The organism is Pseudomonas sp. MPB23, from assembly GCF_046605395.1.
In the GTDB taxonomy this organism is placed as follows: Bacteria; Pseudomonadota; Gammaproteobacteria; order Pseudomonadales; family Pseudomonadaceae; genus Aquipseudomonas.
The window spans coordinates 2,445,202-2,502,872 of record NZ_CP176771.1 but is presented as its reverse complement, the minus strand read 5'-3'; the positions used below and the strand labels follow the sequence as shown (position 1 = coordinate 2,502,872).

Sequence of the window (57,671 nt, the reverse complement as noted above, 5' to 3'; positions counted from 1 at the left end):
TCGCGCCGAGCGGCAAGCCGAGGATGCTGATATTGGCCGCAAACCAGACCCAGAACAGCTGCTGGGGATGGCCGTTGCACTCGCCTTCGGGGACCGGTTCGATACCGCGTGTTTCCAATTGCCCGGCGCTTTGGCCGGAAGAAGTGGTGCTCATGGGGGCTCCTGGTGCCTGTATTGTTGTGGTTATGGCAGAAAGCCAAGGCTTTGGCCGGTCATCCTGACTCAATGAATCACTCCAGGGTTATCGCAACGCGAGCAGCCCCTGGACCAGCACCTGCAACTCCAGGCCATTGACGGCCTTGACCTGTTCGATCAGTGCCTGCGGCCAGCACTGCATGCCCAGGCATGCACCCAGCATGGCGCCGAGGATCGCCGCGATGGTGTCGGTGTCGCCGCCAAGGCTGGCGGCCAGGCACAGGGCTTCGAAGGCATTCAACGCACCCACGGCCACTTGCTGGGCCAGGGCAAACGACACCACCACCGATTCCTGGGAAGCGACGGACGTGCCGATCAATTCATAGAGCAGGTCGGCAAACAATGCCTTGTCGCCGCTGCCGACGCTCAAGGTCCGCGCCCAACTGATGCGGGTGGAAATACGCCCACCGGCAATCCAGTGCCCGTGGCTTTGCGCCTGCTGGGCGATCTGCGTACCGATGTTCAAGGCTTCGCCCAGGTCTGCGCCGTTGATCCCGGCCGACACCACCGCCGCCACCGCCGCCGCGCTGGAGATGCCCAGTGTGGTGTTGTGGGTGACCTGACACGCCTGGATCACCGCCTGGATGAATGACTCGGGATCGCTGACATCGGCCGCGATCCCCACCGGCGTAATGCGCATGGCCGCGCCATTGGTGGTGCCGTAGCGCCCGGACTCTTGCGGGGTATGGCCGGCGAGGATCATATCGATCGCACGCTTGGTGGACGGACCGAGCAGATCCTGGGAGCCCTTGGCGCGCATCACCGCTTCCCACTCGATCAGGCGCCGGGCAAGCACGATCGGCTCGATCTTACCCTGGCCTGCCACCAGCAACTCGCCGACCAGGATCGCCTGCTCGGTGTCATCGGTGATGGAACCGGCCAGCATGTTGGGTGCGATGGGCTGGTCGGCGTCTGCATCTTCCAGGCCCGTGATGGTCCCGAAGCGAGCCCTCACCTGCTCGCGGCTCAAGGACTGAGTGGGCATGCCCAGGGCATCGCCCAAGGCCAGGCCGTAGAAGGCACCCAGCGCACGATTTTGCGCGGTCATTTTGAAGTTCCGAACTGGAGATGCAGACGAAAGTGCAGCGGGTCGAGCAAGCTTTCGACGTACTCCATGAAACGCCCGCGCCGGTCATAAGTGGTGCGCGAGGCTTTGAGAAACACAGTGCCCGCCGGACGGCCCAGCAGCTCAGCATCTTCAGCGCTGAGGGGCTCGGCGCCGATCCATTGGTCCCCTTCGGCACCGATGTAACCGTAGGCGGCCAGGGTAATGGTCAGGGAATTGTCGATCAGGCCGACGCGGGGCAAGCCTTCCAGGGCGCCGGACGCGGGCATCAGCGAACGCTCCAGGGACACGGCCGTGCCGTCGGCGGTACGCCGGAGGCGATCAAGGGCAATGAATTGGTCGCTGCCGAAACGGCTGAGCAGGTCTGGGCGGGTGACCGCCTCAAAGCGCAGGATATCGGTGATCACCAGCGCGCCGGTATCGGCCAGGGCCTGGGCCCAACCGCTGCGTTGGTCGAGCACCATGCCGTCAAAGGTGACGATGGAACCGACACCGCTCTGGGTGGCAATGTAATTACGGCGTTTGAGCTCGGCGAGGGCTTCGCGCAGCGTGCCGCGACTGACCGCAAACTCCTCGGCCAGTTGATGCTCGCCCGGCAGCAGGAAACCGTCGGCCATCACTCCACCTTCGATACGGCGGATGAGCTCGTCGACGACGCGTTTTTTCTTATCAAATCGCACATGTCTAATCATGTACAAATTGATAACTGAAAGCCCTCGATCACAGCAAGCGAATTATTTCAGACAGATGAAAAAACAGCCTCAGGGCTCCAGGCCAATCGGGAAAAACTCCCCGTCGCTCCACACGCCCAGCCAGTTCTGCCCGTTAATCGGACGGCTCACCGCCAGCGCCACCAATTGGTAGAACGCGTTGCGATGCACGAGGGCTTCGAGGTTGGTGCGTACCCGTAGATAGGGCGCGGGTTCCTGCGTAACAGGGTCGATGACCACCCGCAGCGGATGTTCGAGGCCCGCGTCGATCTGCTCATCGACATTGGTGGTAAAGCGCAGCACCTGCTGCTCGCCCTGACCTTGCACGTCCAGGGTGAGCGCCACGAACGGCGCATCATCGACGCGGATGCCGACTTTTTCCACGGGGGTGATCAGGAAGTAATCATCGCCATCGCGGCGGATGATGTTGGAGAACAACTTGACCATGGGCTTACGCCCGATCGGCGTGCCCTGGTAGAACCAGGTGCCATCACGGGCAATGCGCATGTCGATGTCGCCGCAGAATTCCGGGTTCCACAGATGCACTGGCGCCGGTCCCTTGCCTTTGGGCAGTTGAGCCAACAGATCGTTGGCCTTGGCGGAATCGGTCATGGGGTTCTCCCTTTTTACGTACGTGCCTTACTGGTCGCTCATACCCAGCAAACCTCGTGCGTACTGCGCCAGGGGGCGGGCAATCAGATCTTCAGGCTTGTTGTCGTGGAACGTCAGTAAACCGCCACGACTGCGAATGCGTGCAGTATCAATCAAATACTGAGTGCTGGTCTCGATCAACATGATCTGGATAACACCGCTGTCCAGACCGACGCGGTCAAGGGCCTGCTGGTCGGTCCACTCGTCGGCGTTACCGATACGGTCATCCGCCTTGGCAAAACGGCAGTACAACAGGTAATGAGCACCGGCGGCCCGGGCTTCGGCCATCGCTTGTTCCAGGCCTTCGGGCTGACGGGCACGACGCACCATGGGGAAATATTCGACGAAACCGTTGAACGCTTCCTCGGCCACCACGTTCGGGCGCGGATAAGCGCTGCCCGGCGGCACGAAGGCGCCTTGGGCAATAAAGATAAAGGAGTCCGGCTGCACCCGAATCGACGCAGTGCGACGGGTATCGCTGTGGTCCAGCAACCCGGCGTCGCTCATCTGATAGCGGGTGCCTTCGGCCATATCGCTGACGGTCATGCAACCACTCAGCGTCAACGACGCCAGCAACAAAACCAGACTACGCATCCTAATCCTCCAAAAGCCGGTGACGGAAAACCGGCGAATGGGCACGAGATGCAGGTTCTGCGCCAGCTTGCAGCACTAGCCGCCGATGATCTTCATGACCGTGGCGCCACCGGAGAAGGCTACTTCCTGTTTGTCGCCAAGGGCCTTCACCAACAGGCCCTGCAAGGCCGGTAGCGCCTGGTGACGCGGTTTGTCGAGCAAGTCGCCGACGTAGTGACGGTTACTCGACGACAGACAGCCATGGAGCCAACCGGTGGACGACAAACGCAGTCGCGAACAGGTACGGCAGAACGGCACGCTTTCATTGGCGATCACCCCAAAGAAGCCTTTGTCCGGCACTTCGTAGCGCACCGCCGTGGCGTCGACCGGCGCATCGGCCTGCAGGTACTCATGATGTTCGCCGATCAGGTCGAGCAATTGCTGCAGACTGACAAATTGCTGCAGGAACGCGTTGGAATCCTTGGCCAGATGGCCCATGCGCATCAACTCGATAAAACGCAGCTCGTAGCCACGCTCCAGGCAGTAGTCGAGCAGCGGTATCACCTGGTCCAGATTCTGGCCACGCAACGGCACCATATTGACTTTGATTTTGATCCCGGCAGCGCGCGCCTGATCCATACCATCAAGGACGGTGGCCAGGTCGCCACCCCGGGCGATGCTGCGGAAGGCGTCAGCATTCAGGGTGTCGAGGGAGACGTTGATGCGGCGAATCCCGGCGTCTACCAGCAGCGGCAGTTTACGCGCCAGCAATTGGCCGTTAGTGGTCAGGCTGATATCACTGAGGCCCATCCCCCCCACGGCGCCCATGAAGGCTTCCAGTTTGGGACTGACCAACGGCTCGCCGCCGGTGATGCGCAGGCGCTCGATACCAGCGGCTTCGATTAAATAAGCCACGCCACGAGCCATGGCCTCGGCCGAGAGTTCGTCCTGGGCAGCCACCAGCCGCTTGCCGTTTGGCACGCAGTAGGTACACGCGTAATTGCAGGCTGAGGTCAGGCTGATCCGCAAATTGCGAAAACGCCTGCCTTGACGATCAACGATCATGGATCACTCCGGCAGAGGACGATTCGGGCAGGCTGAAAGCTGACTTATAAATCAGCTTTTAGCAAGATCCTTGCCTGAGTATATTCCTGGGATATTACGACGGGCAGCAAATAATCAGGTGGCAGGCGTTTCGACAGGCGCCTGTGGCAACTCAGTGCTGTGCTTGCGTTTGTTGCCCATGCGCACACCAATATCCATCAGAAACTGGAAGAAGCCTTCCTGATCTTCCAGCACATTGCTCCAGAACGGCGAGTGGTAGAGGGCCACCGCGCCATGCACCAACGCCCAGGCGGCGCAGTAGTGGAAATACGGCGGTACGTCTTCAAGCTTGCCTTCGCTGATGCGGCCCTTGATCAGCAGGGTCAGGCGTTCGAAGTTCGAGGCGCGGATCTTGTGCAATTCCTCGACCATTTCCGGCACCTGATGGCCCTTGACCACCTTCTCTTCCAGGCGGTCGAACAGCCGGTAGCGCTGTGGGTCACGCATGCGGAACTCGAAGTAGGCGCGAGACAGGGCTTCCTTGTCCTTGTCCACATCGGCCGAATGCAGCAGTTCGTTCAAGTCACGCTCGTAGTCGAGCATCAGGCGCAGGTAGATCTCGGCCTTGGACTTGAAGTGTTTGTAGATCGTGCCTTTGCCGATACCCACGGCATCCGCAATCATCTCGACGGTAACGCTGTCTTCACCCTGTTCGAGGAACAATTTGAGTGCGGTGTCGAGAATTTCCTGCTCACGGCGGCGAAACTCACGGACCTTACGGGGTTCTTTGTGCATGAGGAAGAGGTCTGCAGAGGTCGGTATAGGGAGGGTTACGCAGAGCCACGGATACGTGACGATACGATTTACCCGATTCGAGGGATTATCGCGACTGATCGGTCGTTGAGCAATGTCTATGTGAACTGGCGAGGCACTTTAGTTTCAATACGCCAACGTTTCCATTGAAACCAGTCAGAAATAATACGCAACAACTTCGGTCGTGCGCCCACCTAATGAGAACTCAAGCGAAGCGGGCGTATTCCAAATCTGTTTAAAAACCGAACACTGGCGACTGGACTGAATGGGATACTGATCAATACTTGAACTGTCGGCGTGACATCTCCCCCAAGTGAAGCGCCGACCTGGGTACCGACGGACTGAGTGCCCTTGTTTACTCCTAATGGTCTTAGCCCGGATTCCCCCCCCAGAACCCGGGTTTTTTTTGCCTGGGTTTTGAGCCGTCTCGTTAAACGACGTGGGCCAAGGGGAACAGGCGCTTGAAGTTCTCGGTGGTCTGCTCGGCGAAACGCTCGTAAGACTCACCGCGCAGCATGGCCAGGTAATCCGCCACATCACGCACATATTCCGGCAGGTTGGGCTTGCCGCGATGGGGAATGGGCGCCAGGTAAGGCGAATCGGTTTCCACCAGCAGGCGGTCGGCCGGCACCTGGCGTGCCACATCGCGCAAGGCATCGGCATTGCGGAAGGTGACGATGCCCGACAGGGAAATATAGAAGCCCAGGTCCAGGGCGGCTTTGGCCATGTCCCAGTCTTCGGTAAAACAATGCAGCACGCCGGCCTGGGGCAGCGCGGCCTCGCGCAGCAGCGTCAGGGTGTCGGCGCGGGCGCCGCGGGTGTGGACGATCACCGGTTTTCCGGTGTGCTGGGCAGCCTGCAAATGCAGGCGGAAAGAGGCCTGCTGCAACTCGGCAGCTTCCGGCTCGTAGTGGTAATCCAGTCCGGTTTCGCCAATCGCCACGACGCGGGGGTGATCGAGTTCGTTCAGCAGCCAGTCAAGGGCCGGGGCTTCGCCGGGCTTGAGGTCCAGCGGGTGGACACCCACCGAGCAATCCACATCGGCATAACGCTCGGCCAGGGCTTTGACGTCACCCGCATTATCGGCGCTGACGCCGATACACAAGAAATGCCCTACCCCACGCTCGCGTGCGGCGTCGAGAGCAGCATCAAGGGAGCCGCCGTGCTGGGCAAGGTCGAGGCGATCAAGGTGGCAATGGGAATCTACGAGCATAAGAGGTTACAACTTGAGTCACGGTAAGGGTCTGGCCAACGATACACCCGTCGGCCACCGAAATTAACGACGGCCGAGCAAACCGACCCACTGCACCAGCAGCGCTTCGAGCAACAGCACACGGTTGAGGTTGGCCTTGCCGAGCACTTTCTGGCGCTGGGCGAGGATCCAGTCCTGAATAGCGAGGACCTTGTCCTGGGCACTTTTCTGCGCCAGGTACTGCACGACCTTGCGCATGTCCGACAGGCCCAGGCCGCTTTCGTCCTGGGTCAACTGGTAGCGAAGGATCAGGCTTGACCAGTCGCAGAACCAGTCAAACAACAGCAGCAGGGGAATGTCTTTCCAGGCGGTCTCGGCCAGTTGGGTGGCCGAGAGCTCCTGCTTGAGCAGTTTCTTCACGCCATCCACTACCAGCGCCCGTTGCTCGCGCACGCCCTGGGCCTGCAGTTTCACCGCCGCAAGGGGGGAACCCGCAGCCAGGGTCAGCAACTCGATGCGTTCGTCCTCGGCGCAATCCGGCAACGCTTTCGCCAGCCATTGCAGGCTCATTGCTTCGCTCGGCAATGGGCAAGCCTGCTGCACGCAGCGACTGCGAATCGTCGGCAACAGGCGGCTGGACTGATGGCTGACCAGCAACAGCACCGTGTCGCCGGACGGTTCTTCCAGGCTCTTGAGCAAGGCGTTGGCGGCGTTGATGTTCATTGCTTCCACCGGCTCGATCAGCACCACCTTGCGCCCGCCCATCTGCGCGGTCTGCACCACGAAGCTGACGAGGTCACGCACCTGGTCGACCTTGATCGCCTTGTCGGCTTCTTCAGGTTCCAGCAGATAGTTGTCCGGGTGACTGCCGGCCTTGAGCAACAGGCAGGATTTACACTCGCCGCAGGCTTCCAGGTTGATCGGCTGTTTGCACAATAGACTGGCCATCAGGCGTTCGGCGAGTGCGCGTTTGCCGATCCCCACCGGCCCATGCAGCAAATAGGCATGGGCGTGCTGGGCACGACCGGCCAGTTGCTGCCAGAGGCTGTCCTGCCACGGATAGGCTTCAGCCACGGGCGCGCTCCAGCAGGTCTGGCAGCAACGCATCGATGGCTTGCTGCACCTGGGCCAGCGGCTGGGCGGCGTCCAGCAGGTAATAACGTGCAGGTTCAGCCTTGGCACGCTTGAGGAACGCGGTGCGCACCGCATCGAAAAATGCTCGCCCCTCCAGCTCGAAGCGGTCCAGGCGGCCACGGGCGCTGGCACGCGCCAGACCCACTTCCACCGGCAGATCGAACACCAAGGTCAGGTCGGGGCGTAAATCGCCCTGCACAAAGGTTTCCAGGGTAGCAATACGCTCCAGGGACAACCCCCGGCCACCGCCCTGGTAGGCGTAGGTGGAATCTTGTTTTGGAATGGACAGAAATGGAAACAAAAGAATATACTCAGCTAAGAAAAAAATGTAAACAAACTAAAAATACGTTACGGATCAGGGACTTAACTATAATGAAGACAGTCATAGGGCTTGCAGCGAAGGCTCGGTCGGGCAAGGATACAGCTGCAAAGCTCTTGCTTGAACATGCCAATGTCGCCGCCTATGCCCTCGCAGACCCACTCAAGCAAGGCTGCCAAGTTCTCTTTAATCTGTCAGATGCCCAGGCGTGGGATGATAACTTAAAGGAGATGAAGGTGGAGGCCTGGGGCTTATCACCGCGTGAATTCTTCCAGCGCGTGGGCACTGAGTGGATGAGAGGGCATAGTCCTGTTCACTGGCTGATGCGCGCTGATCGAGAAATCAATGTCCCGCAGGTCGCCCGCGCCCTGGAGCCATCGCAGCTCAATCGTCTCGACCTCCCTTTCATCCTCGCTGCAAAGGCCTTCTTCAACCTCCGTGACCACCAGTGTTGGGACGAGAACCTAAAGAACCAGAAAGACGCGTTTTGGGATATGTCTCCGTACGAAATGATTGCGCTCGTTAAAGCCAAAGCACTCGCTGACTTTCCAGATTTTGCCGACAGGCGAAATGCGATGCCGCCGCAATCGATCAACGAGATGGCATTCTTCATAAAGCCAAACTTAGATACTGAAAACAAAAACATCATCATTATCAAAGATATTCGATTTGAAAATGAAGCTGCCTATATCAGAGATATGGGCGGAAAGATCTGGCATATCGTTCGAAACAACGCGGAGTCTGTCAACCAACACTCGTCAGAATTAGGGATAGAAATCCAACCAAGCGATGTTGTTATTCCAAATAACGGAACTATCGAAGAATACAAGACAGCTCTGACTGTCGCATGGGAAACATTGTCCCACCCCCATTCGAAAAAGAGTTAAACATGGATCATCTTTATCAGCCTAAAGAGGCCATCCATGATGTTGTGCTCAGTTCAGACAATTATAACGTAGAGTGCCTATACCAAGGCCATTCGTTTTATAGCCGATCAAAAGCTATTTGCCTAGCGCTGCATTTGACGTTTATTAAGTACTGTCCAACTCGCAGCAGGATAACTGCAAGTTCTTTGCGCAGAGCGATCTGGATGTTTTTTAGCTTCTGTAGCGAGTACAACCTACGTAACCCGGCTGGCCTGCGAATTATACAAATTACTGACCTCAGCGCCGAAGTTTACAAACAGTTTGAAGGCTACCTGCTTCAGAATGACGAGCGACTGGAATATGCAGCTCGATTAAAAGCTGCGCTTAAAAGCGTCTCATCTTTAACTGAAGCGATTCCTGATCTACTGCTCCCATTCGCGACAAGAGCTGCCACTCAGGCTCGAGTGCCGTTCAGTGATGAAACTGAGCAAATGTTGGCAGATGCATTTACTTCGAGCATCGACAAACTCTATGAGAAAATCGAATTTCGGAACTTGGTTAATGATGCCGTAGCGTATACCTATGAAGAAATCATTGAGGAAATGACCCTTACACGCAAGTCGATTTTTCAGTGGATTCAACATTTGCTGGACAATGAAATAAAACTCGACTGGAGAGCCTTACACCTAAAACTGTCAAAGTCGACTGACCCGGAACTACAAAACATCGCCACCCTTTCGAACTGGCGGGATGTAATTTTGCAAGCTTATGAAGACAGGGGCGATGAGTACGTCTTCCAGAACCCCAGAAATCCCTTTCACCGGGGTAATACGTCTAACTTTGAGCCCGACCCAGTACGGGCAGTTAAAACGATCATCGATAGCGGCTACCCGTTCGAGATGACCTTGGAGGAGATCGGTACTAAATACGCCGTCGCTGCTCTTTTCTCCATGGATCGCTGCGAAGATGCTCTGCAGCTGATCATGTATAGGTTGCGAAACCCATACACCCCGCCAGGGATGGCCGTTCCGCTGAAGTGGGAACACTTGCTGGAGATGTACTATCCAACGATGCAGGACATGTCCTGTCTTGTGCAGTTCATCATGCTTCAAACCAACTGGAACAAAGAGGCAGTGCTCGCTGTAGATCCTGACAATTTCGAGCACGCTTTGACCGGCGCGATGAACGAAAAACACGTCATGATTCAGACAGAGAAAAACCGAAGCCAAGGTATCGGCAAGCCTTACTACGCCCCTAAAGAGATTGTGGCTGTAAGCACGACCTCCGATATGTATTCAGCGAGAAACCTAGTGTCGCTGGCTGTGAAGCTTTCTGAGCCTCTTGCAGGGCGTGACTTTGACTACGTCCGGCACGGGATGACCAGCAGTGACTATAACCCGGCGTTTTTATGCATGCGTTTCTACCCTGATTGGGTCAATAAAGGTGGGCGTCATACCTCATCTTCCAATGAGAAGGCGTTCCAGCAGGGAAACAAGCAATTTTTGAAGCAGTATCCAATCTACGACGAGTTTGGGGAGCGTCTGACGGGAGGTAAGGATCTCACATGGCGGCTACGACCTACGTGGGTGAAGCGCCGGAAAGAAATGACTGGCAGTTCGCATGGCTTACTAGCAATGTTCCTTGGACACGCCAGTACCGTGACAACTGACATCCACTACGACAACTCTGCTTTAGCCCAACAGGAACGATACGATCGGTTAGAGTCTGAGCTAGAAGCAATTATCAAGCTGATGCGCGCAGGTAAGTTCGAAGGAATGCTCGGTATTCCGCCCCAAGAAGCCGCTACCCAGCTTCCTCTCAAGATCTTCCACATTCCGGGGATGGAAAAGCCACTTTGGGGCTGCGCCAATCAGTACAAACCCACTTGGCTGGGGGCAGCTCGACACGTAGAACCAGGAAAAAGGTGCTACGTCATCAGCCAATGCACATTTTGTTCCCAGTGCATCATTTTTGAAGACTCGCTCCCATATTTGATTGAGCGTCGCATCCACGTGGTCGAGATTATCGATGATCAGCCTCCTACCGCGTCTGACTACAGCAGCAATCACGAACTCGAACTGGCAAAGATTGAATCAATTTTCGAACGCTGGGATGACGAACAGGCAATCCGAGAAGCGTCACGGTATCAGCGTCGTAAAACCCCACTCCTCCCTCGGGATCTGAATTTTCTCCAAGTGATCCTAGAAGAAGAGGACAGGCAGAATGAAGAATAAACTTGATGATGCGACCCAAGCCGCGCTCGACACTCTTGCTGAAGACATGGACATCGATTTTTCCGAGGATATGCAGGATGCTGCTGAACAAGAGATTGAGCAACTTTTGCTTGAAACTGGCGGTGAAGCCCGCCAAATCGAAAGCACTTTATTGAAAAAGCTGGAGCTCTACCCTGAGGGTAACTTTCCGGTTTCCGCTTACTCTTTATATAGCGACAGTAGCTGGATCATCTTCAAGGACAAGGACGGCACCGTAACTCGCGTCACATTTGATGACATGTCGGAACATGCGATTTCAACTAAAAAATCTATAATTTACCACCTCATACCTGATTACGCGCCTTTTGCGGGTATCCGCTCCTACACAACAACTTTGGGTCATGCTCGCAATTTTCGCAGACTCGTAAATTACGTATTGATTGACAACCATCTGTCTGGCGACCTGGAGTCATTGTCATTTATTACGCCTAGGCTTTTAAATGACGCTCTCGACCGGGCAAAAGAAGTACCCCAGTTCACGCATTACCACTATCTTTTTTTGCACATCCGTTTCTGGATCGCATTGAGTGCACAAAAGCTAATCCCGGAAGAAAATCGTTTAGCTGTATCGGCGACGTCAGTAGACACCCCAGAACGACGAAAGGACGTTATTCGGCATTTTACCGGCTCGCTGGCGACTTGGGCGCCATATAATGAAAGCGATCTCAAAAAACTCGTTGAACACGCGCTTTTCTGGACTGAGAAAGCCATGCCGCGAGTTCGTGAGGCGTCCGATTACCTGTTATCCCGCAACTTTGTCACCAGCAATTACAAAACGATATCCCGGGTCGTCGAAGACCTAGAGCTTGAGAAAAATCTAGATGTTGTAGTTGAAGGTATCCGAATAGTAGAGATTAAAAAAAACAAGCGTGACTATGAGACCGTCTTTTGGAACTATTCATGGATTAGCAGCTTTCAGCGCTCCCTGACCTCCATTCGCAATGCACTTTACATACTGGTCGCCCTAGTCACTGGACTGCGCGTAAGCGAGTTAGAGGCGCTCAAATTTGAACACGTCATAGAAACGAGGAACGGACGCTTCAAATTACAGGTTACCCGATATAAAACCAGTCAAGATCCTAACTACAACGGAGACATTAGCTTCATACCGCTCCCCAAATTCGTCGGCCAAAAGCTCAAAGAATTTAAGAGTCTTCGCGACGATCTTGATCAAAAACGAGAAGGCTTTATATTCCAATCCGTGCTTGGCAGGAGAAAAGTCGTCCGCCAAGGATCTGTCAAAATCGAGAACATCACCAAAAAACTCCAAGAAGAACTTGGAATAGATCGAATCCACACTCATCGCTTCCGGAAAACGATTGCCGAAATATTGATCAATCGTAACGAACGCAATGTTGATATTATTAGACTCTTATTCGGACACGCTAGTTATGCGATGACGCTAAGGTACATCGGCCGCAATCCTTACATCGTTCAAAGCGTGGCGAAAGCAATTGAAGAAAATTATATTCAAGAGTTTACCGACATCATAACGCAGGTTAAGCACTCAACCTCCTCTGGCGATAATGCTCGCCGTTTGGTAGACAAGATTGCTGCCCGTCCGGATGCGTTCACCGGACAAAACTTGAAAGTTACGGTCTTCACTTATGTGACCCACTTGCTATCTTCTGGTGAACCTTTGTTCATCCACCGGACGGCCATGGGCACCTACTGTGTTAGTACAGAGATGTACTCCTCACCCGACCTGCCCCCCTGCTTGGCACACTACAAAACTGTGGTTAAAGGTGCGCTGCCAGAGCCTTCCAGCTGTGATACCTCATGCCCACATGCGCTTATTGTTAACAAAGCGGCCAAGGCCTTGGAAGATAACACGAACTTTTATCAAGACATGTTGATTCGGGCAGGCGACACGCTTTCCGAAACGTCCAAGGCGATGCTCCGTAAAAAAGTTTTGGATAACACTAGGCACCTCGAAACTCTGAAGACTAACGAGCAGTATAAAATTATTCCATCCATGGATATTCACGCATGAGTAGCCAAGCCACCCGTGACAAACTAATAAGTATTATCAAAGAGCACCAGCTCAGTCACGGCCAGACCAAGCTTCCTGTCCTAAAGCTCGCGGAACTAGCGGGTATTAGTCGGCAGGCGTTCAACCGGTATTACGACGATTTGAAGGCTTATTCAACCGGGAAAGAATCGATCGCTAAACTGCTTGTCGACGACAATGCCTCGCTGAGTGAAATAATCGAAAATAACGAGGCCCGCATTTACCGGCTGGAGCAGGAGATCGCATCAATCAATGCAGCGCATCAGGCTGAGCTCGAATCCGTGATTTTGAATCATACTACGACTTTGATGAACAACGACATCATAGCATTCAACGCTAACCAGTTGTCGTCTACGCTCACCAATCAAAGCAATCACAATGCTTTCATGAGAAAGCGGCTAACAGAACTTGAAGTTACTAATGCGAAGTTAACGATTGACGCAGTTACCGCTTCCAGCGCATCCTCATCGGCATTTTCTGAAAAATCGGACAAGAACTTCATCACATTCGACCTAGATCTCACGCTCGCGAAAAAGTCTTATGCGCTCTCCAAAAACTTCTCAACCTACGAAGATGCGAAAGATCTAGCTATTACGAAGGCTATAAGTGATATCAGAAAATTTCCGACACCCGAGAGTCTTGACATCATCTTTTTCCAAGATAAATACATTTCCGACTTCAGTCTCTTTTGCTCTAGATTATCGCCTAGGCATGATCGCACGCTGATAATTGTACGGCTACCTATCTACAGTCGAGAAGAAATACAAATAATACTTAAGGACATGCACCCACTCGCATCGGTAGCTATTCATGTTCCGCACAGCTCGTCTGACGCCATAATTTCGGCAAAACGGAAGTTTAGTTTCAGAGATATTCCCGAAGAAGAGCTTCAAGATGCAGACTCCGCAAAGACCCCGCTCATCACTTGGGGATTTGAAAGCGTAGTAGTATCGAAAATCAGGCAGGGCGACTGATGATCAATTTTGACTTCAAACCGATTAGTTACTACAGCATTGACCTTGGAAAAGATGTTAACCATTACATTATGACTGCCAATTACAAGAACAAGTGCCTGATGTTAAGCATGGTTAACTTATACCTTTACGAGAAAACAAGGTCATCCGAGCAAACATCCAAAAGATACGTGACATTAATCACCAGCTTCTACAAATTTATTTCCCAGCTGTCAAGGTTTCGCGCTGTTAATCCAGGCGATTATCACTTTCATGTTATAAACGCAGATTTGCGAAAATGGCAAGTTTACCGTCAGACGCGCAGGGTTATGCTAAACAGCGTCCATCCTAGCTCAGATACCATCTACAAGGACGCATGTGTAGTTCTTCATTTTTTCAAGTGGTTGCATGACAAAAAAATCCCCACCGGCGTAATAATCACACTGAAAACTTGGGTCGCAAACTTCAAAGACCGCCGAATGTTGAGCTACATCCAAAAAAAATCCGAATCAGTTTTGGACACGAATTCTATCCGAGTGCTCGACCGAGAAGCGCGGCAGAAAAAACCCAAGCGCCTTATATCCAATCGGGACATTACGACCCTTCTCGACAGTTATCCAGACCAGATTTACAAAGTCTTGTTCAACTTTGCGCTGGCAACTGCCATGCGCCCCATGGAGCTTGTGAAATTTCCCTACATGGGCATTGGCAAAAACAGACACATCCTTCCATACAGCGAGATGAAAAAGGACGTTAAAACGGTTCAGTACGAGGTCTTCGGGAAAGGGGCTAAATTCAGGGACATCATAATTCCCGCCTACGCATTACAAATGCTAGACGAAAGCTACATTAAAACCGAATATGCAACGAGGGCAAAGCTGTATAAAAATAAATTTGGTAAGAAATGCCCGCTTTCCGCCCTGTTCCTGACCGCAGAAGGAGAACCAGTAACTGCGTCCATGATTTCAAACGCGACCAATTATGCTAAGCGCTTAGCTCGCGAGAAAGATTCTAGCTTCGTCTTGAGCAATATTTTCTACCATACACGCAAATGGTGGCCCACTCTCATGATGATACAACATCATAATGGCGAGGGTATTCTGGAAAAAAACGCTGAAGTTATGGATCTTGCGATAACTGAAGTTATCACCAACCAACTTGGTCATGAAAGTCCTGACACGACGTATCAACATTATCTTGTGCTAGGTCGATTCGTTGTGATGGCTCGAAAAGGTATTACTCATGAGCTCATTCATGAGAAGACCATTAATGTGCACGACGCTATTGCGGCTTATTCGTGACGCCCATTAGGTTGCGTGTGCTTGTTAGGACGCTGCCGTGCAGGGTATCGGGATGCGTGAGGCAAGGTGGCAACAGACGCCTCGTCCTCGCGGTCGAATTCGGGGAAGAGCAGGGAGACTTCCATTCTTGAGGTTCGATGCAGACACGCCCTGCGGCCCGGCTGTCGTTAACCAAGCCATCGACGCAGTCGACGTCTTGGCCCTGCGGGCTTCCACTATCCTGCCTACGGCCAGTCGGCCTGCGCGCTCCGCTTGCCTGAACCGAGGCGCGACTATAACCACAGCGTATGTCCACGGCGCTTTTTCATGTGAGCGATCTTCTTGCAGACTGGCTAAATCTGATTTCTCCAGCCACGTGGACATGGTCGTTTACAAGTCCAAGCCATCAAGCGGATATAGAATCTCTTCCTTTACAACTGCGAGATCCGCGTTTTTTAAGAAGAAATAGAAAGTAGAATCAACAACCTTCAGCTGCCTGGAGTTGGAGTCATATGCCAGCACAGGCGGGCTAATCCCCTTCCCGGACTGAACCTCTGCAAGCCCCTTAAGAACTGAGGTTAACTGAGATCCCTTCAGATCATCCTTGCGATGATGTATCTGCTTGATAGCATGCAATAGGGCCTCTTTGCTAATGCCCCCGTTGATCCCTGCAAACCCAATTTCAAGGATATGCATGACGATATAGTAGTTCAGGAAGTATGGCAGCGGTTTCGTCTTATCAATAACGGAAGTATTACCGGACGCTATAGCCTCCAGGTTTTTAAGGTGCCTACCGGAGTAGTCTTCCGACTTCTGCCTAATCGCTCTGGCGACAACGTCCATGTCATCTATAAATCGGTTATCGGCCTGCGTCTCGGTGATGCCAGCTTCTAGGCAAATGACCTTAATCAGCTCTTGGAATACACCCACACTCTTGAAAGCATTGTCGATGCATTCTTGTACGACGACTCTGGAGAACTGAACATTTAGTTCAGGCGCACCCTTATCAACGATTCTAAGGAAGTCGGCCTCGTGCCACGGTTCTACGGGGACTTCTGCAACCCTGTCTTGTAACTCGCCGTTGAACTGAATCAGACGGTTGGCTTCTTTCCATACACCAAGAATTACGAACCGTATCTTAAGGTCATGAAAAGTCCTTAGGTCAAAAGCGAAATCTCTTTGAACGCTTTCGGGTAGATAGTGAAAGTTCTCTAGAATAACGGTTTTTTTAGTACCGAACTTTACCATCAGACTAGCGACATCATCAGGTAGGTCGAGATTAAATTCGATCTCTTCGTATTTATCCTCGACCTTGTAAGCGCTTTCATTCTCAACGGCGACTTCAGCTCGCCCCTTTAGCACCAAAGCGATAGCCCCCTCAATAAAAGCTTTTCCTTTCACCTTAGAGGTATCGCCTGTACCTTCGGTATACGACGTCTGTAACGTAACGCCTGATTTTCGTAAAATGGATTGATATATATTTCGGATAGTAGTTTTAGGCGATAAGCTCACCACGATATTGTCATCGTAGCTTAAGTGCTTCTTGACCAGCGCCGTTTTGCCCTGCTTCGATGCGCCGTAAACGATAATTTGATGGCCCGCCTCTAACGCTGAAGTAAACTTGTCATCGACGTGCGCTCTCTCTACGTAGCTGCAAATATCTTCACTGCTTACGCCAAATACTTCTTCAACTTTTTTCAAGCTGCAAACTCCATTTTACAATCTGTGAGCACTGGACTTAGTGGCGCAATGCTACTATCAAGCTAGGGGTGTGTCTATGCGCCACTCAGGATGGCTGGATGCAGGCGAAAGCGAGGGGCTTGCATTGTGCCAAACTCAAACCAACCTTCTATGATTTCGTTGGTACGATCGGGCGATGGGCGTGCCAAATGTGCCATAGTCACGCAAGGTGATTACGTATGGTGTTATGGGCCAACAGATCAATACGCTGCCCCTACCGGGCCGTCTGTCGTGAACCAAGCGACCGAAGTGTTCCGGCGTCTTTGCCTTTCGGCGTCCAATCTCGCGCGTGCGCGCTCCACTCGCTTACTAGCACCATGTCCAGACTTCTGTCCCACTTAGCAAAACAGAAGTCGAGCGAAGTACTGGCGAGCGGTCTTACAAGGCCATCTTTCGTGATGTAGCGATCAGCTGCTTCAATCCTGCTGCGCAATCCCAGCCGTGTTGAAGTCACGTAGCGTTCGATCAAGCTATCTCAACGTTGGTCTGAAGCGACTAAGGTAGCTGTTAAGCAGATCAAAGCGCGCCTGTTCATCGGTGGAAGGCTCCGGCGCTGATGTCTCGCCCTGTCTCCGCCATTCGATAACTCTGTCCCAAATTCGCCACCTCCGAGTCTCTAAAGAGTAGGCGCAGTCGCTTAGTCCGATACAGAGCAGGTAAGCCTGCTCTGCCGTCAGCAGATGCTCGTCATTACCTTTGCCGAACATAATCCCGCCGTCATGGAGCATCCGGATACATAAGGCATTCGCAGGGTAATGCGGGTCGGCGCCCGTGCCTTCATACAACCACGCTACCCCCATGAAGCGGAATGTCGGATTAACGTCGTACCAAGTGTCTTCAGAGAAGCTTAGTACCTGCTTTTGGCCATCGTATGGCGTCACGTTCAGCAGGCTTCCGACCCATGGCATGCGACTGGCTTACAGGCCTGCGCGTAACAGCGACATGAGCAGCCCTTGGGCAAGCGCATCAGCTTGCCGAGCGTTCCACCGATCCGATACGTCTCCAAGCACCATGTCGATTGAGCTCCCATCCTCAGTCGTGGCTGACACTCGGGTCACCAACCGGTGCAAATAATGTTCGCTCCGGGGAACGTCAAAAAACTTTGGCGTTTTGGATGCAACAGATTTCATTAATAAACTCCGTAAAGGTTTCTATACCTAAGGAATCTCCGAACAAGTCCCGGGTATGCGAAAATCGCCCGACCACCTGATCCGAGCCTCCCATGAGCCAGATGAGCTTTTCCGACTTCGAGTACGCCGGCAAGCGCAAGCAAACCCGCCGCGAACGCTTCCTTGCCGAGATGGATCAGGTCGTGCCCTGGGCAGGTCTGCTTGGCCTGATCGAGCCGTTCTACCCCAAGACCGGTGGCGGTCGAAAACCTTACCCACTGGAAACCATGCTGCGCATTCACCTGCTGCAGAACTGGTTCTCCCTCAGCGATCCGGCCATGGAAGAAGCGCTCTACGAAATCACGCCCATGCGTCAGTTCGCGCATCTGACACTGAGCGCGCCGATCCCTGAAGACACCACGATCATGAACTTCCGGCACTTGCTGGAGAAGCATCAATTGGCGCCTGCCATCCTCGCGGTCATCAACGGTTATTTGCAGGAAAAAGGCCTGTCGCTGCGCCAGGGCACCATCGTCGACGCGACCATTATTCATGCCCCAAGCTCGACCAAGAACAAAGACGGCGAGCGGGATCCCGAGATGCATCAGACCAAGAAGGGGAACCAGTATTTCTTCGGTATGAAGGCCCACATCGGCGCTGACGTTGAGTCGGGACTGGTTCATCACGTCCACGGCACCGCTGCCAATGTGGCCGATGTCACCCAAGTCGCTGAACTGCTCCACGGGGACGAAAACGCGGTCTATGCGGACGCAGGTTACACCGGTGTCGAGAAGCGTGAAGAGCACGAAAATCGTGACGTGATCTGGCAAATCGCGGCTCGGCGCAGCACGTATTCCAAGCTGAACAAACGCAGCCTGTTGTACAAAGCTAAGCGCAAGATCGAGTACTGCAAAGCGCAGACACGCGCCAAGGTTGAGCATCCGTTTCGGGTCATCAAGCGCCAGTTTGGTTACGTGAAAGTACGCTTTCGTGGGCTGATGAAAAACACGGCCCAACTGACCACGCTGTTCGCCCTGTCGAACCTGTGGATGGCTCGAAAACGACTGATGGGTTTGGGTGAGTTGCGCACTTAACACGGAGAACCGGGCGGAAAACGCTCCGCCGCACACTGTATTAGGCCGTTTTCAGGGAATAGCGCTGAGTGCCGGGCGAATTACGGCATGCCATCGCTGCGCGGCAAGTTGATCGGAGCATCCTTAGCACCGAGATGTGAGCTATTGCAATGCTTGCAGATAGTTCTGAACTTGCTACCGTTAGAAGACTTAACGCCAATGACAGCATCAGAGTTGACTCCCATAACCTCCGTCAGGTGAGCCTGCTCAATTTTTGTTATTGTTATACTGCCCTGAGGCGGAACATGATCCCAACTGAGAGGGCCGAAAGTTCCACAGATCAGGCAATAGCCCTCTCTGAGCTGTGTGTGATGACGGCGCTCTGTGAGTCCTTTCGTGTAGTTTCCCATTACTGCCCCCCTGGCAGGTTTATGCCTCGATCTTAGCAGACCTGCCCTCAACCGCTGCTGGTTAAGCAGACGTATTGAGCGACTGCTCTCGGCACCTTGCAGACACTGTGACCGGGCTTCAGGCCGAGAGTCCCCAGTCGTATACTGCATTAGCCGCACAACTCAGACACGACTCTTCGTGCAGTCAAATTGAATTGAACAGACCGAGATATGAGATGGTTGCAGTGCTCTCCGGTAAGCGCACCAGCGGTTCTCCTTGGGCAGAAGTCGAACGACGGTCACCCCAGATGGCATTCGACCCCACCAGAATAAAATGGGTAAATTCTGTTGCCTTGGAGCTGAAAAGCATTCTCTCAGAGGGGCTGCGGATTTGCGCTATGACGTCTTGTGGGGTGCCGGCAAGCTCAACGAAATCTGAGTCCATATAGAATTCTAGCTCCTCCGCTAGTCGCCAGGTTGGATTGCGGTCTTCCCACGAAATGTACTCGGCTTCGCTTGCGCTTTCAGGTGGCTCTGGCTCCCACTGCTCAAACACTAATTCTTGCGCCTCGGATTCAGTGACGAAATTGGCACCGAAGAGCTGGAAGGGCCAGCAGCCGTCTTGCATCATACGATCTCGATTATTGATGAGTCTTCAGGATCGTACCTGATTAAAGTTGGAGGAGCAGCTTGTCAGGAAAACCCGAATGGCACGGATGCTCACAATCCAACCTCATCATTGTGACTAGGTTGAAAGCTGCCAATACGTCCCGGTGCAATAGGCTGCCCCTCAAGCGTCGAGAGTAGCGATCTGAAACGCGGGGTGATATCACTGGAGTATCATCATTCTCTATGACCCAGCCGCACCGCACTAAAGGACTTCGCCATGCACCAAGTTATCAGCGCCGCTTACTACCGACCTGGATTCGCCAAGAGCGCTTGCGCATGGTTAATGATTGACGGCATTGGCATTGAGCAATGGCTGTCCACTCATCTTGAATGGTCAGACGTCGCAAGCCTTGGTCTTTCTCTGATCTGGCTTATCGACGAAGACGAAAACGCTCTTGCGAACCGTCGCATCATCCCGGCGGAGGATGGAAGCTCCACAATCGTGCCGTTACTGGTCTGTAGCGATGACATGAATTTTGACTGTATCGTCTTGGTCGCAGAGCAGGTAATCGATGCTGACACGGTACACTGGCGGCGCTTCGGTCAAAGTATTTCGGACAAACTGGAAGTTGGAATCTCGACAAAATGGATCGCCGAGAGCAAGCCTGTAAGCTTTGCATTGAAGGACTTCCAAAACGCATTGGAGCAGTTCACTCAGTTGTCGAAGACAAAGCCAGACAACCATTGCGATGAACCCTTAAGCACTCAATAGCCTAGCTTACGTTGCATCATTTTATCGCTATCTAGCCCACTACCACGTTGAAATGTTGACCACGTAGCCCGAATTCACAGTGACCATACATGCTCCCAGAGGACACGCTGGAGCCGCCATCCTAGTAGAATTCGTCGAGCTGATTACCGCCCACTTTGAGATGTTCTATGAGCTCTGAATTAACTGAAGAAGAAATGCGTCGTGCCCTATTCGGTACGCCTCAGCCCGGAGAGCAGATATCTGCTCCTCTAGTAAATGAGCCTGTGGAAGAAGTTGTGTTCGCGAAACCCGTTGTCGCTCCAGCAGCCAAGAAGAAGGTGGCGAAAGCATTTACGCCCAGGCTGCGGGTCACGCTACGGGTTGGAAACGAGTTCGAGGGAAAAATGACCGAGTTGATTCACGAGGCTGATACGTTGAGCTCGTTGCTCGCCGAACAAGATGCGGTGAAGGCTGCCAAGAAAAAATACAAATACGTGGAAGTGCTATCCGTCAAATCGATGTAGAAAAATTGTGCCCATGAGTTGAAAGGTCGCGCGTCTAGGACGCTCTCTTATTTTGAACGAGCAAGCCCTTCTCGGCCCTGCTCTCTGCCTGCATCAACTCGGCGGCGTTGTCGACGAACAGCCCGTCACTTGTGGGTAAGTCTGGCAAACAAGCATAATTTTGTTTTTGGGCTCAAAGCCATGATCAATCATGCAACGCTGCACTTCTGCAGTGCGCCCGATGCTTGCGACGTCCAGATTCGACCCAAGTGGCTTCGCATAGCCGCATGCATACATCACCGGCAAGGCTTCACTATCATTTGCTACCTGGACTGAGAAATGGAGTGATGCTCCCGCTTTACGCCATGAGACCTGCATACGTTCATCCCGGCCTGAATTTGGTTTTATTGGATGGAAGGCTTCGTCCTCTACAAACGGCAACGCTTCGAGCTGCGACAAACTGAGCGGACGGCCCTGCCTTTCCTCGACGCAGGCAGGCATGTTCTTCATTATTTCACAGTATTCAAAGCCGTCTTTACGGGTAAAACCGAGACGTTGCATGCACTGAAAGTGAATTATCTCTTCGTTTATTGGAAAACGGTTTAGTGGCCCTGCCACAGGGTCACCACATTCTGCCATTGCGGCTTTAACGCCCTCGACGGAGGTAGAAGCGCGTTTCCATTGGGTGAAAGACGCTGGTGGCGGGCAGCCGGTGAGTAAAAGTACCGATGAGATCATGACTGGGATGGTAACGATCTGAGATTTGCTGAACATATTTTGTCCTTAATTTATGTCAGGCTACCCATGGTGTCCAAATCTTTGGGGGGCATCAACTGAGATCAATAATCCTGCCACATGACCCCTCTCGGTATCAGACGTCACCTGGGCGGTATCAGGTATACCGGGTCTCAAAACTGGTGATTGGTCTAAGCAATGTCCGTTCTTGATGAGATCTGACTAGCGCTACTCATGGAAAGGCTTAGCAACGCTGCAGTTGCCGTCCATCAACATCTACAGCCAACGGCATGTACGACTCAGGTTGATCATTCATCGACGTCTGACGCCCCTGAGAGCGGCGTAACCAATTCTGGGCCCTGATTACGATCGCTACCCACAGCCTTACTCACCTTATACCAATGAAAATCGGTGGCAGGACGGCAGTGTTTCATCGCGATTTCCCGCGCGCGTTCAGGGGAAGTATCTGAGGCGATCCATTCGCGGGCGTGCTCAGGGGCCAAAACCAGCGGTTTCCGATCATGGATATCTACCATCCCTTGATCACTGGCGGCGGTGATGATGACGAAGCCGTCGCGAGGGTCTGGCTCCAAGCCCTGGTGAACCTCAGCTAACCCAGCGAAGAACATCGGAGCCTGCTCCTTCAGGGTTATGAAGTAAGGCTGCTTCTTCTTTGGATCAGCCGGATCGTTGACCCACTCAAACCACCCGTTTGCCGGTGCAAGTACACGACCGCTTGGCCAGAGCTGATTGAAAAACTTCCCAGTCATGACTGTTTCAACCCTAGCGTTTATCGGGTCAGGACGCTTTCCTTTCGCCCAAAATGGTGACCATCCCCATTTCACCTTATCTACGCTTAATTGGTCGTCCACTGGCCGAATGATCTCCACACGGGTCGAGGGTGCGACGTTGTATCGCTCTACTGGCCAAAGATCGTAGCCGTTGATCACCAACTGCTCTGGCGCGAGCTCCTTCAGGTAGTGATCCATCGATTCGTAGATCGAGTAGCGTCCGCACATGCTGTCACCCGTCGAATAGTGATGCTTATGAGATTGACCACAAGCGAAGCAAATCGTTAACTGTATATACGTACAGTCTACCAATCTAAGGCTTGCATCATGAGCATCACCATCCTCGGCCCTCTCGCTACTGGCGGTAAAAAGCTGCCCCTTTATTCATCCAGGGTACCGGCGGGCTTCCCCTCCCCTGCGGCTGATCACATCGAAAAGCACATCTCCCTTGATGAGCTGTTCGATATTCGAGCCCCGCACGTGTACCTGGTGAGGATCGACGGAGACAGTATGCAGGGCGCCGGAATCTATTCAGGGGATCTGGTGGTTGTTGATCGAAGCATCGATGCGGTCAGTGGCGATATCGTCATCGCCGCGCTGAACTCGGAGCCTTTCTGCAAGCGCCTGCTTCTGCGTGAGAACGCCGTACTCCTCCTGTCCGAGAATCCGAAATATCCGGTAAGACATGTCATGGAGGGCGATGAGCTCGTGATCTGGGGTGTGGTGAAATATAGCGTTCGCGATCATGACAACACGTGAGCCAGTCTTTGCACTGATTGACTGCAACAGTTCCGGGGCTTTGCTAACAGTTAGATACGATTTTTTCTAGAAAATACAGGCGGTTAGGCTAGGTAACTTTTTTCACGTTTTTTTGTTTTTGAGGTGGTGTCGACCACGTTAATCGGGCTCTGCCCATCCGCTATCCATGTGGTTCCAAGGATCAGGCATGGAGGGGCATGGCAGGACTCCACGCGGCAATCGAGTTTCTGGCTGGGTAGTTGCACAGACTTGCCCGCCCGTTTGCATTCGACCTGACCAGTCCTTTGGGCCGGATTCGACCAGCACGCTTCTTGATCATGACCGGCAGAAGACGACCCAAAGCAGCCGTTCGCCAGGACGGTAAACGGCCAAAAGCGGCCATCCAAGGAAGAGAACGCTTGCGCCGCAAGCGGTGTTTGAACGCCAACAAAAGTACGGGCAATTCACGCCCCCGCTGAAGCGTGTATTAATCGCAGTAACGCCTAGACCGCGACAGGCGCCGGGCGCATTCGTGGCCTTTACCGCGCGTTACTTTTCAGTGAGAACCGACGTAGCTTATCGGGCCTGCTCGGAGCCCCGGCCGGTCGCCTGTAACGGGGATCCTATCGCTTTGTTGATCGTCACAAAGCGCGTGCGCAACCGCCCCTCACTCGCCACCAGACTGCGCCGCGCCTGCAAGTAGCTGCGCTGGCTGTCGAGCACCGAACTGAAGTCGATCGTGCCGCCCTGATAGCGGGCCTGCGCCAATGAATAGGCCTCACCGGCACTTTTCACCTGCAGGTCGAGTTGCTGCGCCTGTTGCTGCTCGGCGCTGTAGGCGCTAAGCGCGTCGTCGATTTCTTGCCAGGCTTTGAGCACAGTGCGTTGGTAAGTCACAGCCGCTTCCTGCTGTTGCAGCTCGCGCAGTTGCACCACGCTTTTGCGCCGACCGTGGTCGAACAGCGGCAGGTCCAGGCTGGGCCCGATCGACCAGGTGCGGCTGCCCCAGTCGCTGAATTCCCCGCTCAGGTACGACTCATAACCAAACTTCGCACCCAGGCGAATGCTCGGGTACAACGCTGCCTGTGCCACGCCAATATCCGCCGTTGCGCTAGTCAGCGCGGCCTCGGCGGCGCGAATATCCGGGCGCTGTAACGCCACTTCCGAGGGCAGGCCCAGGGTCAGGTCGGGCATAGTGCTGGGGCGGTCTTCTTCGATTGGCAGTAGCTGGTCATGCAAGGCGCCAGGGCGCTCACCCAGCAGCAGCGTGAGTTGGTTGGCGCTGGCGCTTTCTTGCGCCAGCAGGGCTGGCAATTGGGCTTTAAGCGCCGCTTGCTCGGCGCGTTGGCGCTCGAGGTCGAGGTGGTCGAGCACCCCGCCCTGCACTCGGGCAGACAGAATTTCTACCTGCTCATCCAACGCGGCGATGTCGTCACGGGCCAGGCGGATCTGGCGCTGAGTAGTGCGCAGCTCGAAGTAATTACGCGCCACGTCGTTGGCCAGGCTTTGGCGGGCCAACTCAAGCAAGGCGGCTTGCTGCGCGATATCGGCATCAGCCGCCTCGACGGAGCGGCTGATGCGGCCCCACAAGTCCAACTCCCACGAGGCGTCGAAACCAGCCTGGTACAGGGTGAAGGGTTCGGCGAGCAGCTTTTTCAGGTCGTCGGCGTTGCTACCGGTGCCTATTGCGTCGATCAAGCGGGTGCCGGCGCCGGTTTCACTTTGCCGTTGGCGGGTGGCCGAACCGCTAACGCCGACTTCCGGCAGGCGCTGCGCGGAGACGGTACTGCGCTGCACCCGCGCTTGTGCGAAGCGTAACGAGGCGGTCTTGAGGTCGGGGCTGGCTTGTACAGCTTGCGTCTGCAAACGGTCCAGCACCGGGTCGGCGAATGCTTTCCACCACGCGGCGTGGGGTGCTTGCGTCACACCGGCAGACGCGCGCAGCGAAGGGTCGGCGCTGCTCCAGGTGGTCCAGTCGTCCGGCGCCGCCGCCGTGGGTTTGACCACGTCGGGGCCGACGGCGCAGGCACTCAGCGCCACGGCGCACACCAGCAGGGCCAGGCGTGCAGGGCGATAAACAAACAGCTGAGAGTCGGACATGGCAGGCACCTGAATCAGGAAAGTCGGTTGCGAAACAGCCAGGCTGCCAGTGGCAGCGTGACGGCGCCCATCAGCAGCAAGGGAATAAAATCGAGCCCTACATCGGCGAGCGTCGCGCCTTCGAGGTACACCCGGCGCACGATGCTGGTACCAAAGCGCAGCGGGTTGATGTAGGTAGCGATCTGCAATACCACCGGCATGTTTTTCACCGAGGTGAGAAGGCCCGAGAGCAGCATCAGCGGCATGATCAGCAAAAAGGTGTAAAGCATTGCCTGCTGCATGGTCAGCGACACCGCCGAAATCGAAAGCCCCAGGCCCACTGCCGCCACGGTAAAGGTCACCAGGCCGAGATAAAGCAAGGCCACCGAGCCGGTCATGGGCACGTCAAACCAGAAGCGGATCACCAGAAAAATAATCGTCGATTGCAAGAGCCCTATGCCAATCGCCGGCACGGCTTTGCCCAGCAGAATCTGCATCGGCGTTAGCGGGGTAACCAGCAACTGGTCAAAGGTGCCCTGCTCGCGCTCGCGGGCCACCGACAGTGCCGCGAGCAGCAGCGTTTGCAGCATGCTCAACGAGGCAATCAGCGCCGGCATCAGGTTCCATTGCGACTCAAGGTTGGGGTTGAACCAGGCGCGCCGCTCAATAGTGATACCCGGCGCAGCGCCGCCCAATGAGCCATTGAGGTCGGCGACGATGGAACCCACATAGCCGCCCGCCAGGCCGGCGGACGAGGAATTGCGACCGTCCAAAATCACTTGCAGCGGCGCACGCTGCTGGCTCGCCAGGCGTTGCTGGAAGTCGGACGGAATGCTCAACACCATCAGCGCCTTGCCGTCATCGATCACCGTGGCGATCTGCGCCGGGCTGGTGAGCGTGGCGACCCGCTTGAATACACCGGTGCCGTCCAGCCGCGCCAACAGTTCGGTAGACGCCTGCCCGTGGCTTTGGTCCAGCACCGCGTAGGGCGCGCTGTTGAGGTCATAGGTGGCGCCGTAACCGAACAGCAGCGCCTGGACCAGCGCCGGGCCGATCAGCACCACGCGGCTGGCCGGTTCTTTGACCAGGGCGATCAGCTCCTTGCGTACCAGCGCACCGATCTGCGCCAGGCTCGCTAAAAACGCGTTCATCGGCTCACTCCAGTGTTTTGCGCAAGGTGCGCGTGGTGGCCCAGGTGAGCACCAGCGCATAGAGGCTAAGAACGGCACAACTGCGCACGATGGTCGGCCAGTGGTCGCCCGCCAGAAACAGGGTTTTGATCAAGGCCATAAAGTGCGTGGCCGGCAACAGTTGGCTAATCACCTGAATGACCACCGGCACGTTGCGCAAGTCGAAGACAAAACCGGACAGCATCATGGCGGGCATAAAGCTGGTGAGCAGCGCCATCTGACTGGCTTGGAATTGGTTACGGGTGGCGCCGGAAATGTACAAACCCAGCAGCAACGACACCGTCAGGTAAAGCATCGAACTGAGCACGATAATGACCAGCGAGCCGCGTATCGGCACATGAAATAAAAACGACGAGGCCAGCAAGCACATCACCAAGTCGATGGCACCGATCACCAGGTACGGCGCCAGTTTGGACAGCACCAACTCCAGTGGCCGCACCGGCGTGACAAACAGCGACTCCAACGTGCCGCGCTCCCATTCGCGGGCGATCAGCAGCGAGGTCAGGAATGCACCAATTAGCGTCAACACCAGCACGATCAAGCCTGGCACCAGGTACCAGCGGCTTTCACCGGTTTCGTTGAACCACATGCGTTGCACCACTTCCACGCTGCCACCAGCTGCGGGTTTGTTGCCAGCACGGTCAGCCTGCTGCTGCGCCCAGCCACCAATGGCGCCGCTGACATAGCCTTCGATAATCGATGCGGACGTGGAGTCGACGCCGTTGAGCATCAACTGAATACGCGCATCGCCAGCCGCCAGACGCCGAGAAAAATCCAGCGGGATGCGCACAATGCCGTCCACTTCACCAGCCTGTAGCATCCGCTCGGCTTCGGGCATATCGGCCACCCACACCGGCGCCAAGTACTTCGAGCCCTCAAGCCCCGCCGCCACGTCACGGGCGGTGGCCGAATGGTCTTCCAGCACCAGCGCGACCGGCGCATTTTCCACGTTGAACGAAAGGCCGTAGCCAAACAGCAGAATCAGCGCCAACGGCAACAGCAAGCCCACTGCCAAGTTGCTTTTGTCGCGCAGCAACTGCCGCACTTCCTTGCGCAGCAGCGCGGTAAACCGGCTGCTGAAACCTGATGCACGGGTGCTCATGGGTGCGCGCCCTCGGTTGTCGGGCGGCTGGCGGCGCGGCCTTGTTCCACGATGGCGATAAATGCGCTGTTCATGTCGTTGCCGGCAGCGCCACCGGCCTGCTCGCGCACCTCGCTCGGGGTGCCAAGCGCAAGCATCTTGCCGGCATCCTGAATGGCGATGCGGTCGCAGTACTCGGCCTCTTCCATAAAGTGCGTGGTGATGATGATGGTCACGCCGCTCTGCGCCAGCGCGGTGATGGTGCGCCAGAAGGCACGCCGGGCCAGGGGATCGATGCCGCTGGTGGGTTCGTCGAGAAAGAGGATTTCCGGTTCATGCAGCAGGCCAGTGGCCATGGCCAGCCGCTGCTTGTAACCGCCTGGCAGCAGGCCACTGACGGCTTTTGCTTTGAGCTCGAATTGCTCGAGGGTGGCGGCGATGCGCTGCTGCAGCACTGCGCCACGCAGGCCGTAGGCACCGCCAAAAAATTCGAGGTTTTCCAGCACTGTGAGGTTGCCGTACAGGGCGAATTTTTGTGATACGTAGCCGATGCGCGCACGGGCCTCGGTGCGGGCGTTGCGCAGGTTCAACCCGGCCACTTGCAGTTGGCCACTGGTGGCCGGCAGCAGCCCGCAAAGCATACGAAAGGTGGTGGTTTTGCCAGCGCCATTGGGGCCGAGCAGACCGAATATCTCGCCGCGCGCCACTGCAAACGAGGTGCTGGCGACGGCGGTGAAATCACCAAACGTGCGCACCAGATCTTGCACCTCAATGGCGGGTTTACCATCGGTTTTGCGGGTCGCGGTGCCGGCGCTCGCATGTTCAGCCAGGTTCGCTGCTTCAGGTACCGGCGTCGCCTGCGCGCTTTCGTGATGCTGACGCAGCATCATCATGAAGGTGTCTTCGAGCTCAGGTTGCCGTTGCTGGTAGGCCACCCCGACCAGCACTGTTTCCAGCGCAGGGCCGTCGGTGTCGGTCTGGCGGATAAAGCGCACAGCGCCGCCTTTGGGCACGGCATCGACTATCGCGTCGCGGGCGTCGAGCAAACGCGCCTGCAGGTCGCGCGCCGGCATGCCTGCCGGGGGTGTCGCCACGTAGGTCAAGCCATGGGCTTTTTGCGTCAGCGCCGCAGGCGTGCCCTCGGCCAGAATGTTGCCTTCGTGCATCACGAATACGTTGGCGCAGCGCTCTGCCTCATCCATATATGGGTGCTGATAATCACGCTGAGGTTTTCGTCATCCACCAGCTGCTGCACGATTTTCCACAAGTCGCGGCGCGACAGCGGGTCGACGCCCACGCTCGGCTCGTCGAGTAACAGCAAATCGGGCGAGCGCACCAGGGTGCAGGCCAGGCCAAGCTTTTGTTTCATACCGCCGGACAGTTTGCCGGCCGGGCGATCGGTGAACCGCGTGAGGTCGGTCATCTCCAACATGCGGGCGAAACGCTCGCGGCGAACCGCCTGCGGCACGCCATGCAAATCGGCGTAGAGGTTGAGGTTTTCCTCCACGCTTAAATCTTCGTACAGGCCGAAACGCTGGGGCATGTAGCTGATGCGGTCTTGCACCGTCTGTGGCTGCGCCGACACATCGATACCCAGCACGTGCAGGCTGCCGGCGTCGGGCTTTAGCAGCCCGGCCATCATGCGCAAGAGGGTGGTTTTCCCCGCGCCATCGGGCCCAACCAGCGCCGTCAATTCGCCCGCGCGCACGGTCAGCGCGATGTCGTTGACCGCATGCAACGGGCCACCGCCCGGCGCTTCGAAGGTTTTGCGCAAACCCTTGGCCGCAACGGTAATGGCGGCGTCGGTCATTGCACGGCGCCAGTGGCCAACTTGACGGTGGCCGGTTGGCCCAGGCGCAGTGCGTTGTCGGGGTCCTTAACCAGCACGCGCACTTCGTACACCAGGCTGGTGCGCAGCTCTTCGGTTTGTACGGCTTTGGGGGTGAACTCGGCCACGGAGGAGATATAACCCACCGTGCCGGCGATGGCCCGGTCAGGAGAGGCATCAGTAAACACGCTGGCATTCATGCCGGGTTTGACGCGGCCAAGGTCCGGCTCGTTGACGTACACGCGCACCCACTTGGGCTCGGTCAATGCCAATGCCAGCACCGGGCGTTGCGGGGTGGCCATGTCGCCCGGTTCCAGCAACCGCGAACGCACCACGGCATCGGCAGGTACTTTGAGTTGGCCTTGCTCAACCTGGTGTTGCAACAGCGCCAACTGCGCTTGCGAGGCCTTCAGTTGAGCCTCTGCACCGGCTAGCTCTTCCTGGCGCGGGCCGATTTCGGTCAGGCGCTGGGCCTCCTGGCGCTCAGCTACCGTGGCCCGCGCCACTTGCACGCTGCTCTTGGCGCGATCGAGGTCTTGGGCACTGACGCCACGGCCTTTGGTGGAATCGGCGATGCCTTGCAGGCGCGCCAGGTCTTGCGCCGCACGCGTGGCATCGGCCTGCGCCGCCAGTGTGCGGCTGCGCGCCTGGGCGATTTCCTGGGGCCGTGAACCGCTGCGCAGCAGCTTCAGATTCTGCTGCTGCACCTCGATCTGCGCCTGCGCCTGCTCGGCTTGCAATTCGAGCGTGCGGGTATCGAGAACAGCCACCACATCGCCCTTGTGCACCCCCTCACCCTCATCGACGCTTAGCGAAGCGATGCGGCCGTTGCCATCGAAGGCCAGCGAGATCTGGCGAATATCGACGTTGCCATGCAGCACCAGGCCGTCGTCTTTTTTGCCCGAGCTGAACTGCAGCCCGGCCCAGAACGCCAGGGCTACAACGCCAAGGACCACGAGGATGACTGGCAGTTTTTTCATGGTGTATTTCCACGAGACATGAGAGCGACAGGGAGGTAAAGACAGCCTAGGTTAAATTGAATTTAAACTAAAACTCAAGCACTATCACCGGATCCTGGGTTGTTTGATGGAAAGGCTAGATGAGTAAAAGTCCCCGCGCCGCGCGTATCGACGGCGAAGTTACCCGCGCTCGAATTCTGGAGGCGGCAGGGGCGCTGTTTGGCACGGCAGGCTTTGCCGAGACCACCAGCAAGGCCATTGCGGCCAAGGCTGAGGTGGATCTGGCTTCCATCAATTACCACTTCGGCGGACGCGACGGGCTCTATCAGGCCGTGCTGGTGGAAGCGCACCGCCGCGTTCTGGATGTGACCGCATTGCAGCACATCGCAGAAAGCGAGCTGCCGGCATCGGAAAAACTTAGAAGCCTGTTTGAACAACTGGTGCCCAAAACAATGGGCGACGCCAACAGTTGGCACCTCACCGTGCTGGCCTCGGAATTTTTTGCGCCCTCCTCGCACCTGCAGGTGCTGATGCAGTCGGAGGTGCCGATTAAGGTGTCGCTGATCCTGGGCCTCGTCGCGCAGCTCACCGGTATTCCCATGGGCAACCCTGCCCTGCTGCGCTGCCTGCTTAGCGTTGTCGCGCCTTGCCTGATGCTACTGATTGGGCAACGCAATATTCCCGGCCCTATTCAGGAAATCAGCGCACTGCCGCGCGAAGAAACCGTCGAGCACCTGTACCACTTCGCCCTGGCGGGACTGGAAGCCGCAGGGCGCAGATTCCGCGCAGAACCGGGCTAAGGCGCTGTTGCTGTCATCAGTTGCGCAATGCCGCTGCGGGCATTGGCCTCGCGCGCCAGCACGCGCTCTTCGGCACTGGCGTAGTGGCGGTCCCAGGCCAACACCTTGGGTGTCATTAGCTTGTGCCACAGGGGCGGGATCATGGCGGCGATGATGGTGGTCAGATAACCGCCCACCATCATGGGCGCATCGGCAAACGGCTTGAGGTCTACGAGAGGAGATTTCACAACCGATTCGGCGTCTCCTACGAAATGGCGGCGATGCGCAGCTCAAGGGTGATTCTCGCAAGCCCATATCAGTCCAATTGTACAGAGCCATTATCGAAAGGTTGCTTTTGGCCGTTCTCTGTCGGTCACGGCCACGAAGCGTGCTGGTCAAATCCGATGCAATCTGTGGTCAGGTCGAATGCAAACAGGTGGTCAAGTGAAGTGCAATTTCGCATCTGGCGGCTCGGAACAAAAATTACAGACCGTTTAATCTGTGGGTCACGTTTTATGGGAGGGCAGGGCTACTATTTTAAGGTCACCGCTCCTTGCTTTTAGGGCTCGCAGTTCTGCCATCAGAACTTCATTAATCGAGGCGAGGTCAGCGGTTTTCAGGCGTAGCTCTTCGAGCTCTTGGCGGAGCAGTTTATTTTTCTCGCGTTCCGCTATGAGATCCTGATGCTTTACGTCACGTTGGGCGCGACTAGAACGGCCCTGAGCTTCGCGGACTGCCTCGGCCACATTCGGGTAGTGGTTATGGATCAACGCCGTTGAGACTCCGGCCTCACGAGCTACTGCGGCAATAGTGACTTTGGACTCACCTGTATGGGCTCGGCCACGTTGAATACGAGCTAACGCAAGACGCAGATCTCGTTCACGACTGTCGGATGTCTTGCGTGTTGTTTTCATTCGTCATCGATCTCCGGTTTAAATTCAAGCTGTTCCAGTACATTCCGACAGCGATCCAAATCACGCAGAACGCGCTGGCGGCCACCTTCGCCGATGTCTTTAAAATCCAACAATCCTTTTAGGTTATCGAAGAGTCCTTGGTAGACCCCAGCATGCTGGACACCAATCACAGAGCTGTCGCAGCCGCTACAGCGCGTTCTTTCCATTGTATTGCCGACGCAACCGTCATCATCAGCAGTACACCAGGAGTGGCCATTACTTCGGATCGAGGTGCTCTCGGCAATCGACTTAACCATCGAGGCATGGCTTTTGAAAATGGCGAGATTTTTAGGATCTCGGTGCCATTGCTTGATTGATCTTCCGTAACCGCCCCCTAGAGGTGACTTACCCAACCAGCCGCTAACCACACCAGACTTGATGTCCTCGAGTTCGAACTGGATATCTTCAAAAAGCTCGATATCGAGATGCTGACCCCATTCCTGATCCATGGCGTAACCTAACGTCATATCCATCGACCAATGAGCGAAGTGTTCTCGGAGGTAGCGCAGGTCGCCGAATTTGCTATGCGCAGCGTAGTTGGCAAATTTTCGGCGGAATTGGTGGCTCGCGAGATTCCAACTAAGGCCACAACTCTTTGCGAAGGCTTTCAGACACCTGTTCCAGGACGAGCCCGAGAGAGTTCTGACTAGGTTGTTTTTCGTGGAAGTTACGCCCAGAAAGAGCGCGTGCCTATGCTTTTGCGCTTCGGTGATTTGCGGGTCAGCCGGATTGACGCTGCATCGCCTCGCGATTTCGTCAGCAATCATCGCCTGGTAGGGAGCTGCCCAACGCTCCATTAGGCGCACCGCAGATACTGTGCTTTCAGGAATCATCCAATCATGGAGGCCCGCGTCGGTTTTTTCCGACGTTGAGCGAAGCCAATGGTAGACGGTGCCTTCATCGTCTTCAGTGCTGTGGTGAGCTCCGGCCATAACGTTCGCCAACTCATGGTTTCGGCAGCCGGAAGTGCTAGCTATGACAATGTAAGATGCAGTTCTGAGGCTCTGGATCGCTTGGTTGAACTCCCCAAGCCCTTCGCCCCAGCCAAGAGCAACAAGTCGACGAGTTTTCGCCTCTTGAATGCTTCTGGTTACTTGCCCATGACGCTCCGCAGAGACGCGCTCTAGATCATCGTAGATGTCGAGCAAGGCATTACCACGCCGAACCTGCTCATGGGCCTTCTCGAATAGAGCGCAAAATACATCGTCGGGTAATAATGGGGTCTTGCCGGCCTCTTCGCTCCGCGAACGGCCCCCCGACATTGCGCGCGCCGACGTATCAGGCCAAGGGTTTCTAGGTATTGGGTCGTGGGTGTATTGGCTCAGATCGTAGAGGGCTTCCACAGCCAAAAAGCGCCGTTCAAGCGCACTGGCAGATAAGGGTTTTCCCTTGCTTCGCCGTGTTTGACGGATAGCCCGGCACTCAGAGACATAATTTGCACAGATCATTGGTGTTATCGCACCGAAGTGATCGATCTTGCACGTGCTTATGTGCCGCAAAAACGGCAGGCTGTTTTCAAAAACGTTGCGCACTGTACTTGCCGATGGGCGTTTTTGTCCGGCACGGCCACGGCGTAGATACCGATACATGACGGACTTCATCACCAGAACAAATTCAATGGGGACGCGACCGAAGTCGATCTCCCGTACACCGTCTGGCACGTTGCTGGTGAACCCCTCTAACCGCCAAGTCATGTCACGGTATCGACTGAGGATGACCCAATCGCTTCCTACCCGGATGGCGCTAATGATGAGTGCTTCACGTTCGTTCACAGAGAGTTCGCGAGCATCCCCTGGCTGCAGTCCCAACTCGCCCCACTGCGGCGCGTCAGCAATATGCGCACTCACGAGAAAATCTCAAGGCTATCTAGGACATCCACTGACCAGAAGGGATGCGGACTTAGGCGAGCTTGTTCGCGGGCTGCCTCGACAGCTTCTGGTTTGAAGGCTCCTCGCCGCAGGCCTTCGGCGATAATATAGTCGTCTATCAATCTGGGAATGTGGGCGTATTGCTGACTCCAACGCCGTTTCCCCATCCGTACACGCTCCGCAAATACTCGGAAATAGAAACTGAATAGTCGGTGCAAATCCTCGCCAGTAATCGCGTAGTGCTTGCAACGTAGGCAGTTGAGAAATGAGAAGCACGCGATACCCTGGCGTTTTGGCGCGTACTGACCATTTACTGGGTCTTCGCACTGGCCCATGGGAGTTTTTTGGTATGTTGCGCCTATAGTCCGGCTGAGTAATTCCTGCACCAAGATCTCTCCCATGAAGCGCCAGTTGCGCCTTGCTTCAGTGCTCGGTGCTAGATAATTTCTGTCGGCCACCTGAGGCGTATTTCCGAGCGCGATTGACGTCGTCGTCAAATCGCCATCTAGCAATTCAAATACTCGATTGGCAAACGTTTTGCGCAGGCGTGAGATATTGATGCGAAGCGGCTTACCATCTGTGTCAATAAGCTTGTAGTCGGTTACCAGTTTTCTGGTCGCTACCTTCAGCGCCCCGTCTGTCAATTCAATAATGCTGCCAAGCCCTGGCCCTCGCTGTACGCGGTAGAGCCATACAAGATCTTTGATGCTGTCAGGCGCTTCTGGCCGTAGTGATTCACTAAGGGTCAGGACTCGGCGGATCAGGCGCTCAATATTGGTTCTGATGGTCGGAGTAGATTCAAGGAGGCGTTCGTCAGCGCTTTCTGTTCGTAGAGCAACCTTGTTTGTGGTGTGTCCACGGCGCTTCCACAAAACCAAAAATACACTGCCGTCTTTGGGATGCGCCCGCAAGCAGTCGCGCCCCATCTCTAGAAGAGGGGTGGAGTTGCGCCCTGTATGCAGTGCGATGGTCAACAGTACGTAGGCCAAAAGCTCACCACTTAGTACAGCGTCATCTTTCCATATCGGTGCAACTGCTTGCTTCAATGCTGAAGCAAACGCCTGCCGTTGGCGCTTGGGCAGTGACGTTTCCCCTTTGCTTCTACCACTACTTGGGAAGGGATTTCTTGGGAAGGTTGCGTCGTCCCCTGAGGTGATCAGAGAAATTATCCCTCTGCTACCTAGCGCGTTCAGGACGGATTTCGCAGACGTGTAGTGACTTCGCTGACTGAGGGTAGCGATGCCAAGGCCCGCGAGGTGCCCGAGAAAATCGTCGACTAAGGAGCGATTAATGTCTCCAAGCACTAGCTCACGCTCAAGCGCAGTGGCTCGCAGAGTCATAAAATTGAGAAAGTGACGTAGGCCACCTTTACAGATGCTCGCTACGGTACTCGGCTCGATTTCGCTGTCTTGCTTGGCGAGATATCGCTCAATCTGTCGCTGGCAGGCATAGGTGATTGAATCGATACCAGCCCCGTACCACGACGCGAAATCGTAGTTTCTAGAGCCGGTAGGGTTCCTCCCAAAATCGACATTCGTAGTTGTAGGTGGAAGCGCTTCAGGAAGTACGAAAACTGCACCCACTGAGTCACGACTATGTTCCACCTGGGGCACGCTGAGGTCGGTCTTAACAAAGATCTTTCGCTTACCCATTAAACTGCGTCCATGCCATCTGCAAGCTCGTCATCGTAAGCCAGTACCGCGTTGTCAGCGAGTTCATTGATCAGGTGCAGGTATATCATCGTCGTTTGGATGGAGCTGTGACCGAGTTGCCGCTGCAAGAACACGAGCGGCTCCACCTCTCGGCCATTGCGCTGAAGAGCGACCAGCGTATGAGTTGCATAGGTGTGGCGAAGCATGTGCGGATGTACTCTGAGGTTCGCTCGTTTTCCAATGTCACGGACAATGCGCTCAATGCGCTTTCCATCATCGGCGTAGGGCTCACCAAGCTGATTCAGAAACAATGGTTTGTGCTGGTTATGGGTCAGCGAAGCCCGCTCACCACGAACTTGCACTGCGTATCGATGGAGCTCCATGAGGAAACGCCGACTGATGTAAATCTCACGCGGCTTGCTCCCCTTGGTGCGCATACCGCTACCATCTTGCGGATCGAGATGAATCCTAATGTTTCGCTCAGATTTGCCGGCCTTGTCGGGATCGAAGACATAGGACAAGGGAAAAGATGCGATTTCTTCCCGCCTCAGCCCAGTATGAAGACCCAGGCGGATCATCATTCGGTGATGCAGATTCTCTGCTTCTGCCAGCAGCGCCTTAATCTCGTTCATGCTGAGAAATTTGGGCAGCACTCGGTGCTTCACGGGCATGATGTCGTTCACCAGTGCTTTTCCACCATTGGCAGCAACGTGAGCCAGAAAACCTGACTCGCCATTTATTTTCCGCTCCTCAAGTCCGAACGGCAGCTTGCTCACCCATCCCTGGCGCTGAGCAAACTCGTAGAACTTGCACACATAATGGAGCCTTTGGCGGGTGGTAGAACGTGCCAACTGACACTCTACCAAGCAGTAATCCCGGTAGCCCACGACTATGCTCTTGGCCTCACCTCGATCTACATCCTGCCAGTCGAGTTCGTGCGCCTGGAGGAAGCTGAAATAGTCGTATAAAGCACGCCCCGTGCTTGGCCAAGACTTCTTAGATCCTATGGCTCCTCGGAGGAGATAGTGGCGCATAAACTCGTTCGCGTGCACACAACTAGCCATGGTGTCCCACAGCAAGATCGGGAATCCAGGGTATGGACGACCTCCTATCACCAAGGACTCAGTGGCCCGAAGCAACTCCATCTCTTTCCTCCAACAGCGCTTAAACAAAGCGATTTCTAATATGTTGGCAGGATGATACTTTTCTCCTAACTCTTCGCAAGCCCCAGAACAACAGCTTCTACGCGAGCTGCGAGCGCGTCTTCAGGCCCGACCTGGCAAAGACACCCATCGTTGTGCTGTCCAACAACGACGGCTGTGTAATTGCGCGCAGCTACGACGCCAAGCCTTTTGTGAAAATGGGCCAGCCGTACTTCCAGATCAAAGACCATCTACGCCGGCATGGGATCGTGGCCTTCAGCAGTAATTACGCTTTATACGGCGACATGAGCGAACGCGTCATGGCGATCATCGAATCGCTGGTGCCTGCGCTTGAGGTCTACAGCATTGACGAGGCGTTTGCCGATCTGACCGGCGTCCCAGGCGATCTGTCTGCATTCGGACGGCACATGCGATCCACGCTTCTAAAACACACTGGCATTCCTGTCGGTGTAGGCATCGCACGCACCAAGACGCTGGCGAAGCTCGCCAACCATACCGCCAAAAGGCTGCTGGACATCACCGGTGGTGTGGTGGATCTGTGCGATCCTTTCAAACGGGACTGGACGCTGCGCAACACGGATGTCGGCGAGGTCTGGGGCATCGGCAAGCGCATGAAGGCCCACTTGGAAACGATGGGCATCAAGACCGCCATGGATTTGGCGAAAGCCGATCCGTGGATGCTTCGGCAGAAATTCAGTGTGGTCATCGAGAAAACCGCTCGGGAGCTTGCCGGTACCTCCTGTCTGGAACTGGGCGAAGCTGACCCACCCAAGCAAGAGATTTGCTGTAGCCGGATGTTCGGCACCCGGCTCACGCAGATCGAGCCGATCAAGGAGGCCGTTGCCACCTACACCCAACGCGCGGCGGAGAAACTCAGAGCGCAAAACTCGCTGTGCAAGAAGATCCGCGTGAGTATCAGGACAGGCATGTTCAATCCCCAAGAAGCGAAGTACGCGAACGGCGCACTGGTCGAACTCCCGTATCCAACAAACGACGTGCGACTCATGACGAAGGCTGCAACTGAAGCGGTCAATCGCCTCTTCCGTCCGGGCTACAAATACAGCAAGGCGGAGGTTTTGCTGATGGATTTACGGCAGCCTGGCGAATTCACCGATGATCTGTTCGCGCATTCCCAGCCTGTGATGGCGGACAAGGTGATGACCGTCCTAGATGAGATCAATGGCCGTTGGGGAAAGGGAGTTCTGCGCCTGGCCAGCGTGCCGGCGGCGCCAGATTGGGCTATGCGCCGGGAGTTGATGAGTCAGAGCTACACGACCAAAATGGATCAGTTGTGGACGGTCAAGGCTAGGTAGCGCTCCGGCCTAAGCGGACGCTACTTTACAAAGTCAGATTATCGCGACGGAGTGATAGCGGCCAATGCTCTCACCCGCGATTCATCGAAGTGCGCATTCAGCCGAACGTTTCGAAGTAGAAAAATACGCCGTCTTGCAGATCAGGCCCGATGTGGTCATGAAACTGGATGTTTGCCGAGTTGGCATAGTACGAGGGCCATCTCTGCGCCTGGCTTAGCACCGGCCAAACCTCTGCTGCACGCAAACCCGCGACGATGACTTCGTTAGAGACAAAGTTACGCGATTCCAGAAATAAGGACGATGCTCTCCACCTAGCTCAATCTAAGGAGAATTTTGTTGCGGTACGTCGGCGAGATAAACCTACATCAACTGCCATGCTTGGCGCCAATCGAAAAAATGCAGATACTGCCAATAAGCCAGCCGAACTTCATGGAGCGCCTGATGGCACGGAAGCAAAAAAGCAGCCTAGGCATGTCGAGCGCGGTGATCTTGATACTGATATTGGTCGTGGCCATCGCCGCTGCACCATCAAAGCTGCGGCTCACAGTCGCAGTTTTGGCAGGAATCGTTGCCGTCATCTGGCTAATAATGAAGTACTCCGCAGCGCCACCGAAGCGCCCTCCTCGCCTTAAAACGAATATCCTAGCCGACTCATTAGGTCAGACCACCTCCTTGTCAAATCACGAGCAAAAATCTGAAATCAGCGGTGATGTGAACAGCGGAGACCGCGCTGGCTCAGATTTCCATACGATCAGGGTGAGCTCGCCTGAGCAGCAATTCACGATTCCCAAGCCTAAAAACCTAACCCCGAAAGCGCGATGGATTGGAAAAGATGAAACCATCACCGTCGGTGGACAGGCCCTTAAGGTTGCCTTGGTGTATTTCACTGAGAGAGCAGATCGGGCGTTTGACCAAGAGCCCTCGCTGATTGACGGCCAGTTAACTGTGCACGCTGCGCATGTGGATCTCACTGAGAAGCTAACCGGGTATTGGCCGAGTTACAGCGGCATTTCTCCTGCAGCACGACGTGGGTACCTGCAATGGCTGTCAGAGGGCCGCTGTGCACCCAGTGTGGATATAGGATATGTCTTCATCTTTTTTTACGGTCTCGAGCGTCGGGCCATCATTGATTCAATTACAGATGAGGCCGCGCGCTCGGAACTCCCCACCATCGCAGCGGAGATTGAGCGTCTTAAAACCCTCTACGGGGACAATTCATCGTTTCGAAACTACGCGTCGAATCTGCTCAACCACATACAACTCATGGATGTGGAACCGCAGATGTACTTGAATGCACCGCCTCGATTTGAGTCGAATGGCTTTGAATTGCCGATTGCGCTACGACTGGCATTAGGCCAAATGGCTTTGGATAAACATCCGCTGAATGCGGCGTGGGCAATGGCATGGGTACAGTCAGACCCTAACATCAGCCGCCGCACTGCTGTGAGCAGATGCGCGGATCAGTTTGCGCAGCTGTTCGTGGCCCGGTATTCAGCCCTTTATCCGAAGGGCCTTGTGCTTACCCAAAATAAGACTCTGCGCAAAATCGCCTATCGCTCCGCCTCTTCGCGCTTGAGCGCTCCCGAAATTGCGTTGGGTGATATACCGGATGTTTCCGCTACTTCGGCAACGCGTAACAAGCTGCAGGCTATGGTGGATGAATGCACTATAGTCCTCGACCCATACAGCAGATACCTAGGTCGTAACCCAGAAGGAGCCTCAAATTTGGAGGGTATTCTGCAACTGCCGGTGGCCCTATGGCCGGCAGCGGCGAAGGATGCAATCGCTGAACTGCAACTCCAAGCCGGGGATGAGCAGTTGGTGATGAGTTTTGGGGATCTGGCAGGTCGCTTTGGATCTTCAGGAGCTCTGCCTCGTGGAACAATTGTAGCCTTGGCAAGAGCCCTCGAGTCTTTGAATATCGGCTTTGAGCCAGATGTACTATCGGGTAGCCGTACTCCCAAAAATTCCGACACGATCGTATTGTTCGCGACGAGTGACGATGATGGAAGCCTAAGGACATCTTCGGACTATCACGCTGCAGCGGTAACACTGGATTTGGCAAGCGCGGTTGCGGCCGTAGATGGTGAAAGCTCAGGCGATGAGATGACCCAGCTAGGGCGGCATATCGATTCCTGGAGTCATCTTCGCGTATCTCATCAGAAACGGCTCAAAGCCCACCTGCAAATCCAAATTCTTCAGCCGCCTACACTGGCGAGCCTAAAGAAAAAGTTAAGCCCTCTGAGTGCCGACGCCAAACGCACCATAGCTGGGTTCCTAGCTCATCTCGCTCAAGCTGACGGAAACGTTTCGCCTCAGGAAGTCCGGCTGCTGGAGCGCGTTTATAAAACACTTGAGCTGGATACGCAGCTGCTTTACGGGGACTTACACGGCGCGGCCATCACCCCTTCTAGGAATTCTTCCGCTGCGTCCGCACTTGGTGCCGAGCCTAGTGCCAAACAGGCCGGTGGTACGTCAAGCATTACTGACGCCTCCCAAGGCTTCAATTTGGACATGGACAAAATTGCGCAGCTCCAACGCGAGACGGCAGCGGTTTCAGCATTGTTGGCGGAGGTATTCAATGATGAATCTCCAGAACCGCCTATCGTGAAAGTCAGTATCAGGGATCAGCCAACTGATCATACGGCGACTGTGCATGGGCTCGACACAGAACACTCAGCGTTTCTACGAATGATCGTGTCACGCCGAGAATGGAGCCGCCAAGAGCTGGAAGATGTTGCCACTGATATGGAACTCATGCTGGACGGTGCTCTCGAGCACATCAACGACATGGCGTTTGAACGGTTCGACATGCCAGTCTCCGAGGGGGATGACCCCATCGAGATCAACCCAGATATCCTGGAAGAATTAGCCTTATGAGCACGATACGCCCCAAAGATCGCGATGCGGTCATCCAGTCATTGCGAGCCGGTGTAGTTCCTCGTGCGGGCCAACATCTTATTCAGGTGGGTCGAGCGAAAGAGCTAGACGCTCTTCTGAAAGACATAGATCGACTAGCTGACGGCGGCTCCGCTTTTAGGGTCGTTGTAGGCGAATATGGTGCGGGGAAAACCTTTTTTCTCAACCTTGTCAGAGGCATTGCGATGGAGCGAAAGCTGGTCACAATGCACGCCGATTTGAATCCCGACCGTAGGCTTCATGCATCCGGAGGACAAGCACGCTCCCTGTATGCCGAGCTCGCTAAAAACATGTCCACCCGGACGAAACCGGACGGTGGCGCGCTGCAGGGTATTGTTGAGAAATTCATTTCCCAAGCCAAATCTGAAGCCAAAACGCGAGGTGTCGAGAGCGAAATCGTCATTCGCGAATTTCTGGCCGAACTCACTGAGATGGTAAACGGCTACGATTTCGCCGACGTAATTGCCAAATACTGCCAAGGGTTTGAACAAGGCGACGAGCAGCTGAAGGCAGATGCCATTCGATGGCTGCGAGGAGAATTCACTACTAGAACAGATGCTCGTGCGGCGCTTGGTGTCCGAACAATCATTGATGACGCATCGGTCTACGATCAGTTGAAGTTGCTGTCGCGGTTCGTCCGGCTTGCAGGGTTTGGCGGCCTCATGATTTGTCTGGACGAGCTTGTCAACCTGTACAAGCTAGCGAACACCCAGGCACGCAACGCCAACTACGAGCAGATCTTGCGGATTTTAAATGATTCCTTACAAGGCTCCACTGAGGGTCTAGGCTTCGTCCTCGGCGGTACGCCAGAGTTTTTGATGGACACGCGTCGCGGGCTTTACAGCTACCCCGCCTTGCAGTCACGGCTTGCTGAAAACACGTTTGCCAAATCTGGATTGATCGACCTGTCCGGGCCCGTAATCCGCCTGAGCAGCCTGACTCCGGAAGACTTCTACGTACTGCTTCAAAAGCTGCGTAACGTTTATGCCTACGGCGACCCGGACAAGTATTTGATGCCAGATGAGGCAATTCCTGCATTCATGTCGCACTGCAATCAACGATTGGGGGAAGCCTACTTCCGGACGCCTCGTACGACTATTACGGCGTTCATCAACTTGCTCGCCGTACTGGAGCAGAACCCCGGCGCGGACTGGCGTGCATTGGTAGGCGCTGTTCAGATTGCTCAAGACGATGGCGCCATGCAGGATTTAAGCATCGAGGCAGACGATGAGCTCACCAGTTTCAAACTCTGAATCCTCGTCTTTCGAGCGCCTGCATCCAGCCGTCCAACAATGGGTTTGGGCCCAAGGATGGACAGCATTGCGGGACGCCCAGGAATGGGCGATTTCAGCGCTAGTCGAAGCTGACCGGGACGTGATCATCGCCGCCTCAACTGCTGCGGGTAAAACTGAGGCCGCGTTCTTGCCCATCCTCACAAACCTGATGAATCACCCCGACCCTGCAGGTGCTGTCCTCTATATCAGCCCACTGAAGGCACTCATCAACGATCAGTGGGACAGACTGAGTCGACTGTGTGAGCAACTGGATCTCCCTGTTGTGGCATGGCACGGTGATGTGTCAGCAAGCAAAAAACACAAGTTCCTCAAGTCTCCCAAAGGCGTTCTGCTGATCACACCTGAGTCTCTGGAAGCATTATTCGTAAACAGGGGCTCTAGTTTGGCCGGGCTGTTCCAGAACCTGCGTTACATCGTGGTCGACGAGCTACATGCTTTCATTGGTAGCGAGCGTGGTAAGCAGCTCCAGTCATTGATGCAGCGTGTAGAGCTTGTCGCCGGAAAGGCTCTACCGAGAGTCGGGTTGTCCGCCACGCTGGGAGATATGTCGCTAGCAAGTGAGTTTCTTCGGCCCGGGCATCCTCAGCGGGTACAGGTAATTGAATCAAAATCATCCGGCCAGAATCTTCAAGTGCAAGTGCGCGGCTACGTGATGCCGCCAATGCAAAAGCTGCTCCTCGTTGAAGCACCGAAAGCTGAGCCTGATCAGAATCAAGATGAAGAGGAGGAGGAGGAAGACGAATCGGGCTCCAGACATGCCATCGCCGCCCATATGTACAAGGTGCTGCGTGGCAGTAACAATTTGGTCTTCCCGAACAGCCGGCAGGAGGTGGAGTGGTACGCAGACCGCCTACGTCGCCTGTGTGAAATCAGCGGTATGCCGAACGAATTCCTGCCTCATCACGGTAGTCTTTCGAAAGATCTTCGCGAAGACACGGAGCGCGCGCTCAAAGCAGGCACACCGCCAGCAACCGCCGTGTGCACCACCACTCTGGAGCTTGGGATAGACATCGGCAACATCAAGACGGTCGTCCAGATAGGCTCTCCGCCATCAGTCGCAAGCCTGCGCCAACGTCTAGGTCGGTCAGGTCGCCGGAACGATGAACCCGCTACGCTACGGGCGTACTGTCAGGAACGTGAGCTTACAGATCAATCGTTGCTATCAGACCTACTTCGCCAGAACCTCGTCCAAACCATCGCGATGATCAGGCTGCTGATTGGCAACTGGTTTGAGCCGCCTAGGGCAGAGGGATTGCATGCCTCGACATTGGTACAACAAATTCTGTCAGTAATCGCACAGCAAGGAGGAGCCAGCGCGGCGCAGCTATGGGGTAGTCTGGTTGAAAGCGGGACATTTAAAAGCATTTCCAAGCCTGACTTCTTTGCTCTACTGAAGGGACTCGGCGAGAAGAAACTGATCGTGCAGGACAGCTCAGGTTACCTACTACCAGGAGAAGTCGGCGAACGACTGATCAACCATTACGAGTTCTATAGCGCCTTCACCAGCGATGAAGAATTCAGGCTTATCCGCGAGGGCAAGCCGCTTGGGTCAATACCTGTCAGTCGGCCTCTAATGAAGGGGCAGCGGATTATCTTTGGTGGCCGGCGTTGGCGCGTACTGGATGTAGATATCGAAAAAAAGGTGATCGTCGTAACCGCCGCTCGAGGCGGTCAGCCACCCCAATTCGACGGGCTTGGTGCGACGGTACATGACCATGTAAGAGAGGAGATGAGGGCCGTACTGACTGAAATAACGCCCTGCCCCTTCATCGATAGCAAAGCGCAGGAGCTGTTGAGCGAAGCCCGTAAATCCTTCAGATCTCTCGGGCTAGCACATGAATTCACCTACGGCTCTGACTCGAAAACTCATTTGTTGACTTGGCGTGGCGACCAAACCAACGACGCTCTAGTGCTCATGTTCAACTATGTAGGACTGTCTTGCGAGAGCTCGGGCCTTGCATTGTCGCTCGGCGGCTCACAAAAAAGTGTCGCTGACGCCCTCGCAAGAGTTGCGGAACTGGATCCCGACGATATTGAGGCGTTACTGGATGGAGTCGAGAATCTAATCAAGGAGAAGTGGGACTGGGCACTGCCCCGCTCCCTGCTCATGAAATCCTATGCGTCATCTCAGTTGAATTTCAAAGGTGCGGTAGAGTTTGCAAGGTTGTTTACTACTCGATGGCTGCACGGAGGAAACGCTTTCGAAAGCACTACCGTCCATTAGCGCTGAATTTACGTAGCCGAGGTCGTGTCCGCGCGTCAATCCATATTCCTGGCGTGAAGGGAGCCGTGACTTTAGGGCCAGAGTGTTGAGGCTGGAGAAGAATGGCTACGGTAGAAATTTCGTCGGCGGAGATATAGGCCTCGTGAGCGCATCCGTAGGCAACGAGCAGTAGCACCGGCTCCCTTATTGACCCACTGGCGAGCCATCAGTAGCATGCTGACCAAGCGAGTACCTGAATCGCGCGGTCGGCACGCAAGGACTTTGTCACAGGTGATGCACCCTCCATACCACGCATTCGACAGTCGTCATTCGCGGGCAGCCAACACCGCTAACGACCGGAGTTTGCGATGATCCTTCCCGTTTTCCCTGTTGATCTTGAACGTCACGCAGGCCTGAAGAAAGCCGCTCGCGTTCTCTTCAAAACCTGGCCCGGCTTGAAGCCCATCAGTCACTCTCAAGCACTAACTGTTATCGCCAAAGGTCTTGGCTATAAAAGCTTCCATCACGCCAAAGAATTATCCTCGTCTTGGCCCGACGCCCGGCCAGGCATGGAGATCACCGAAGTCGAGTGGAACATCTCGGAGGCAATAACTGCTGAACTCCAAGCGCCAGGAAACCCTAAAGTGGCCATCAACCTAGGCAATCTTCTGGCGTACATTCAGACGCTCCCTTTGCACCATCTGAGGATCTTCAAGATCTACCCAGAGTTATTGGATGGCCGGAATTCATTCCCGCTCCTTCCACATGATGCACGGTCACCATTTGGAAAATTTCAACACAGCCCGATTTTCCCCCTCGAGGACGGATGGCAGATCTTCGACAACGATTAGAGTGATCAGCCGGCGACCCTGAGGGCATGACATTCACAGTGTCTGAGGAATGCTCAGCCCTTTTAGAGAGGCGGCTCATAAACGCAGCGCACTTGAAAGCTAGGTAGAAGCCAAGCTCCAAACCGGCCAAGTAGACGTCACAGCATCATACGTTTCCCGCCTATGCGTTTTCAGAGCAGTAGCATTTACGGCGATGGTGTCCACGTATTTTTCTGGTGGAAAACAGCGTCCGGATTGCTGGGATCGCCTAGCTGCTTTTTTGGCAAGCGGAGCGCGCAGGCCTAAGGCCGGAGGCGTGAGGATGGACGCCCGAAGGGTCGAGACTCGGTTCACGACAGCCATCCCGCAGGGCACGCCACTAAATGCTGGTATTAGACGACAGAGACACCCTGATTCCCGGGCGAAGGGGCCTACAAAACGTGCCCTAATGGTCACACTTTTCGGCTTTGATATCGATCTCACCCATCGCTCCGAGATAGATCCTACGACATGGCAACTCTGCAATGAGCCCTCGCTCAATGAGCATTGCGGGAATGTCCTCAAGTAGGTCATCCACTTCTAACCTCGTCATGCCCGCACGAGCCCTCTCCGAAACAAACGCATCAATATCGAAACCATGGACGGCAATAAATGGCCCCTCACGGTTGTACGACTCAAAGATCCCTGAGGCCAAAGTAATAACGTCGCCCTTCTTGACGATCATGACCTGCCCTCAGGATCAGGTTGGACAGGGAAATGTATCGTCGATAGCCCGACGAAAATCACTGCAGAAGCCGAGGTGTTGGGTGGAGCGTTCGGGAGAGGCGTAAGAACTCACGTAAGCTTGAACGACCATTGCCCCGCTGAAACGTGGCCAGCACATAGCGCGAATTCTCGGTCGTCATCACCCAGAAGCGCCCTTCGCGCTCGACTTTCAACACATCAGAAGTCCTGATCAGATGACCATCACCAAACCGACCATATTGGTCTTTACGCTTGTGGCCGAAGACCACACCGATGCCTGCACGAGCCTTAATTGAAACTCCACACAGATAGGCCGTTACCGGTAAATCGAAGCCCTGCGCCTCAGCCTTGATAATTCGTGTGAGATCGAAATCAGTATGGCGTTTCCCATGAAAATTGACGTCTAACGTGTCGAGCATGATTGCGCTCCAGTTGCAGTTCGTAGGGCGTTATCAAGAATTGCGCACGCAACCAGACGCGCTGGTATCGTGCGCAAATCTTGGTAATTTCAGACTGATCGAATCATGTTCGAGAGGAAGATCGGGCGAAGGTCTGTCAGCGAATCGATTTGAAAGCCTGGACGATGCGAGTTGTGGTAGACAGCCCCTCCCTCAACCTCTATCAGGCAAACCTCAAAATCACTGTCGTAGCCGAGAGTTACTTTTGTTACGCGCTCCATATCCCATCCAACCCTTCTGTTCATCCAAGCCGGAGTCATAACCTGGACGTCGACTAGCTCTTGTTCATCGCTCTGGGTCACGAGCATGTTCTGCAACCTGTGCTCACCCTCAATCATGTGAGTAAGTTCAGTGCTTCGCCCCTGTTCGCTCACACGGACGGTGAGGTGGTACCAGTGAGTTCTGAGAATCCGTGACACGCTATGCCAATGCGCAAGGCCTTCACCAAAGATCCCCGGGACGCCGATAAGATCTGAGTCTTGTGTTCTGAACATGGGATAACCTTTGCTTTGCAGAGCTCATATAAAACGGAAATTAGAAGAAGGAAAAAATGGACTTGAGACTCGCAGTTTGCTCATGCCCCGACCCCATCAAAACGTAAATCGTATTCTTGGTCTCGAACATGACGCCGTCGTCGAAAGCAGTACACATGCTAGAACGCACCCAATCGCCAGGTTGAAAGCGAGCTCGCGAGTCCACTACCACCTTGTGGGCAAACATTATGAGCGGTAGGTGATCAGCGGCATGAACACGCATGAGCTCTGCAGGCGTGAGATCGGCTCGAAAGATTGTCCACTCCTCCACCAGGCAATAAGCCTTGGGTGGCACACGCAGAGCTAGCGTTGCAACGATCTCTTCCACTGAAGCTGAAGAGCCCTGTCGGAGATCACTGTCTTCCAGAAGAAGGTCACTATGGACTGGGCCGGTCAAGCTAACGCTCCATCATGGTTATGCATCAATTGACAGTGACGAGGTCGGCATCGCGGTGCGGCAAGCCGGAAAATCAGCAAAATCAACACACGAATCACTATATATATTTGTATGTTGATTGGCAAACGCGGCATACCGTCTCTTTTTGAAGAGTCGCCAAGATGTCACTGCGCCGCCCTTACGCAGCCGTACTCCAATTACTACGCACATCCAAAGGGTTGCACCAGTACGCGATCGCCAGCGAGGTTGCCCAGTCGTTTGTCAGCAACCTTGAGGCTTCGAAAACCACAGCCACCGTGGACTCCACGAAAGCCCTAGCTGACGCCCTACAGGTGAATGCTGCAACTTTCTTCGGATTAGTCATCGCAGCCAGTCAACACCAGACTCCTCGCGAGGTGATGCTTTCAGCCATCGCTGAAATGGAAGCACTAGGATTGGCGGATACCGTTCTTCCTGCAGAACCTCAGAAGCTCGAAGCGCCAGTTGTGGCAGAAGCTCGGGAGAGGAAGGATCAGGTTCAGCGATTGAAAGCTCAGGGCTACAGTCGTGCCCAGACAGCGCGGGAGCTTGGCTGTTCTTGGACGACCGTTGACCGGCTGTGGGTGGCCAATGATCCTGCTAACGACACTTGAGCTTACAAGCACCTATTCGGACATAGCGACATTCGACAGCCGGAAAAACCGAAATCATGGCCTGAGTTGTCAAAACGAAATCCAGTGCGACGGTATAAGCTCCATCAGTAAGCTCGGCGCGGGCGCCGGTGACGTGACAAAACAATGGAGTGTGGAAGTAGATGAGTGCGTACGAGCTAATCAAAGACTTGGAAAAAAAGCTTACACTTTATAAGGATCACCATGCAGTAACGTCGCAAGTGCGGCCAAACCGAATACATGAATTGTTAGCGGACTTAATCTGCAGAGCGACTATCTACCCTCGGCTGTTAACACGAAAGGTAGTCAAAGGGTTGATCGAGGACAGGCAACCTTGGCCAGCCGTTGATAGTGGCAATTACTGCCTAGCTTATCCCGTCAGCATCAAAGATCTAGAGGAGGTTAGGATGATCAGTTTCCCACATAACAATCTGTGTGTTCAGCGTACCGTCACAACGTCACCGGAAATGCCCGCAAAACTGCGCAACCAACTACACGCTCACGACCTTCTTTACGATGTGTCTTATCGCGGCGGAGAACTGGAAGCTCCTCATTTAAGGATTTCTAAAAGCAAAATAACCCGCGACCAGCTTGTACTGCTGCAGCCACACCTAACCTTGACGGAAGATCACGTAACGCTTTCAATCAGCGATGATGATATCTTCGGCGTTGGCACCTTCGTATGGAAGAGGCTACGTACCGAAATTACGGAGATTAAAGAAGCCTTTGAAGAGTACACGACTAGGATGCGCATGGCGGCTGACCGGCCGTACGTCTTCGAAATTGACTTCGACAATCACGTAGATTTAGACGAATTTCTTGAGTGCGCGCTCAACTACATAATTACCGATGAAAGCCTGCGTGCAGATTGGGAAGGCTGCGCTGCCGAAATTGCGATCGACTACAACCGCGTTGAATCGTTGACACAGATACAAACAGCCAGTGCCACCACTGAAATCGTGTATAACGACTCACTAAACTTAAGTCCGCTAGCTGACGTGATAAATAACTTGGTGCGCAAGCCAAAGAATACTTTACTCGAAAAAATCACGTGGTTCGAGGAAGGCCATCGAGGATGGCTTTCATGATCGGGATCGCGTATCCGACAGTCTAGTTTGGCTGATTATAAAGCACGAGAGAAACATCTACTCGCGCCATTCTAGTTTTCCTCTCACCAAAAAATTGATTGATATTTCCTCTACTTCCCCAAAACTAATAAATCTTTTGTTCACCCATGTACATGACGCTGCGTACCTGTGCTTCCTACTTTCTCATAGGCCAACAAATCATATAGGGTTAATTGGCCTGTACAAAAATATTTCCAGAGTCGGGCGTCCTATCTCCGATAAAGTTGCATACGAACGCATATGGCAAGATTTAGTGTGGAGTCAAGGACTTGAAATCTATTGCCTGGCTTACGAGGATCATTTCGAGTACACAGACATACATTCTGCGATTGATTCGATCTGCGAAATGGTCGCATGGTTCGCCGATCACGAGATCACCCGAAGTTCTCGCACACAAGTAATCGCAGACACCCGCCTGTCAAGTCTACGAAACGCTATCACCTCGATAAGCTACCTAGCACCGCATGGCGATAAGCATAATTTAATTGAAAACCATCTCCCGCTTCTAGCGGTTATTATCGAGCAACGCGCCACATTGAACCGAAAGGCGTTTGAGCCTATTCCTCTAGGAGAGTGGATCATAGCATTCTGGGCAATTGAACTAACCCAGACCAATCCAAACTTAGAAAGCAATGAGGCTTGGCGGCCGCGAAAACTGAGTGCAACACCTGACCTTTCCGGTACGGTGCTGCCCCTATGTCCTATTCCGAACTCAGCGTCGAAGAGCGCGCCATCATTCAACTCAGTCAAGCTCAAGGCTTCAGCCTGCGCGGCATTGCTCGCCTGATTGACAGGTCGCCCTCGACCATCAGCCGAGAGCTGAAGCGCAATCGAGGCAGTAGTGGTGCTTACTCGGCCCGCTGCGCCCAGCAACAGATGAACATTCGGCGCCAGGTTTGTCGCCCCAAGCGCAAGCTTGTGCCGGGCAGCGAGCGCTTCGAACTGGTGGCCCACATGCTGCGTAAGCGTTTGTCTCCCGAGCAGATTGCCGGCAAGCTGCGCAGCATGACCATACCCAACCTCAGAGATGCCTACGTCTGTCGTGAGACGATCTATAACGCGATCTATGCCTTGCCGGTCGGCGAGTTGCGCAAGGAGCTGATCGTCTGCCTGCGCCAAGGCAAGACGACGCGCCGGCCGCGCTCTGGTGGCGTGGATCGGCGCGGCCAGATCCCTGAGATGGTCAGCATTCATGTTCGCCCGCCAGAGATCGAAGACCGGCTGATGCCGGGGCATTGGGAGGGCGACCTGATCAAGGGTAAGGCCAACGCCTCGTCGGTAGGCACGTTGGTGGAGCGCACCAGTGGCTACCTGATGCTGATGAAGATGAACGACGCAACGGCGACCTCGGCGATGGAGGGCTTCAGTGCAGCGCTCAACAGCATGCCGCTGGCGATGCGCAAGAGCATGACCTACGACCAGGGCCGGGAGATGGCGCGGCATGCTGAAATCACCCAGCAGACAGGGGTCGCTATTTACTTCTGCGACCCGCACAGCCCCTGGCAGCGCGGTAGCAACGAAAACATCAACGGCCTGATCCGCCAGTACCTGCCCAAGGGGACTGACTTGTCGGTACACAGTCAAGAGCAATTGAATGCCATCGCCTTGGAGCTGAATATGCGCCCCCGTAAACGCTTCGATTTCAAGTGCCCGATCGAAGTCATGGGCGAGGTGATGCAGGAAGCCATGGCTATGCGGCATCATGCTCCAGCTTCAAATCAATAACCGTGTTGCACTCAGCTTCTGCAACCGCCCTTTGAAAAAACTCTGCGAGGTACTCATTTCAAGCTATTTGAATACCCTAAAAGAGAGACTTGATGGTCGATGGTATGGTGGAGATGACCCATTAGCGGTTGACGAACTACCTTGGGGCCAACTCCATGAATGCTTGACAAAAGGGCAACGAGCCAAGTGGATATTCGCCCTAGAAACTTGCGATGATCGAGAAAAAAACCTATCGGCGGAAAGATCGAGCAACCTGAACTCAGCAGTGAGACTACATCTGCGGGTTCTACTTCAGCTCTTCACCGTAGCCCGAGACAGTCAAACAAGAAATGACATTAGCTCAGAACTCATCTCTCTCACAAGACGGTTTGGTTTCGCACATGACCATTATTCTGGCGCTTTAAACTACTCCAATGACAACTCTGATTACAGCCCCATTCGTCTTTGGCCGACATTTTGCGAAGCCGTAAACGAGTTTAACGATGATCAATTTTATGATCTTCTTACCGTACTTGCCCCTGCAATTACTCCTTTGAGCGCACTATTCACGCTTTTGGAGAAAACAATCCCAGAGCAGCGAAAGGAGCAGATTGAATCCATCATCAAGGGTCGGGATATAGAGCAAGATTCACCGAACTGGATTCCAGAAATCTTTGAGATTGTTCTCAAGGCTGCCAACAACGGTCATATTGACATTGCCAAACACTTCCTAAATTCCATTAGAAACTCCGCACATAAAACACATAAAAACAAGATTGAAGAATTAACCGACAAAGTAGAACTGAAAAGTATATTTGACAACGCAGAGCCCGACATCAAGGAAAAGCGCGAACTAATCCGTAACTTCAAGACAGCAAACGACTCCAAGGAGGTCGTAAGATCAGTCAATGAATTTAAAAACTATCTCATTGCAAGTCTCAACATAACGATCGATAGCGATACATCTATTAGACAGTTTGCTCAGCTGGTCAAAGCCGCACCAACCCTACAACATGCCACAGGCCTTATCAAGAGCGCCTTATCTGCCCCAGCCTCCCCTGAGTCTTCCAAACAGCTTAGAGGGCATTTCAAGACATGGGCGTCTATTTTCAAGACGTCTGGCCCTGATTTAAAAAAGTCCGAACTTCCAGATGAAGAATTACGCAGCATACTTCAGCTTTGCTTGAAAACCAGGCACCTCAATGAATTCGGCGAGTTCTGGGGCATGGCTACAACCCGACAGCGAAATAGCTATCAGTTCGCTGCCGAACGCGCCGAGTATTTATCGAGATCGGGTCGCCGGCATGAGGCACTCAGTTACATTCAAACTCTTCGTTCAGATGAGACCGTGCTCCCACCTTTTGCGATAGACGAATTATCGATCATCGAATCGAGCCTCCTGTCTCAACAGACTAATTACTTGCCTCAGCTCACTTCTTCCCAAGGCCCTACGATCAATTCAGTACAAACTGACCTTAGAACTAGCTGGCTGAGAATTCGCGCCCTGAACGCTAACGACCAAAGCCAGATATTGATGGAGCCTAATAATTCGATTGACACCTATCTCCTTCAGATAATAGAGCAGGTAGGAAATGAGCTCTTGCTACGAAATGGAAATCTACTTCGGAAGAAAGCTGATGCCGGATCTTCCGTAATACCGCTGGATGATGAAGACATGATCAATGACTGGCTAGTATCGTTGATTAAGCAACGTATGAACTTTGTTGGATGGACAGTTCATGATCAATCACGGATGGGCTGGTCAGCTTCAGGCCAGCAAGTTGGTGAAACTGACGGATGGATTCAGGACGGCAATGGAAATCTTGTGTCCGTGATTGAGGCTTTTCGATTAGGCGATAAGATTGATCGAACCGTAATCAAGAAGCACCTAGATAAGGTATGCGGATATAACTCTACGGGTACTAGCCCCATATTTATCGTGATTTATACAGCTTCTGACGACTTCCCTAAACTTTGTTCCGAATATGAAAAGTACGTTAGAAATCTGGAGTACAAAGGTTTTGAAATAGGCCGACCTCGAAACCTCCGTCGTAAAATTATGCATATGCCAAAGGCAACAGCTTGGTATTACGAGGAAATACGCTACGTCAATGACACCGCTATAAATGTGTACCACCAATTACTTAACTTGAAGCCGCCATCACAAGCGATATGATTTGCCGAGAGCAGATTTGGCAGGACGCTGCATCTGCTATAGAGATCCGCCAAGCTAAAGCGTAATCAGTTAAGTTCTATTTCCCTTCTCGTAGATCGCCCGCCTTATGCAGGCGCCAGGGGCACTGTGAAGCGCTGTGACAGTGAAAAGCTGTGTATAGCTAGTCTGCCTATGCGCCAGCGATCACGTGGATCAGAGCGCGCCTAGCAACGTTACTGGTGGTTTTACATCCGGCGATCTCCTTCTCATCTCTAAGAACACACTGCGTCACCCGTTCCTGACGAGCGCGGGATGCCAGGACGTATCTCCCTAGATCTGGAGTTCTAAAGCTAATGTAAACAACGAAAAGCCCGGTTCTGCTGGCTTTCAGGCCACCGTCGCCCCTTCAAAGGAGCGACGGAATACTTAAAAGCGGTCGAAGGCCGCTTCTCTGTTTACATTTGGACGGAAAATGCGTCAAATTGACGTTGGTTTACAATCTGACAACGCGTAGGCTATAAAGAGTCTGCGGGTGAGAGTATTTTCAGCGAGAGCCCATTGAAAACGGGCCTGACGTGATCTAAGCCGACAATATGATGGTTCAGCCCACCTGTTTACATCGGCAGGCCTTAAAAAACAAGTTGTTGGTAAAACGGTCGCAAATCACCACGGCACCCCGTGCCAGGGCTGGGCGAATCACTTCGGCCAGGTGCTGGGCACGGGCCGCAAACACCAGCAAGAGCTCGGTATCCGGATTCATCTGCTCTTCACCCGGGGCCAGCAATACCTCGCGGATGCGCTCGGCCAGCGGTGTACCGCCGGGCTCGCGGGTCAACACCACCTCGATACCCTCGGCGCGCAAGCGTTCGGCCAGGTAATCGCGGTTGGTGCTTTTGCCGGCGCCTTCGGGGCCTTCCAGGGTAATAAACAAGCCAGTCACAGGCAGTCCTTAGTCAGAGTCATTGCGGGCTTTGCGGTGCGGCGGTATCCGGCACAGGCACGAGCGGCGTTTCAGCAGGCACGTCAGCCGGCGGCGTTGCGTCCTGCGACGGCTTCACCACTGGCGCGGGGCTTGAGCGGTAATCGGCACGGCGCTTGAGCTGGAACTCACGCACGGCGGCATTATGTGCATTCAGGTCATCGGAGAAAATATGGCTGCCATCGCCACGGGCAACGAAATACAGGCTGCTGCCCGGCACCGGGTTCAACGCGGCATGGATCGCCTCGCGACCGACCATGGCGATGGGCGTCGGCGGCAACCCGGCAACCATGTAGGTGTTGTACGGATTGGCCTCCTTGAGATGCGCGCGGGTCAACTTGCCGTTGTAGCGCTCTCCCAGACCATAGATCACCGTCGGATCGGTCTGCAGCAGCATGCCGATCTTCATGCGGCGCACGAACACCCCGGCGATCTGCCCGCGCTCCTCCGGCACACCGGTCTCTTTCTCCACCAGGGAAGCCATGATCAGCGCTTGATAGGGGTCGGTATACGGCGCATCGGCAGCGCGCTTGTTCCACTCCTGGGCGAGTACATCGTCCAGGCGGTTGTAGGCTTTTTTCAGGAACTCGACATCGGTCATGCCACGCACGAAACGGTAGGTATCCGGGAAGAACCGTCCCTCGGGGAACACGCCGGGGTGACCAAGCTTGTCCATGACTTCGCTGTCACTCAGGCCCGCGAGGTTCTGTACGATTTTTTCGTGCTTGGCCAAGGCCTGGCGTACCTGGCGAAAATTCCAACCCTCTACCAGAGTGAGGCTGTATTGAACCACTTCGCCGCGCTGCCATAGGCCGATCAGGCCTTGGGCGGTCATGCCGGGGGTCATGCGGTATTCACCGCTGTGCAACGGCTGACCGTCGAGATTGAAGCGCCAGTACAGGCGCAACCAAAAGGCACCGTCGAGCACACCGTCGGCTTCCAGGCGATTGAACGTGCCGGTAGGGGTTGCCCCCGCCGGTACATCGAGCAACTGCTCCTCGGTCACATTCAAGGGCTGCTTCAACGCAGAATCTAACTTCCAGGCACAAAAGCCCAACAGCAAAGCCGCCGAGAACACACCGACCAGCAGCAGTACAACCAGTTTTCGTATCAACTCAAACATCCAATAGCGCGCGAACAATGCCCTGCAGTTTACGGGTGAGCGGCCCAACCGACCAGCTCATCGCAGCGCATCCACGCACCGGCCAAATGCCATACACGCTGTTGCACATAAAGACTTCGTCAGCCTGGCGCAACTGCTCCAGGCTGACGTCGGCCACAGCCACCGGGACGCCCAGGGTTTGCGCCTGGGCCAGAACCTCGGCACGCATGACCCCCGCCACGCCGCAACGATGCAGATCGGCAGTTAGTAACAAGCCGTTACGTACCAAGAACAGGTTGCTGAATACGCCTTCGATGACACGGCCGGACATATCCAGCATCAAACCTTCGGCATGCTCGGCGTCTTGCCATTCGGCACGGGCGATTACCTGCTCCAGGCGGTTGAGATGCTTGAGACCAGCCAGCAAAGGTTGCTCGGCCAAGCGGGTGGCACACGGAAACAGGCGAATGCCGTCGGTTCCATGGGCTTGGGGATAAGTAGCAGGCAGACTGCCCTGCAAGATACGGCGCACTGGTGCGCCGGGGTTGATCCCGTAGCCGCGCAGGCTGTCGCCACGAGTAAGGATCAACTTGAGGACACCGTCGCCGAGAGCAGCGGCATATGCCAGCACTTCGCGGCGAACCAGCGCGTGATCCGCAACCAAGGCGAGGCGCCTGCACCCCTCCTCCAAACGCTGCAGATGACGATCGAGCAGCACCGGCTGCCCGGCCTTGACGGCAATGGTCTCGAACAACCCATCGCCATACGCCAGGCCACGGTCTTTCAGGGGCACATTGTCCGCTGGCTGACCGTCGGCCCAGCTGAGCATCACTCAGCGAACCGGCGGAACACCAGGGAACCGTTGGTGCCCCCAAACCCGAACGAGTTGGAGATCACCACATCGATCGGCATGGGCTGCGCTTCGTGAGGCACGAAGTTCAGGTCGCAGCCCTCGTCCGGCTCATCCAGGTTGATGGTCGGCGGAGCGACCTGATCGTTGATGGCCAGCACGCTGAAGATCGCCTCCACCGCGCCCGCCGCACCCAACAGGTGGCCGGTCATGGACTTGGTGGAGCTGACCGCCAGCTTGTATGCGTGATCACCAAACACCGACCTGATGGCTTCGGCTTCCGCCAGATCGCCGGTCATGGTTGAGGTGCCGTGGGCGTTGATGTATTGCACCTGGTCCGGATTGACCTTGGCATCGCGCAGCGCATTGGTGATGCAACGCGCGGCGCCGGCACCGTCGGACGGTGGCGAGGTCATGTGATAGGCGTCGCCACTCATGCCAAAACCGATCAGTTCGGCATAGATCGTGGCACCGCGCGCCTTGGCGTGCTCCAATTCTTCAAGTACCAGGGCACCGGCGCCGTCGGACAACACGAAACCGTCACGGCCCTTGTCCCAGGGACGGCTGGCGCGGGTCGGCTCGTCGTTGCGCGTCGACAGTGCACGGGACGCGCCGAAGCCGCCCATGCCCAGGCCGCAGGCAGCCATCTCGGCGCCACCGGCGATCATCACGTCAGCTTCGTCGTAGGCGATGTTGCGTGCAGCCATGCCGATGCAGTGGGTGCCCGTGGTGCACGCCGTGGCAATGGCGTAGTTAGGTCCCTGTGCACCCAGATGGATGGACAGGAAACCGGAAATCATATTGATGATCGAGCCCGGTACGAAGAACGGTGAAATTCGACGGGGGCCAGACTCATGCAGCGTGCGGCTGGTTTCTTCGATATTGGTCAAACCGCCAATACCCGAACCCATGGCCACGCCGATGCGTTCACGGTTGGCATCGGTGACTTCCAGGCCGGCATTACGCACCGCCTGAAAACCGGCTGCCAGGCCGTACTGAATGAACAGATCAAGTTTGCGGGACTCTTTGACCGAGAGGTACTCCTCGACGTTGAAGCCCTTTACCGAGCCGCCAAAACGGGTGGAATAGGCAGAAAGGTCCGTGTGTTCGATCAGACCAATACCACTGCGGCCAGCCAGAATGCCCTGCCAACTGCTCGGCACATCCGTACCCAGTGGCGACAACATACCCATACCGGTGACTACGACGCGTCTACGCGACACAGCACTCTCCTTTTCTTGATGACGACACTTTGCATCTGAACTGACTTTTCATCAGAGCTTAAAGAAAAAACCGCACGCCGTTACAGCAGTGCGGTTTTTCCCTAACAGCAAGCGACGAC

Annotated in this window: 48 protein-coding genes and 3 pseudogenes (1 of these 51 running past the window's edge); 19 read left to right on the top strand and 32 right to left on the bottom strand. The window is 54.8% G+C overall.

Features of this window, described 5'->3' with window-relative positions:
• From ACLH0J_RS11645 to ACLH0J_RS11600, 10 genes and pseudogenes are all read right to left on the bottom strand, one after another.
• Positions 1-154, bottom strand: partial view of a purine-cytosine permease family protein gene (locus tag ACLH0J_RS11645; RefSeq protein WP_411392079.1) — the start only. Its footprint begins 1,313 nt before the window's first position; the window shows 154 of its 1,467 coding nt (coding positions 1-154); it begins with the start codon at positions 152-154; its stop codon lies off the left edge, out of view.
• 87 nt (positions 155-241) lie between these two features.
• Positions 242-1,243 carry an ADP-ribosylglycohydrolase family protein gene (locus ACLH0J_RS11640; protein ID WP_411392078.1) on the bottom strand — a complete coding sequence of 334 codons (1,002 nt, stop codon included), beginning with the start codon at positions 1,241-1,243 and terminating at the stop codon, positions 242-244.
• Positions 1,240-1,953 (bottom strand): GntR family transcriptional regulator, encoded by a 714-nt coding sequence (locus ACLH0J_RS11635; RefSeq protein WP_411392077.1) that lies wholly within the window; start codon positions 1,951-1,953, stop codon positions 1,240-1,242. Before ACLH0J_RS11635 ends, ACLH0J_RS11640 begins: the two co-directional genes overlap by 4 nt.
• Before the next feature lie 69 nt (positions 1,954-2,022).
• On the bottom strand, positions 2,023-2,583 hold the full coding sequence (locus ACLH0J_RS11630; protein WP_411392076.1) for a DUF1285 domain-containing protein: 561 nt from the start codon (positions 2,581-2,583) through the stop codon (positions 2,023-2,025).
• Between the two features lie 27 nt (positions 2,584-2,610).
• Positions 2,611-3,216, bottom strand: a complete 606-nt coding sequence (locus ACLH0J_RS11625) for a DUF4823 domain-containing protein (RefSeq protein ID WP_411392075.1) — start codon at positions 3,214-3,216, stop codon at positions 2,611-2,613.
• Between the two features lie 75 nt (positions 3,217-3,291).
• Positions 3,292-4,260, bottom strand: coding sequence for a GTP 3',8-cyclase MoaA (locus tag ACLH0J_RS11620; RefSeq protein ID WP_411392074.1), 969 nt, complete (start codon positions 4,258-4,260; stop codon positions 3,292-3,294).
• A 114-nt stretch (positions 4,261-4,374) separates the two neighbouring features.
• Positions 4,375-5,034, bottom strand: a complete 660-nt coding sequence (locus ACLH0J_RS11615; protein ID WP_078834949.1) for a TetR/AcrR family transcriptional regulator — start codon at positions 5,032-5,034, stop codon at positions 4,375-4,377.
• Positions 5,035-5,482: 448 nt separating this feature from the next.
• The gene (locus ACLH0J_RS11610; RefSeq protein ID WP_411392073.1) at positions 5,483-6,265 is read right to left on the bottom strand and encodes a TatD family hydrolase; all 783 of its coding nucleotides are present in this window, start codon (positions 6,263-6,265) and stop codon (positions 5,483-5,485) included.
• A 63-nt stretch (positions 6,266-6,328) separates the two neighbouring features.
• Positions 6,329-7,318: a DNA polymerase III subunit delta' gene (locus tag ACLH0J_RS11605; protein ID WP_411392072.1), complete on the bottom strand. Its 990-nt coding sequence runs from the start codon at positions 7,316-7,318 to the stop codon at positions 6,329-6,331.
• Positions 7,311-7,649 (bottom strand): annotated as a pseudogene (locus ACLH0J_RS11600) (dTMP kinase); the annotation flags it as partial. The pseudogene ACLH0J_RS11600 and the gene ACLH0J_RS11605, both read right to left, overlap by 8 nt.
• Before the next feature lie 101 nt (positions 7,650-7,750).
• On the opposite strand from ACLH0J_RS11600, the gene ACLH0J_RS11595 reads away from it, so the two are divergent.
• Genes ACLH0J_RS11595 through ACLH0J_RS11575 form a run of 5 tightly spaced genes read left to right on the top strand, consistent with a single transcriptional unit; the run spans position 7,751 to position 15,101 of the window.
• Positions 7,751-8,584: a deoxynucleotide monophosphate kinase gene (locus tag ACLH0J_RS11595; RefSeq protein ID WP_124526714.1), complete on the top strand. Its 834-nt coding sequence runs from the start codon at positions 7,751-7,753 to the stop codon at positions 8,582-8,584.
• A gap of 2 nt (positions 8,585-8,586) precedes the next feature.
• On the top strand, positions 8,587-10,797 hold the full coding sequence (locus ACLH0J_RS11590; protein WP_124526715.1) for a hypothetical protein: 2,211 nt from the start codon (positions 8,587-8,589) through the stop codon (positions 10,795-10,797).
• Positions 10,787-12,829 carry a site-specific integrase gene (locus ACLH0J_RS11585; RefSeq protein ID WP_124526716.1) on the top strand — a complete coding sequence of 681 codons (2,043 nt, stop codon included), beginning with the start codon at positions 10,787-10,789 and terminating at the stop codon, positions 12,827-12,829. Before ACLH0J_RS11590 ends, ACLH0J_RS11585 begins: the two co-directional genes overlap by 11 nt.
• A complete protein-coding gene (locus ACLH0J_RS11580; protein WP_169899942.1) occupies positions 12,826-13,821 on the top strand; it encodes a hypothetical protein in 996 nt (331 codons plus the stop codon). The genes ACLH0J_RS11585 and ACLH0J_RS11580 overlap by 4 nt, the downstream gene beginning before the upstream one ends.
• A complete protein-coding gene (locus tag ACLH0J_RS11575) occupies positions 13,821-15,101 on the top strand; it encodes a hypothetical protein (RefSeq protein ID WP_411392071.1) in 1,281 nt (426 codons plus the stop codon). The genes ACLH0J_RS11580 and ACLH0J_RS11575 overlap by 1 nt, the downstream gene beginning before the upstream one ends.
• 369 nt (positions 15,102-15,470) lie before the next feature.
• Here the strand turns inward: ACLH0J_RS11575 and ACLH0J_RS11570 are convergent, their stop codons facing one another.
• Positions 15,471-16,781 (bottom strand): hypothetical protein, encoded by a 1,311-nt coding sequence (locus ACLH0J_RS11570; RefSeq protein WP_124526719.1) that lies wholly within the window; start codon positions 16,779-16,781, stop codon positions 15,471-15,473.
• 1,261 nt (positions 16,782-18,042) lie between these two features.
• Here ACLH0J_RS11570 and ACLH0J_RS11565 point away from each other — a divergent pair.
• A complete protein-coding gene (locus ACLH0J_RS11565) occupies positions 18,043-19,023 on the top strand; it encodes an IS5 family transposase (protein ID WP_124530037.1) in 981 nt (326 codons plus the stop codon).
• A gap of 573 nt (positions 19,024-19,596) precedes the next feature.
• On the opposite strand, the gene ACLH0J_RS11560 is transcribed toward ACLH0J_RS11565, so the two are convergent.
• Positions 19,597-20,022: a hypothetical protein gene (locus ACLH0J_RS11560; RefSeq protein WP_411392070.1), complete on the bottom strand. Its 426-nt coding sequence runs from the start codon at positions 20,020-20,022 to the stop codon at positions 19,597-19,599.
• Between the two features lie 255 nt (positions 20,023-20,277).
• On the opposite strand from ACLH0J_RS11560, the gene ACLH0J_RS11555 reads away from it, so the two are divergent.
• Positions 20,278-20,772 carry a hypothetical protein gene (locus tag ACLH0J_RS11555; RefSeq protein ID WP_256912332.1) on the top strand — a complete coding sequence of 165 codons (495 nt, stop codon included), beginning with the start codon at positions 20,278-20,280 and terminating at the stop codon, positions 20,770-20,772.
• A gap of 167 nt (positions 20,773-20,939) precedes the next feature.
• Positions 20,940-21,275: a hypothetical protein gene (locus tag ACLH0J_RS11550; protein ID WP_411392069.1), complete on the top strand. Its 336-nt coding sequence runs from the start codon at positions 20,940-20,942 to the stop codon at positions 21,273-21,275.
• 93 nt (positions 21,276-21,368) lie between these two features.
• Here the strand turns inward: ACLH0J_RS11550 and ACLH0J_RS11545 are convergent, their stop codons facing one another.
• Together ACLH0J_RS11545 and ACLH0J_RS11540 are read right to left on the bottom strand one after the other, a co-directional pair.
• Complete coding sequence (locus tag ACLH0J_RS11545) at positions 21,369-22,028, bottom strand: hypothetical protein (protein ID WP_411392068.1); 660 nt, start codon at positions 22,026-22,028, stop codon at positions 21,369-21,371.
• A gap of 269 nt (positions 22,029-22,297) precedes the next feature.
• Positions 22,298-23,008, bottom strand: a complete 711-nt coding sequence (locus ACLH0J_RS11540; protein ID WP_411392067.1) for an SOS response-associated peptidase family protein — start codon at positions 23,006-23,008, stop codon at positions 22,298-22,300.
• 99 nt (positions 23,009-23,107) lie between these two features.
• Between ACLH0J_RS11540 and ACLH0J_RS11535 the strand changes: the two genes are divergently transcribed.
• On the top strand, positions 23,108-23,539 hold the full coding sequence (locus tag ACLH0J_RS11535) for a LexA family protein (RefSeq protein WP_411392066.1): 432 nt from the start codon (positions 23,108-23,110) through the stop codon (positions 23,537-23,539).
• A gap of 555 nt (positions 23,540-24,094) precedes the next feature.
• On the opposite strand, the gene ACLH0J_RS11530 is transcribed toward ACLH0J_RS11535, so the two are convergent.
• The 5 genes and pseudogenes from ACLH0J_RS11530 to ACLH0J_RS11510 all read right to left on the bottom strand — a co-directional run bounded on the left by ACLH0J_RS11530 (position 24,095) and on the right by ACLH0J_RS11510 (position 30,676).
• Positions 24,095-25,618 carry an efflux transporter outer membrane subunit gene (locus ACLH0J_RS11530; RefSeq protein WP_150570762.1) on the bottom strand — a complete coding sequence of 508 codons (1,524 nt, stop codon included), beginning with the start codon at positions 25,616-25,618 and terminating at the stop codon, positions 24,095-24,097.
• 14 nt (positions 25,619-25,632) lie between these two features.
• A complete protein-coding gene (locus ACLH0J_RS11525; protein WP_056791185.1) occupies positions 25,633-26,748 on the bottom strand; it encodes an ABC transporter permease in 1,116 nt (371 codons plus the stop codon).
• A gap of 4 nt (positions 26,749-26,752) precedes the next feature.
• The gene (locus ACLH0J_RS11520) at positions 26,753-27,889 is read right to left on the bottom strand and encodes an ABC transporter permease (protein WP_056791187.1); all 1,137 of its coding nucleotides are present in this window, start codon (positions 27,887-27,889) and stop codon (positions 26,753-26,755) included.
• Positions 27,886-29,678, bottom strand: a pseudogene (locus ACLH0J_RS11515) (ATP-binding cassette domain-containing protein). Before ACLH0J_RS11515 ends, ACLH0J_RS11520 begins: the two are co-directional and overlap by 4 nt.
• Positions 29,675-30,676: an HlyD family efflux transporter periplasmic adaptor subunit gene (locus ACLH0J_RS11510; RefSeq protein ID WP_056791193.1), complete on the bottom strand. Its 1,002-nt coding sequence runs from the start codon at positions 30,674-30,676 to the stop codon at positions 29,675-29,677. The pseudogene ACLH0J_RS11515 and the gene ACLH0J_RS11510 overlap by 4 nt, the downstream one beginning before the upstream one ends.
• A gap of 119 nt (positions 30,677-30,795) precedes the next feature.
• Here ACLH0J_RS11510 and ACLH0J_RS11505 point away from each other — a divergent pair, with 119 nt between their 5' ends.
• Positions 30,796-31,455 carry a TetR/AcrR family transcriptional regulator gene (locus ACLH0J_RS11505; protein ID WP_056791196.1) on the top strand — a complete coding sequence of 220 codons (660 nt, stop codon included), beginning with the start codon at positions 30,796-30,798 and terminating at the stop codon, positions 31,453-31,455.
• Here ACLH0J_RS11505 and ACLH0J_RS11500 read toward each other — a convergent pair.
• The 5 genes from ACLH0J_RS11500 to ACLH0J_RS11480 all read right to left on the bottom strand — a co-directional run bounded on the left by ACLH0J_RS11500 (position 31,452) and on the right by ACLH0J_RS11480 (position 36,941).
• The gene (locus tag ACLH0J_RS11500) at positions 31,452-31,682 is read right to left on the bottom strand and encodes a hypothetical protein (protein ID WP_056791198.1); all 231 of its coding nucleotides are present in this window, start codon (positions 31,680-31,682) and stop codon (positions 31,452-31,454) included. The genes ACLH0J_RS11505 and ACLH0J_RS11500 overlap by 4 nt on opposite strands.
• Before the next feature lie 258 nt (positions 31,683-31,940).
• Entirely contained in the window at positions 31,941-32,348 is a 408-nt protein-coding gene (locus tag ACLH0J_RS11495) for a TetR family transcriptional regulator (RefSeq protein ID WP_056791201.1), read from the bottom strand.
• A complete protein-coding gene (locus tag ACLH0J_RS11490; RefSeq protein ID WP_056791204.1) occupies positions 32,345-34,234 on the bottom strand; it encodes a hypothetical protein in 1,890 nt (629 codons plus the stop codon). The genes ACLH0J_RS11495 and ACLH0J_RS11490 overlap by 4 nt, the downstream gene beginning before the upstream one ends.
• On the bottom strand, positions 34,231-35,907 hold the full coding sequence (locus ACLH0J_RS11485) for a hypothetical protein (protein ID WP_056791207.1): 1,677 nt from the start codon (positions 35,905-35,907) through the stop codon (positions 34,231-34,233). The genes ACLH0J_RS11490 and ACLH0J_RS11485 overlap by 4 nt, the downstream gene beginning before the upstream one ends.
• Positions 35,907-36,941, bottom strand: a complete 1,035-nt coding sequence (locus ACLH0J_RS11480) for a tyrosine-type recombinase/integrase (RefSeq protein WP_411392065.1) — start codon at positions 36,939-36,941, stop codon at positions 35,907-35,909. Before ACLH0J_RS11480 ends, ACLH0J_RS11485 begins: the two co-directional genes overlap by 1 nt.
• Positions 36,942-37,090: 149 nt before the next feature.
• On the opposite strand from ACLH0J_RS11480, the gene umuC reads away from it, so the two are divergent.
• The 5 genes from umuC to ACLH0J_RS11455 all read left to right on the top strand — a co-directional run bounded on the left by umuC (position 37,091) and on the right by ACLH0J_RS11455 (position 45,651).
• Positions 37,091-38,383, top strand: coding sequence for a translesion error-prone DNA polymerase V subunit UmuC (gene umuC / locus ACLH0J_RS11475; RefSeq protein ID WP_411392810.1), 1,293 nt, complete (start codon positions 37,091-37,093; stop codon positions 38,381-38,383).
• Positions 38,384-38,824: 441 nt separating this feature from the next.
• Positions 38,825-41,263, top strand: coding sequence for a TerB N-terminal domain-containing protein (locus ACLH0J_RS11470; RefSeq protein WP_411392809.1), 2,439 nt, complete (start codon positions 38,825-38,827; stop codon positions 41,261-41,263).
• On the top strand, positions 41,260-42,555 hold the full coding sequence (locus ACLH0J_RS11465) for an ATP-binding protein (protein WP_169898541.1): 1,296 nt from the start codon (positions 41,260-41,262) through the stop codon (positions 42,553-42,555). Before ACLH0J_RS11470 ends, ACLH0J_RS11465 begins: the two co-directional genes overlap by 4 nt.
• The gene (locus ACLH0J_RS11460; RefSeq protein WP_169898543.1) at positions 42,530-44,821 is read left to right on the top strand and encodes a DEAD/DEAH box helicase; all 2,292 of its coding nucleotides are present in this window, start codon (positions 42,530-42,532) and stop codon (positions 44,819-44,821) included. The genes ACLH0J_RS11465 and ACLH0J_RS11460 overlap by 26 nt, the downstream gene beginning before the upstream one ends.
• A 347-nt stretch (positions 44,822-45,168) precedes the next feature.
• Positions 45,169-45,651 (top strand): hypothetical protein, encoded by a 483-nt coding sequence (locus ACLH0J_RS11455; RefSeq protein ID WP_124528233.1) that lies wholly within the window; start codon positions 45,169-45,171, stop codon positions 45,649-45,651.
• Between the two features lie 424 nt (positions 45,652-46,075).
• Here the strand turns inward: ACLH0J_RS11455 and ACLH0J_RS11450 are convergent, their stop codons facing one another.
• The 4 genes from ACLH0J_RS11450 to ACLH0J_RS11435 form a co-directional block, all read right to left on the bottom strand.
• Entirely contained in the window at positions 46,076-46,354 is a 279-nt protein-coding gene (locus ACLH0J_RS11450; RefSeq protein ID WP_169898545.1) for a hypothetical protein, read from the bottom strand.
• Between the two features lie 58 nt (positions 46,355-46,412).
• The gene (locus tag ACLH0J_RS11445) at positions 46,413-46,793 is read right to left on the bottom strand and encodes a hypothetical protein (RefSeq protein ID WP_053479755.1); all 381 of its coding nucleotides are present in this window, start codon (positions 46,791-46,793) and stop codon (positions 46,413-46,415) included.
• Positions 46,794-46,882: 89 nt separating this feature from the next.
• Positions 46,883-47,326, bottom strand: a complete 444-nt coding sequence (locus ACLH0J_RS11440; RefSeq protein ID WP_124528232.1) for a hypothetical protein — start codon at positions 47,324-47,326, stop codon at positions 46,883-46,885.
• A 40-nt stretch (positions 47,327-47,366) separates the two neighbouring features.
• On the bottom strand, positions 47,367-47,762 hold the full coding sequence (locus ACLH0J_RS11435) for a DUF6957 family protein (protein WP_124528231.1): 396 nt from the start codon (positions 47,760-47,762) through the stop codon (positions 47,367-47,369).
• 161 nt (positions 47,763-47,923) lie between these two features.
• Between ACLH0J_RS11435 and ACLH0J_RS11430 the strand changes: the two genes are divergently transcribed.
• The 4 genes from ACLH0J_RS11430 (at position 47,924) to ACLH0J_RS11415 (ending at position 53,419) form a co-directional block, all read left to right on the top strand.
• A complete protein-coding gene (locus ACLH0J_RS11430) occupies positions 47,924-48,394 on the top strand; it encodes a helix-turn-helix domain-containing protein (RefSeq protein ID WP_124528230.1) in 471 nt (156 codons plus the stop codon).
• A 425-nt stretch (positions 48,395-48,819) separates the two neighbouring features.
• Positions 48,820-49,500, top strand: coding sequence for a hypothetical protein (locus ACLH0J_RS11425; RefSeq protein ID WP_411392064.1), 681 nt, complete (start codon positions 48,820-48,822; stop codon positions 49,498-49,500).
• Between the two features lie 735 nt (positions 49,501-50,235).
• A complete protein-coding gene (locus ACLH0J_RS11420) occupies positions 50,236-51,264 on the top strand; it encodes an IS30 family transposase (protein ID WP_019818564.1) in 1,029 nt (342 codons plus the stop codon).
• Positions 51,242-53,419: a hypothetical protein gene (locus tag ACLH0J_RS11415; RefSeq protein WP_411392063.1), complete on the top strand. Its 2,178-nt coding sequence runs from the start codon at positions 51,242-51,244 to the stop codon at positions 53,417-53,419. Before ACLH0J_RS11420 ends, ACLH0J_RS11415 begins: the two co-directional genes overlap by 23 nt.
• Before the next feature lie 622 nt (positions 53,420-54,041).
• On the opposite strand, the pseudogene tmk reads toward ACLH0J_RS11415, so the two are convergent.
• From tmk to fabF, 4 genes and pseudogenes are all read right to left on the bottom strand, one after another.
• A pseudogene (gene tmk, locus ACLH0J_RS11410) lies at positions 54,042-54,338 on the bottom strand (dTMP kinase); the annotation flags it as partial.
• Between the two features lie 19 nt (positions 54,339-54,357).
• Positions 54,358-55,491, bottom strand: a complete 1,134-nt coding sequence (mltG, locus tag ACLH0J_RS11405; protein ID WP_411392808.1) for an endolytic transglycosylase MltG — start codon at positions 55,489-55,491, stop codon at positions 54,358-54,360.
• Position 55,492: 1 nt separating this feature from the next.
• Positions 55,493-56,308 (bottom strand): aminodeoxychorismate lyase, encoded by an 816-nt coding sequence (gene pabC, locus ACLH0J_RS11400; RefSeq protein WP_411392062.1) that lies wholly within the window; start codon positions 56,306-56,308, stop codon positions 55,493-55,495.
• On the bottom strand, positions 56,308-57,552 hold the full coding sequence (gene fabF / locus ACLH0J_RS11395) for a beta-ketoacyl-ACP synthase II (RefSeq protein WP_411392061.1): 1,245 nt from the start codon (positions 57,550-57,552) through the stop codon (positions 56,308-56,310). Before fabF ends, pabC begins: the two co-directional genes overlap by 1 nt.
• Positions 57,553-57,671 lie beyond the last annotated feature (119 nt).

Coding starts and splice junctions, on each gene's coding strand:
- ACLH0J_RS11625 (WP_411392075.1), bottom strand. CDS start 3,216: ATGCGTAGTCTGGTTTTGTTGCTGGCGTCGTTGACGCTGAGTGGTTGC.
- ACLH0J_RS11620 (WP_411392074.1), bottom strand. CDS start 4,260: ATGATCGTTGATCGTCAAGGCAGGCGTTTTCGCAATTTGCGGATCAGC.
- ACLH0J_RS11485 (WP_056791207.1), bottom strand. CDS start 35,907: ATGGGTAAGCGAAAGATCTTTGTTAAGACCGACCTCAGCGTGCCCCAG.
- ACLH0J_RS11535 (WP_411392066.1), top strand. CDS start 23,108: ATGAGCATCACCATCCTCGGCCCTCTCGCTACTGGCGGTAAAAAGCTG.
- ACLH0J_RS11455 (WP_124528233.1), top strand. CDS start 45,169: ATGATCCTTCCCGTTTTCCCTGTTGATCTTGAACGTCACGCAGGCCTG.
- ACLH0J_RS11545 (WP_411392068.1), bottom strand. CDS start 22,028: ATGTTCAGCAAATCTCAGATCGTTACCATCCCAGTCATGATCTCATCG.
- ACLH0J_RS11595 (WP_124526714.1), top strand. CDS start 7,751: ATGAAGACAGTCATAGGGCTTGCAGCGAAGGCTCGGTCGGGCAAGGAT.
- pabC (WP_411392062.1), bottom strand. CDS start 56,308: ATGCTCAGCTGGGCCGACGGTCAGCCAGCGGACAATGTGCCCCTGAAA.
- ACLH0J_RS11635 (WP_411392077.1), bottom strand. CDS start 1,953: ATGATTAGACATGTGCGATTTGATAAGAAAAAACGCGTCGTCGACGAG.
- ACLH0J_RS11565 (WP_124530037.1), top strand. CDS start 18,043: ATGAGCCAGATGAGCTTTTCCGACTTCGAGTACGCCGGCAAGCGCAAG.
- ACLH0J_RS11575 (WP_411392071.1), top strand. CDS start 13,821: ATGATCAATTTTGACTTCAAACCGATTAGTTACTACAGCATTGACCTT.
- ACLH0J_RS11630 (WP_411392076.1), bottom strand. CDS start 2,583: ATGACCGATTCCGCCAAGGCCAACGATCTGTTGGCTCAACTGCCCAAA.
- ACLH0J_RS11590 (WP_124526715.1), top strand. CDS start 8,587: ATGGATCATCTTTATCAGCCTAAAGAGGCCATCCATGATGTTGTGCTC.
- ACLH0J_RS11430 (WP_124528230.1), top strand. CDS start 47,924: ATGTCACTGCGCCGCCCTTACGCAGCCGTACTCCAATTACTACGCACA.
- ACLH0J_RS11615 (WP_078834949.1), bottom strand. CDS start 5,034: ATGCACAAAGAACCCCGTAAGGTCCGTGAGTTTCGCCGCCGTGAGCAG.
- ACLH0J_RS11525 (WP_056791185.1), bottom strand. CDS start 26,748: ATGAACGCGTTTTTAGCGAGCCTGGCGCAGATCGGTGCGCTGGTACGC.
- ACLH0J_RS11510 (WP_056791193.1), bottom strand. CDS start 30,676: ATGAAAAAACTGCCAGTCATCCTCGTGGTCCTTGGCGTTGTAGCCCTG.
- ACLH0J_RS11555 (WP_256912332.1), top strand. CDS start 20,278: ATGCACCAAGTTATCAGCGCCGCTTACTACCGACCTGGATTCGCCAAG.
- ACLH0J_RS11560 (WP_411392070.1), bottom strand. CDS start 20,022: ATGATGCAAGACGGCTGCTGGCCCTTCCAGCTCTTCGGTGCCAATTTC.
- ACLH0J_RS11610 (WP_411392073.1), bottom strand. CDS start 6,265: ATGCTCGTAGATTCCCATTGCCACCTTGATCGCCTCGACCTTGCCCAG.
- ACLH0J_RS11440 (WP_124528232.1), bottom strand. CDS start 47,326: ATGTTCAGAACACAAGACTCAGATCTTATCGGCGTCCCGGGGATCTTT.
- ACLH0J_RS11585 (WP_124526716.1), top strand. CDS start 10,787: ATGAAGAATAAACTTGATGATGCGACCCAAGCCGCGCTCGACACTCTT.
- ACLH0J_RS11445 (WP_053479755.1), bottom strand. CDS start 46,793: ATGCTCGACACGTTAGACGTCAATTTTCATGGGAAACGCCATACTGAT.
- ACLH0J_RS11480 (WP_411392065.1), bottom strand. CDS start 36,941: ATGCGCCACTATCTCCTCCGAGGAGCCATAGGATCTAAGAAGTCTTGG.
- ACLH0J_RS11470 (WP_411392809.1), top strand. CDS start 38,825: ATGGCACGGAAGCAAAAAAGCAGCCTAGGCATGTCGAGCGCGGTGATC.
- ACLH0J_RS11425 (WP_411392064.1), top strand. CDS start 48,820: ATGATCAGTTTCCCACATAACAATCTGTGTGTTCAGCGTACCGTCACA.
- ACLH0J_RS11460 (WP_169898543.1), top strand. CDS start 42,530: ATGAGCTCACCAGTTTCAAACTCTGAATCCTCGTCTTTCGAGCGCCTG.
- ACLH0J_RS11550 (WP_411392069.1), top strand. CDS start 20,940: ATGAGCTCTGAATTAACTGAAGAAGAAATGCGTCGTGCCCTATTCGGT.
- ACLH0J_RS11415 (WP_411392063.1), top strand. CDS start 51,242: ATGCTCCAGCTTCAAATCAATAACCGTGTTGCACTCAGCTTCTGCAAC.
- ACLH0J_RS11530 (WP_150570762.1), bottom strand. CDS start 25,618: ATGTCCGACTCTCAGCTGTTTGTTTATCGCCCTGCACGCCTGGCCCTG.
- ACLH0J_RS11505 (WP_056791196.1), top strand. CDS start 30,796: ATGAGTAAAAGTCCCCGCGCCGCGCGTATCGACGGCGAAGTTACCCGC.
- ACLH0J_RS11520 (WP_056791187.1), bottom strand. CDS start 27,889: ATGAGCACCCGTGCATCAGGTTTCAGCAGCCGGTTTACCGCGCTGCTG.
- ACLH0J_RS11450 (WP_169898545.1), bottom strand. CDS start 46,354: ATGATCGTCAAGAAGGGCGACGTTATTACTTTGGCCTCAGGGATCTTT.
- ACLH0J_RS11580 (WP_169899942.1), top strand. CDS start 12,826: ATGAGTAGCCAAGCCACCCGTGACAAACTAATAAGTATTATCAAAGAG.
- ACLH0J_RS11465 (WP_169898541.1), top strand. CDS start 41,260: ATGAGCACGATACGCCCCAAAGATCGCGATGCGGTCATCCAGTCATTG.
- ACLH0J_RS11540 (WP_411392067.1), bottom strand. CDS start 23,008: ATGTGCGGACGCTACTCGATCTACGAATCGATGGATCACTACCTGAAG.
- ACLH0J_RS11495 (WP_056791201.1), bottom strand. CDS start 32,348: ATGAAAACAACACGCAAGACATCCGACAGTCGTGAACGAGATCTGCGT.
- ACLH0J_RS11420 (WP_019818564.1), top strand. CDS start 50,236: ATGTCCTATTCCGAACTCAGCGTCGAAGAGCGCGCCATCATTCAACTC.
- ACLH0J_RS11640 (WP_411392078.1), bottom strand. CDS start 1,243: ATGACCGCGCAAAATCGTGCGCTGGGTGCCTTCTACGGCCTGGCCTTG.